Origin of the sequence: Streptosporangium sp. NPDC000239, assembly GCF_040300765.1 — a bacterium.
In the GTDB taxonomy this organism is placed as follows: domain Bacteria; phylum Actinomycetota; class Actinomycetes; order Streptosporangiales; family Streptosporangiaceae; genus Streptosporangium.
This window is the reverse complement of record NZ_JBEPEI010000003.1, coordinates 573149-629207: the sequence shown is the minus strand read 5'-3', so window position 1 is coordinate 629207 and position 56059 is coordinate 573149. Positions and strand designations below refer to the sequence as shown.

General features: G+C 70.3%; 57 protein-coding genes and 1 riboswitch (2 of these 58 cut by a window edge). Of the genes, 24 read left to right on the top strand and 33 right to left on the bottom strand.

Features of this window, described 5'->3' with window-relative positions; translation table 11 throughout:
* Positions 1–9, top strand: partial view of an ATP-binding SpoIIE family protein phosphatase gene (locus tag ABT340_RS12035; protein WP_352010718.1) — the final stretch only. The gene continues 1722 nt to the left of window position 1, outside the view; only the last 9 of its 1731 coding nucleotides appear in the window; its start codon lies off the left edge, out of view; its stop codon occupies positions 7–9.
* Position 10: 1 nt separating this feature from the next.
* On the opposite strand, the gene ABT340_RS12030 is transcribed toward ABT340_RS12035, so the two are convergent.
* A complete protein-coding gene (locus ABT340_RS12030; protein WP_352010717.1) occupies positions 11–1228 on the bottom strand; it encodes an FAD-dependent oxidoreductase in 1218 nt (405 codons plus the stop codon).
* Positions 1229–1333: 105 nt separating this feature from the next.
* Between ABT340_RS12030 and ABT340_RS12025 the strand changes: the two genes are divergently transcribed.
* On the top strand, positions 1334–1924 hold the full coding sequence (locus tag ABT340_RS12025; protein ID WP_352010716.1) for a TIGR03086 family metal-binding protein: 591 nt from the start codon (positions 1334–1336) through the stop codon (positions 1922–1924).
* Here the strand turns inward: ABT340_RS12025 and ABT340_RS42445 are convergent.
* The gene (locus ABT340_RS42445; protein ID WP_386187638.1) at positions 1921–1998 is read right to left on the bottom strand and encodes a 50S ribosomal protein bL37; all 78 of its coding nucleotides are present in this window, start codon (positions 1996–1998) and stop codon (positions 1921–1923) included. The genes ABT340_RS12025 and ABT340_RS42445 overlap by 4 nt on opposite strands.
* A 98-nt stretch (positions 1999–2096) precedes the next feature.
* On the opposite strand from ABT340_RS42445, the gene ABT340_RS12020 reads away from it, so the two are divergent.
* The 4 genes from ABT340_RS12020 to ABT340_RS12005 all read left to right on the top strand — a co-directional run bounded on the left by ABT340_RS12020 (position 2097) and on the right by ABT340_RS12005 (position 5826).
* A complete protein-coding gene (locus tag ABT340_RS12020) occupies positions 2097–2693 on the top strand; it encodes an HD domain-containing protein (RefSeq protein ID WP_352010715.1) in 597 nt (198 codons plus the stop codon).
* Positions 2694–2775: 82 nt separating this feature from the next.
* Positions 2776–3564 carry a DeoR/GlpR family DNA-binding transcription regulator gene (locus tag ABT340_RS12015; protein ID WP_352010714.1) on the top strand — a complete coding sequence of 263 codons (789 nt, stop codon included), beginning with the start codon at positions 2776–2778 and terminating at the stop codon, positions 3562–3564.
* Positions 3561–4640 (top strand): galactose-1-phosphate uridylyltransferase, encoded by a 1080-nt coding sequence (gene galT, locus ABT340_RS12010; protein ID WP_352010713.1) that lies wholly within the window; start codon positions 3561–3563, stop codon positions 4638–4640. Before ABT340_RS12015 ends, galT begins: the two co-directional genes overlap by 4 nt.
* A 71-nt stretch (positions 4641–4711) precedes the next feature.
* A riboswitch (cyclic di-AMP (ydaO/yuaA leader) is annotated at positions 4712–4846 on the top strand.
* A gap of 2 nt (positions 4847–4848) precedes the next feature.
* Positions 4849–5826, top strand: a complete 978-nt coding sequence (locus ABT340_RS12005; RefSeq protein ID WP_352010712.1) for a coiled-coil domain-containing protein — start codon at positions 4849–4851, stop codon at positions 5824–5826.
* A gap of 294 nt (positions 5827–6120) precedes the next feature.
* Here ABT340_RS12005 and ABT340_RS12000 read toward each other — a convergent pair whose 3' ends face one another.
* The gene (locus ABT340_RS12000; protein WP_352010741.1) at positions 6121–6336 is read right to left on the bottom strand and encodes a winged helix-turn-helix domain-containing protein; all 216 of its coding nucleotides are present in this window, start codon (positions 6334–6336) and stop codon (positions 6121–6123) included.
* A 12-nt stretch (positions 6337–6348) separates the two neighbouring features.
* The gene (locus ABT340_RS11995; RefSeq protein ID WP_352010711.1) at positions 6349–6489 is read right to left on the bottom strand and encodes a hypothetical protein; all 141 of its coding nucleotides are present in this window, start codon (positions 6487–6489) and stop codon (positions 6349–6351) included.
* Positions 6490–6805: 316 nt separating this feature from the next.
* Here ABT340_RS11995 and ABT340_RS11990 point away from each other — a divergent pair, with 316 nt between their 5' ends.
* Together ABT340_RS11990 and prfH are read left to right on the top strand one after the other, a co-directional pair.
* Positions 6806–7981 carry an RNA ligase RtcB family protein gene (locus ABT340_RS11990; protein ID WP_352010710.1) on the top strand — a complete coding sequence of 392 codons (1176 nt, stop codon included), beginning with the start codon at positions 6806–6808 and terminating at the stop codon, positions 7979–7981.
* A 7-nt stretch (positions 7982–7988) separates the two neighbouring features.
* Complete coding sequence (prfH, locus tag ABT340_RS11985) at positions 7989–8633, top strand: peptide chain release factor H (RefSeq protein WP_352010709.1); 645 nt, start codon at positions 7989–7991, stop codon at positions 8631–8633.
* Positions 8634–8647: 14 nt separating this feature from the next.
* Here prfH and ABT340_RS11980 read toward each other — a convergent pair whose 3' ends face one another.
* Both ABT340_RS11980 and ABT340_RS11975 read right to left on the bottom strand, forming a co-directional pair.
* Positions 8648–9166, bottom strand: a complete 519-nt coding sequence (locus ABT340_RS11980) for a MarR family winged helix-turn-helix transcriptional regulator (RefSeq protein ID WP_352010708.1) — start codon at positions 9164–9166, stop codon at positions 8648–8650.
* A 42-nt stretch (positions 9167–9208) separates the two neighbouring features.
* On the bottom strand, positions 9209–10510 hold the full coding sequence (locus ABT340_RS11975; protein WP_352010707.1) for a M50 family metallopeptidase: 1302 nt from the start codon (positions 10508–10510) through the stop codon (positions 9209–9211).
* Between the two features lie 193 nt (positions 10511–10703).
* On the opposite strand from ABT340_RS11975, the gene ABT340_RS11970 reads away from it, so the two are divergent.
* Positions 10704–11309, top strand: a complete 606-nt coding sequence (locus tag ABT340_RS11970; RefSeq protein ID WP_352010706.1) for a LuxR C-terminal-related transcriptional regulator — start codon at positions 10704–10706, stop codon at positions 11307–11309.
* Between the two features lie 8 nt (positions 11310–11317).
* On the opposite strand, the gene ABT340_RS11965 is transcribed toward ABT340_RS11970, so the two are convergent.
* Positions 11318–12433 (bottom strand): PP2C family protein-serine/threonine phosphatase, encoded by a 1116-nt coding sequence (locus ABT340_RS11965; RefSeq protein ID WP_352010705.1) that lies wholly within the window; start codon positions 12431–12433, stop codon positions 11318–11320.
* A 118-nt stretch (positions 12434–12551) separates the two neighbouring features.
* On the opposite strand from ABT340_RS11965, the gene ABT340_RS11960 reads away from it, so the two are divergent.
* Both ABT340_RS11960 and ABT340_RS11955 read left to right on the top strand, forming a co-directional pair.
* Positions 12552–13784, top strand: a complete 1233-nt coding sequence (locus ABT340_RS11960; RefSeq protein WP_352010704.1) for a GNAT family N-acetyltransferase — start codon at positions 12552–12554, stop codon at positions 13782–13784.
* Positions 13785–13821: 37 nt separating this feature from the next.
* A complete protein-coding gene (locus ABT340_RS11955) occupies positions 13822–14019 on the top strand; it encodes a hypothetical protein (protein ID WP_352010703.1) in 198 nt (65 codons plus the stop codon).
* Here the strand turns inward: ABT340_RS11955 and ABT340_RS11950 are convergent.
* Positions 13998–14465 carry a ribose-5-phosphate isomerase gene (locus tag ABT340_RS11950; RefSeq protein ID WP_352010702.1) on the bottom strand — a complete coding sequence of 156 codons (468 nt, stop codon included), beginning with the start codon at positions 14463–14465 and terminating at the stop codon, positions 13998–14000. The genes ABT340_RS11955 and ABT340_RS11950 overlap by 22 nt on opposite strands.
* A 97-nt stretch (positions 14466–14562) precedes the next feature.
* Between ABT340_RS11950 and def the strand changes: the two genes are divergently transcribed.
* Entirely contained in the window at positions 14563–15051 is a 489-nt protein-coding gene (gene def / locus ABT340_RS11945) for a peptide deformylase (protein WP_352010701.1), read from the top strand.
* A 13-nt stretch (positions 15052–15064) separates the two neighbouring features.
* Here the strand turns inward: def and ABT340_RS11940 are convergent, their stop codons facing one another.
* The 3 genes from ABT340_RS11940 to ABT340_RS11930 all read right to left on the bottom strand — a co-directional run bounded on the left by ABT340_RS11940 (position 15065) and on the right by ABT340_RS11930 (position 17830).
* The gene (locus ABT340_RS11940; protein WP_352010700.1) at positions 15065–15502 is read right to left on the bottom strand and encodes a hypothetical protein; all 438 of its coding nucleotides are present in this window, start codon (positions 15500–15502) and stop codon (positions 15065–15067) included.
* Between the two features lie 108 nt (positions 15503–15610).
* On the bottom strand, positions 15611–17020 hold the full coding sequence (locus ABT340_RS11935) for an aldehyde dehydrogenase family protein (RefSeq protein WP_352010699.1): 1410 nt from the start codon (positions 17018–17020) through the stop codon (positions 15611–15613).
* A gap of 189 nt (positions 17021–17209) precedes the next feature.
* Positions 17210–17830 (bottom strand): mycothiol-dependent nitroreductase Rv2466c family protein, encoded by a 621-nt coding sequence (locus ABT340_RS11930; RefSeq protein WP_352010698.1) that lies wholly within the window; start codon positions 17828–17830, stop codon positions 17210–17212.
* A gap of 221 nt (positions 17831–18051) precedes the next feature.
* Between ABT340_RS11930 and pepN the strand changes: the two genes are divergently transcribed.
* Positions 18052–20619, top strand: a complete 2568-nt coding sequence (pepN, locus tag ABT340_RS11925) for an aminopeptidase N (protein ID WP_352010697.1) — start codon at positions 18052–18054, stop codon at positions 20617–20619.
* A 63-nt stretch (positions 20620–20682) separates the two neighbouring features.
* Here pepN and ABT340_RS11920 read toward each other — a convergent pair whose 3' ends face one another.
* The gene (locus ABT340_RS11920) at positions 20683–21402 is read right to left on the bottom strand and encodes an FHA domain-containing protein (protein ID WP_352010696.1); all 720 of its coding nucleotides are present in this window, start codon (positions 21400–21402) and stop codon (positions 20683–20685) included.
* 117 nt (positions 21403–21519) lie between these two features.
* Here ABT340_RS11920 and ABT340_RS11915 point away from each other — a divergent pair, with 117 nt between their 5' ends.
* Positions 21520–23040 carry a serine/threonine-protein kinase gene (locus ABT340_RS11915; protein WP_352010695.1) on the top strand — a complete coding sequence of 507 codons (1521 nt, stop codon included), beginning with the start codon at positions 21520–21522 and terminating at the stop codon, positions 23038–23040.
* Between the two features lie 12 nt (positions 23041–23052).
* Complete coding sequence (locus tag ABT340_RS11910) at positions 23053–24015, top strand: hypothetical protein (RefSeq protein WP_352010694.1); 963 nt, start codon at positions 23053–23055, stop codon at positions 24013–24015.
* A 6-nt stretch (positions 24016–24021) separates the two neighbouring features.
* On the opposite strand, the gene ABT340_RS11905 is transcribed toward ABT340_RS11910, so the two are convergent.
* The 3 genes from ABT340_RS11905 to ABT340_RS11895 are packed head-to-tail and all read right to left on the bottom strand — an operon-like array spanning position 24022 to position 25370.
* Positions 24022–24651: a Pycsar system effector family protein gene (locus ABT340_RS11905; RefSeq protein ID WP_352010693.1), complete on the bottom strand. Its 630-nt coding sequence runs from the start codon at positions 24649–24651 to the stop codon at positions 24022–24024.
* Positions 24652–24670: 19 nt separating this feature from the next.
* Positions 24671–25042: a DUF5130 family protein gene (locus ABT340_RS11900; RefSeq protein ID WP_352010692.1), complete on the bottom strand. Its 372-nt coding sequence runs from the start codon at positions 25040–25042 to the stop codon at positions 24671–24673.
* Positions 25043–25073: 31 nt separating this feature from the next.
* The gene (locus tag ABT340_RS11895; RefSeq protein WP_352010691.1) at positions 25074–25370 is read right to left on the bottom strand and encodes a hypothetical protein; all 297 of its coding nucleotides are present in this window, start codon (positions 25368–25370) and stop codon (positions 25074–25076) included.
* Positions 25371–25669: 299 nt separating this feature from the next.
* Here ABT340_RS11895 and ABT340_RS11890 point away from each other — a divergent pair, with 299 nt between their 5' ends.
* The 3 genes from ABT340_RS11890 (at position 25670) to ABT340_RS11880 (ending at position 29092) form a co-directional block, all read left to right on the top strand.
* Positions 25670–26494, top strand: coding sequence for a nuclease-related domain-containing protein (locus ABT340_RS11890; RefSeq protein WP_352010690.1), 825 nt, complete (start codon positions 25670–25672; stop codon positions 26492–26494).
* Positions 26495–26640: 146 nt separating this feature from the next.
* A complete protein-coding gene (ilvD, locus tag ABT340_RS11885) occupies positions 26641–28479 on the top strand; it encodes a dihydroxy-acid dehydratase (RefSeq protein ID WP_352010689.1) in 1839 nt (612 codons plus the stop codon).
* Positions 28480–28585: 106 nt separating this feature from the next.
* On the top strand, positions 28586–29092 hold the full coding sequence (locus tag ABT340_RS11880) for a helix-turn-helix transcriptional regulator (protein ID WP_352010688.1): 507 nt from the start codon (positions 28586–28588) through the stop codon (positions 29090–29092).
* Between the two features lie 45 nt (positions 29093–29137).
* On the opposite strand, the gene ABT340_RS11875 is transcribed toward ABT340_RS11880, so the two are convergent.
* From ABT340_RS11875 to ABT340_RS11865, 3 genes are all read right to left on the bottom strand, one after another.
* On the bottom strand, positions 29138–29359 hold the full coding sequence (locus ABT340_RS11875; protein WP_352010687.1) for an FmdB family zinc ribbon protein: 222 nt from the start codon (positions 29357–29359) through the stop codon (positions 29138–29140).
* 133 nt (positions 29360–29492) lie between these two features.
* On the bottom strand, positions 29493–30317 hold the full coding sequence (locus ABT340_RS11870) for a GNAT family N-acetyltransferase (protein ID WP_352010686.1): 825 nt from the start codon (positions 30315–30317) through the stop codon (positions 29493–29495).
* Between the two features lie 59 nt (positions 30318–30376).
* Complete coding sequence (locus tag ABT340_RS11865; protein WP_352010685.1) at positions 30377–30886, bottom strand: HNH endonuclease; 510 nt, start codon at positions 30884–30886, stop codon at positions 30377–30379.
* Positions 30887–31233: 347 nt separating this feature from the next.
* On the opposite strand from ABT340_RS11865, the gene ABT340_RS11860 reads away from it, so the two are divergent.
* Complete coding sequence (locus tag ABT340_RS11860; protein WP_352010684.1) at positions 31234–33306, top strand: prolyl oligopeptidase family serine peptidase; 2073 nt, start codon at positions 31234–31236, stop codon at positions 33304–33306.
* Positions 33307–33354: 48 nt separating this feature from the next.
* Here the strand turns inward: ABT340_RS11860 and purU are convergent, their stop codons facing one another.
* The gene (purU, locus tag ABT340_RS11855) at positions 33355–34257 is read right to left on the bottom strand and encodes a formyltetrahydrofolate deformylase (protein WP_352010683.1); all 903 of its coding nucleotides are present in this window, start codon (positions 34255–34257) and stop codon (positions 33355–33357) included.
* Between the two features lie 144 nt (positions 34258–34401).
* On the opposite strand from purU, the gene ABT340_RS11850 reads away from it, so the two are divergent.
* Positions 34402–34851, top strand: coding sequence for an NUDIX hydrolase (locus ABT340_RS11850; RefSeq protein WP_352010682.1), 450 nt, complete (start codon positions 34402–34404; stop codon positions 34849–34851).
* A gap of 173 nt (positions 34852–35024) precedes the next feature.
* On the opposite strand, the gene ABT340_RS11845 is transcribed toward ABT340_RS11850, so the two are convergent.
* Both ABT340_RS11845 and ABT340_RS11840 read right to left on the bottom strand, forming a co-directional pair.
* Complete coding sequence (locus tag ABT340_RS11845; protein ID WP_352010681.1) at positions 35025–35516, bottom strand: GNAT family N-acetyltransferase; 492 nt, start codon at positions 35514–35516, stop codon at positions 35025–35027.
* Positions 35513–37075: an NsdA family TPR-like regulatory protein gene (locus ABT340_RS11840; protein ID WP_362773383.1), complete on the bottom strand. Its 1563-nt coding sequence runs from the start codon at positions 37073–37075 to the stop codon at positions 35513–35515. Before ABT340_RS11840 ends, ABT340_RS11845 begins: the two co-directional genes overlap by 4 nt.
* A 450-nt stretch (positions 37076–37525) precedes the next feature.
* Here ABT340_RS11840 and ABT340_RS11835 point away from each other — a divergent pair, with 450 nt between their 5' ends.
* The 4 genes from ABT340_RS11835 (at position 37526) to ABT340_RS11820 (ending at position 41144) form a co-directional block, all read left to right on the top strand.
* Positions 37526–37702, top strand: a complete 177-nt coding sequence (locus tag ABT340_RS11835; protein ID WP_352010679.1) for a hypothetical protein — start codon at positions 37526–37528, stop codon at positions 37700–37702.
* 431 nt (positions 37703–38133) lie between these two features.
* Positions 38134–39177 (top strand): mechanosensitive ion channel family protein, encoded by a 1044-nt coding sequence (locus ABT340_RS11830; RefSeq protein WP_352010678.1) that lies wholly within the window; start codon positions 38134–38136, stop codon positions 39175–39177.
* A 9-nt stretch (positions 39178–39186) separates the two neighbouring features.
* Positions 39187–39585, top strand: a complete 399-nt coding sequence (locus tag ABT340_RS11825; protein WP_352010677.1) for a globin — start codon at positions 39187–39189, stop codon at positions 39583–39585.
* Between the two features lie 29 nt (positions 39586–39614).
* The gene (locus ABT340_RS11820) at positions 39615–41144 is read left to right on the top strand and encodes a glycoside hydrolase family 13 protein (protein ID WP_352010740.1); all 1530 of its coding nucleotides are present in this window, start codon (positions 39615–39617) and stop codon (positions 41142–41144) included.
* A 62-nt stretch (positions 41145–41206) separates the two neighbouring features.
* Here ABT340_RS11820 and ABT340_RS11815 read toward each other — a convergent pair whose 3' ends face one another.
* The 12 genes from ABT340_RS11815 to ABT340_RS11760 form a co-directional block, all read right to left on the bottom strand.
* The gene (locus ABT340_RS11815) at positions 41207–41623 is read right to left on the bottom strand and encodes an acyl-CoA thioesterase (RefSeq protein WP_352010676.1); all 417 of its coding nucleotides are present in this window, start codon (positions 41621–41623) and stop codon (positions 41207–41209) included.
* A gap of 97 nt (positions 41624–41720) precedes the next feature.
* Positions 41721–43385 (bottom strand): energy-dependent translational throttle protein EttA, encoded by a 1665-nt coding sequence (ettA, locus tag ABT340_RS11810; protein ID WP_352010675.1) that lies wholly within the window; start codon positions 43383–43385, stop codon positions 41721–41723.
* 26 nt (positions 43386–43411) lie between these two features.
* A complete protein-coding gene (locus ABT340_RS11805) occupies positions 43412–44467 on the bottom strand; it encodes a GGDEF domain-containing protein (protein WP_352010674.1) in 1056 nt (351 codons plus the stop codon).
* Positions 44468–45467: 1000 nt separating this feature from the next.
* Positions 45468–46238 carry a single-stranded DNA-binding protein gene (locus tag ABT340_RS11800; RefSeq protein WP_352010673.1) on the bottom strand — a complete coding sequence of 257 codons (771 nt, stop codon included), beginning with the start codon at positions 46236–46238 and terminating at the stop codon, positions 45468–45470.
* A gap of 275 nt (positions 46239–46513) precedes the next feature.
* Positions 46514–48154, bottom strand: a complete 1641-nt coding sequence (locus tag ABT340_RS11795) for a GTP-binding protein (RefSeq protein WP_352010672.1) — start codon at positions 48152–48154, stop codon at positions 46514–46516.
* Positions 48151–51267 (bottom strand): GTPase, encoded by a 3117-nt coding sequence (locus ABT340_RS11790; protein ID WP_352010671.1) that lies wholly within the window; start codon positions 51265–51267, stop codon positions 48151–48153. The genes ABT340_RS11795 and ABT340_RS11790 overlap by 4 nt, the downstream gene beginning before the upstream one ends.
* Entirely contained in the window at positions 51264–52496 is a 1233-nt protein-coding gene (gene cobA / locus ABT340_RS11785; RefSeq protein WP_352010670.1) for a uroporphyrinogen-III C-methyltransferase, read from the bottom strand. Before cobA ends, ABT340_RS11790 begins: the two co-directional genes overlap by 4 nt.
* A gap of 157 nt (positions 52497–52653) precedes the next feature.
* Positions 52654–53721: a nicotinate-nucleotide--dimethylbenzimidazole phosphoribosyltransferase gene (gene cobT / locus ABT340_RS11780; protein ID WP_352010669.1), complete on the bottom strand. Its 1068-nt coding sequence runs from the start codon at positions 53719–53721 to the stop codon at positions 52654–52656.
* Positions 53722–53771: 50 nt separating this feature from the next.
* Complete coding sequence (locus ABT340_RS11775; protein ID WP_352010668.1) at positions 53772–54599, bottom strand: sirohydrochlorin chelatase; 828 nt, start codon at positions 54597–54599, stop codon at positions 53772–53774.
* Positions 54600–54724: 125 nt separating this feature from the next.
* On the bottom strand, positions 54725–55327 hold the full coding sequence (locus ABT340_RS11770; protein ID WP_352010667.1) for a GNAT family N-acetyltransferase: 603 nt from the start codon (positions 55325–55327) through the stop codon (positions 54725–54727).
* A 69-nt stretch (positions 55328–55396) separates the two neighbouring features.
* Positions 55397–56026 (bottom strand): LutC/YkgG family protein, encoded by a 630-nt coding sequence (locus ABT340_RS11765; protein ID WP_352010666.1) that lies wholly within the window; start codon positions 56024–56026, stop codon positions 55397–55399.
* A protein-coding gene (locus tag ABT340_RS11760; RefSeq protein ID WP_502992480.1) for a lactate utilization protein B crosses the window boundary here: on the bottom strand, positions 56023–56059 show its 3' end. It continues 1385 nt past the right edge of the window; the window shows 37 of its 1422 coding nt (coding positions 1386–1422); its start codon lies beyond the right edge, outside the window; the stop codon is at positions 56023–56025. Before ABT340_RS11760 ends, ABT340_RS11765 begins: the two co-directional genes overlap by 4 nt.

Genomic DNA, 56059 nt, shown 5'->3' with positions numbered 1-56059 from the left:
CTGCCGTAGGTCAGGACAGGGCTTTTCTCCTGAGGGAGGGCATGCGCCCGGCCAGCCTGAGCGCGCCCCTGAAGGCCACCCTGGCCAGGCGGCTGTCGTCGACGAACTGCCTGGCGGCCCTGAGCGACCTGCGCACGGCGGCGAAGCCGTACTCGCGCATCTCGGTCTCGTAGCCGGCGATGGCCGTGACGGGGTCCGTTCCGCCGCGCAGGGCGCGGGTGAGCAGGCAGGCGTCACGCAGGGCGGCGTTCGCCCCGATCCCCCGCATCGGGGTCATGCTGTGCACCGCGTCGCCGAGCAGGGTGATGTTCGTCGCGGGCCAGGGATCGACGGGGACCGCGGTGCGGATCGGCAGCAGGGAGACGCTCTCGGGTGCCGAGGCGGTGACCAGCCTTCGCAGGTCGGGGTGCCAGGTGGCGACCAGCCCGGCGACGGTGTCCCTGAGTTCCTGACCGTTCATGCCGGACAGTCCGGTGGGGAGGCGTCCCGCCGAGGCGCCGAAGACCCACATGACGTAGTCGCCCGCTCCGTCGCCTCCGGCGTCCCGCTGTCCGAACTCCTGCGGCGCGGTGAACATGCCGCACCCCCTCGGCGGGATGATCATGTTGGGGCCCCGCCACAGCCGGGGGGCGACCTGGGCGCGTGTCTCGCCGGTGAGCGGGAACCTGCCCGCGACCGTGAGGATGCCGGTGTCGATCCGCCGGGCGTGCGGGAGGTACTGCTTTCTGACCCGGGAGTTGCCCCCGTCCGCGGCGACCACGACGTCCGCGTTCTCGGTGGTCCCGTCGGCGAAGTGCAGGGTCACGGTCCCGTCCGGTTCACGGGTGTAGCGCTCGTAGGTCCTGTCGAACCGTACGACGTCGGACAGGCCGGTCAGCAGCAGCTCCCTGAGCGTGACCCGGCTGATGGAGTGGTGGTTGTCCAGCGGGTCCGGCCCGCGCGGGGTCTCCATCACCATCAGGGGGTTCATCCTCTCGGTGAGGAAGCCGAAGTCCCGCCCGCTCCCGGAGGCCGACGCCAGGAACGTCTCCCATAACTCCGGAGGCAGACACTCGTTGAGCGCGCGGGCCCCCGTCGGGTCGATGTGGATGCGGTAACCCTGGAGCCGGTCGCCGGGAGTGCGGTCACGCTCGTAGACCGTCACCTCCACGCCCGCCCGGCGCAGCCCCTGCGCCAGGCACAGCCCCCCGAGGCCGCCACCGATGATCGCCACTCGCGAGTTCGTCATACCTCACTATCGGCCATCGTGAGGCTCGTCGAGCGAGTCCGTCACACCCCGGTGTCATGCCCGACAAGCGCGATGACTACTGGCCTCCCAGGAGTTACGGTCGAAATGAGGAGCTGGGAGGGCATGATGATCACCGACGTACGCGAGGCCTACCGCCGCGCGCTGGACGACTTCGGCGCTCTCGTTCACAGGATCACCCCGGAGCAGTGGCACAACCGGACACCCTGTGTCGACTGGGACGTGCGGGATCTGGTCGAGCATGTGGTGGGCGAGAACCTGTGGGCTCCGGAACTGCTCGGCGGGCGGACCGCCGCCGAGGTCGGGGACGACTTCGACGGCGACCTGCTCGGCGACGACCCGTTGAAGGCGTTCGACACCTCCGCCACCGCCGCCGTGCAGGCCGCCTACGGGGAGGGGGCGCTGACCCGTCTGGCCAGACTCTCCTTCGGGGACGTGCCCGGCGGGGAGTACGTCACCGAGTTGTTCGCCGACGTCCTGATCCACACCTGGGACCTGGCCAGGGCGATCGGCGCCGACGAACGGCTCGATCCCGAGCTGGTCGAGGCCTGCGCGGCGTGGGTCGCGGGCGCCGAGGCCGGTTACCGGCAGGCGGGGGTCATCGGGGCGCAGCAGCCGATCGCCTCCGGCACCGACGCCCAGACCCGGCTGCTCGCCTCCTGGGGACGACGCGGCTAACGCGACGTCGGGCGTCTTCCGTGGTTGGCCTTGTTCCGTTTGCGGGCCCGGTTCTTACGCGCTCGTTTGCCCACGCGGCCTCCTTCCGTGAACCCCGCCTGGTGCGGGATCCGCCTCTTACGTTCCTCCCGGGGCACCCGCCGTACAAGAGGGCGGATCTAGGCTGCCTCGCATGAGCGAGAAGCTGATGGAGCGCTGGCGCCTCCTGGCCGGAACCGAGGCCGACCGGCTCGGCGCGGACCTGCTGTCCCGGTACGGCGAGCCACACCGTAAATACCACACGACCGCACATCTGACGGCCGTACTCGACCACGTCGACGCGCTCGCCGGCAGTGCCGCCGACCCGGACCTGGTACGGCTCGCGGCCTGGTTCCACGACGCCGTCTACGACCCCCGGCGCAGCGACAACGAGGAGCGCAGCGCCAGGCTCGCCGAGCGGGCGCTGCCCGAGCTCGGGATGTCACCGGAGGCTGTCGGGACGGTCGCGCGGCTGGTCAGGCTCACGATCACACACGCCCCCGAGCCAGGGGACGCCGACGGGGCCGTGCTGTGCGACGCCGACCTGGCGATCCTCGCCTCCTCTCCCCAGGAGTACGCCGTCTACGCGGCGGCGGTGCGGGAGGAGTACTTCTTCGTCCCCGACGAGCTCTTCAGGCAGGGCAGGGCCGCGGTGCTGCGCTCGCTGCTCGACCTTCCCGTGATCTTCCACGTCGCGGACCTTGAGACGCGGGCGCGGGCCAACATCCATGCCGAGCTTGAGCGACTGTGAGCACTTAACCCCCATAATCCAACATTCACTCCTGTGAGTCTGTGGTAATTTGCTGGAGTCTGGTGGATTAAGGAGGGGATCGATGCTCGCCCAGCAGCGGCAGCAGGTGATTCTCGAACGGGTGCGCGGCAGTGGCGGGGTCAGGGTCGCCGACCTGGTCCGCGAGTTCGGTGTCTCCGACATGACGATCCGCAGGGATCTTGAGGCGCTGGCGGAGCGCGGTCTCGTGGAGAAGGTCCACGGTGGGGCGACGGCCACGGGACCCGGCTCGACCGAGGAGCCCGGGTTCACCGCCAAGTCCGCGCGTCAGCAGTCGGAGAAGGAGGCGATCGCCAGGCACGCCGCCGGGCTCGTCAGGCCGGGCACGGCGATAGCGCTCTCCGCGGGTACCACCACCTGGACGCTCGCCCACTTCGTGACCGACGTGCCAGAGCTGACGGTGATCACCAACTCGATCCGGATCGCCGAGGTCTTCCACCGCGCGCCGCGCGCCGACCGCACCGTGGTGCTGACCGGCGGGGTGCGCACCCCCTCGGACGCGCTGGTCGGCCCGGTGGCCGTCGCGGCCATCAGAGGGCTGCACGTGGACACCCTGTTCCTCGGCGTGCACGGGATGAGCGCCCGCGCCGGGTTCACCACCCCCAACCTGCTCGAAGCGGAGACGGACCGGGCGCTCGTGGCCTCGGCGCACCGCCTGGTCGTGCCCGCCGACCACACCAAGTGGGGGACGGTCGGGATCAGCACGATCGCCGAGCTGTCCGAGGCCCACGTCCTGATCACGGACTCCGGGCTCGAGCGGGAGGCCCGCGAGGAACTCGCCGCCAGGGTCGGTGAGCTGGTCGTCGCCGGTGACGGGACCCGCGACCGATGAGGCGCACCGCGACCCACCTGGCCGACGGCCGCGAGCTGTTCTACTTCGACCTGCGGGACGACGCGGAGCGCGGCGCGGTCGACACGCGCGACCTGCCGCCCAGGCCCGCCGCCTCCGAGCTGCGCTACGACCCGCTCACCGAGGAGTGGGTCGCGGTCGCCGGGCACCGGCAGGGCCGTACGTTCCTGCCGCCCGCCGACGAGTGCCCGCTGTGCCCGTCGGCGCCCGGCCGTCCGACCGAGATCCCCTCCCCCACCTACGACGTGGCCGTCTTCGAGAACCGCTTCCCGTCCTTCTCCACCAACCTGGGCGCCTACCCGCAGGTCGGCGGCCTGAGTGAGGTACGGCCCGGCGTCGGCAGGTGCGAGGTCGTCTGCTTCACCTCCGAGCACGACTCCTCCTTCTCCATGCTTTCTCCCGAGCGGGTCGAGCTGGTGATGGAGGCGTGGATCGACCGCACCGTCGCGCTCTCCGCGATGCCCGGGGTCGAGCAGGTGTTCTGCTTCGAGAACCGCGGCCCGGAGATCGGCATCACCCTGCCCCATCCGCACGGCCAGATCTACGCCTATCCCTACGTGACCCCGCGTACCCGGACCCTGCTCGGCGCGGCGCGGCGGCACAGGGAGCGCACCGGTGGCGACCTCTTCGCCGACGTGCTCGCGGCCGAACGGGAGGCCGCCGAGCGTGTGGTCGCGGCCAACGAGCACTGGACGGCGTTCGTGCCCGCCGCGGCCCGCTGGCCGGTCGAGGTCCATCTCTACCCGCACCGCGGGGTTCCCGGCCTTGACGGACTCGACCCCGCCGAGCGTGCGGCGTTCGGACCGCTCTACACCGAGGTGCTGCGCCGCCTGGACGGGCTGTTCGGGGTGCCCATGCCGTACGTCTCGGCCTGGCACCAGGCACCGGTGCGGGTGGACAGGGACCTGGCGTACACGCATCTTGAGCTGTTCAGCATCCGCCGGGCGCCGGACAAGCTCAAGTATCTCGCCGGGTCCGAGTCGGCCATGGGGGCCTTCGTGAACGACATTCCGCCTGAGGAGACAGCTCGGCGCCTGCGCGCCGTTATCACGGAATGATCACCGATCGGTCTCGACTCGGGGTCGCGCGGTCACCTTTTTACCATTACTATCCTCACGCATCGGACAAACAGCACGATATGCCTAATCTCAGGTGCCTCACCTGAGAGCCGGGGACCCATGCATCTGGGGTGAACCACTTCGGTGGAAGGGCTTCCTCCAGCCCGAACCCGTCAGCTAACCCGGTCGGCGTGAGGAGAGGAGAGCTGTGACGGCTCTGTCCCCCGCTTTCCATCGACGTACGGCCGCCGCCTGCCTGGCCTCGGCCCTCACCTTCGCCTTCGCCCTCGGCGGCACGGGAACGGCGGGCGCCGCGCCGAAGCCCGACGAGTCCCGGCTCCGCGCCGAACTGACCCAGCTCAACAAGAAAGTCGACCGGCTCATCGAGGCGTACGCCGCCAAACGGGAGTCGTTGAAGAAGGCGCAGGAGGCGGAGAAGGTCGCGCAGGCCGACCTGCGCCAGGCGGAAGCGGCCTACGCCGAGGCGGGCAGGGAGGTCGCCTCCATCGTCCAGATCCGTTACCAGAACGGCCCCCTCGACCTTCCCTCGATCCTGTCGGCCCCCGAGGTGGGCGGCGCGGCCGTCATGGAACAGCTGACCGCCCAGCAGATCGCCCAGCTGCAGGGCTTCGCCCGGAGCCGGGACCTCATGAAACAGGCCGCGGACAGGACGGCCCAGCTCTCCAGGCAGATCGAGCAGGAGGCCAAGACGGTGCAGGTTCAGCGTGAGGACGCGGAGAAGGTCATCCGCGTGATCGAGGACAAGCTCGAACAGCTCGTTCCCACAGGCTCGGGGCGCCGCTCCGACGGCAGCTGGGCACCCCAGCTGCCCACCGGGTCCGACAACATCACCGACCGCACGCGGATCATGCGCGAGGCCGTCGGACAGGCCTTCCAGCTGCCCCACGAGGTCGGCTGCTACCGATCGGCGAACGACGGGGGCGAGCACCCCCTCGGCCGGGCCTGCGACTTCATGATGAGCACCGGCGGGTCCATGCCCACCGCGGCCAACGTCAAGCTCGGCGACGAGCTCGCCGTCTGGGCCCTGAAGAACAGGGACAGGCTCGGCGTCAAGTACGTCATCTGGCGTCAGCGCATCAACACCGGTTCCGGCTGGCGTGCCATGTCCAACCGGGGCGGTGTGACCGCCAACCACTACGACCACGTGCACATCTCGATGTACTAGAGAAGATCGGACCCCACGGCGGTGCGCTCGATCGAGCCGGCCACCCTGGACCTGGTCGAGTGGATCCGAGCCACCGGCTGGACCGCGCCCACAAACGTGGCTGGTTCCTGAGCCTCCGGCCGCCATCGTGCCCACGGTCTCGGCGCTCTGGGCGCGGCAACGCATCCGCCAACGGTTGAAGTGGTCACGAAGCTCCCGGGGCGTGCCCGAGGCCGACACCGGCACACTGGTCGTCGAGAGGCCGCCGGTCGACGGCGAGGTAAAGATCCACGTCCAGAAGGCCCCGGGGCGGCCTCAGGTTCTGCCCGCGCTCGTCTTCCCAGCACAGCCGGGCGCCCAGGTCGAGCGCCGCCCTCTATCGCCGGCCACTCCTCGACGACCCACGAGGTGATCACCCCCCTCGCCGCGCTCAACAGCCCGCTGCGCAGGGATCTGCGGACTCCAGCCCAGGCGGTGCAGAAGACACGACACCCCACGCAAGGTGTGGCGGACGTGAAACAACACCGCGATCAGGTCGGCGATTCAGGCCGGCGTCCAGCGCTGGTCCTCCACATATCCGTGCGCGGCCGGACCACGCTCCAACCCGGCCCGCAGCCGCTGCAGGCGCCGCTCGTCCAGCCGGCACCTCTCCCCGCCCGGCCCCTTGGAGGCCAACGCCTCCATGCCACCGCCCTGCCAGGTGTGATTTCACCGACCAGCATTCACACAGTCAGAAAAAGACTCTCCGCCACTACCGATCGCCCTGCTCATCCGGGCTTCGATGAAGGCGCCGGCCTCGTGCTTCCCGTACGCCGGCCGGGTCGCGAGACTGCGGTGGGCGCAAAACCGTTTGCCCTCGCGTGGCGGGCTCAGGGAACGTGGTGTTCATGGCGCCGTGTCCATGACGCTCTGACGGACAGCGCCCCGCCACTCCGAGACGCCACGGCGTCAACGCGCCCCGCGGCGCTGTCAGCCTGCCCCTTTAAGGGAAGAGAGCCTTTTGTCGCAACAACGCCCCCCTCTGCCGTCCACGGCCGCAGGCCCGGCCACCGTCGCCGTGTTCGCCTCCCCCGAGAGCTGGATCGAGTCCGACGCCCTCACGCAGTGCCACCAGGTGGCCGCCCTCGACGGCATGACGCACGTCGCCGCCATGCCGGACCTGCATCCCGGCAAGGGCGCCCCCATCGGCGCCGCCATGGCGTCGACCGTGCTGTACCCGTTCCTGGTGGGCTCCGACATCGGCTGCGGCATCGCCGTGTTCCCCATGAAGCTCAAGCGCGCCGTGCCCGAGAAGCTCGCCGCCCGCTTCCCCGACCTCGATCGCGCACTGGACCCCGAGCACGACGCCGACGATCCGGCCTGGGCCGTCGTGGAGGGCGACATCCCCGCCGGTCACGTCGAGGGCCTCGGGACGGTCGGCCGGGGCAACCATTTCGTCGAGCTGGCCCGGATCGGGACCGTCTTCGACCCCGGCCACGCGAGCCGTCTCGGGCTCGCCGCAGGCGACCTCGTCCTCGTCGTCCACAGCGGTTCCCGGGGGCTGGGCGAACGGATCCTGCGGGAGCACACCGCGATCCACGGCGCGGGCCCCGCCCCCGATCCCGGCGCCTACCTGGCGATGCACGACGACGCCGTACGCTGGGGATCGCTCAACCGGCGGTTGCTGGCGGCCCGGGTCGCCCACGCTCTGGGGGCCGAGCCCGCCGAGCCGTTCCTCGACCAGTGCCACAACCTGGTCGAGGTCCGCGACGGGGTCTACCTGCACCGCAAGGGGGCGGCACCGGGTGACGGCCGTGACGTGCTCATCGCCGGTACCCGAGGCACCCCCTCCTATCTCGTGGCCGCCCACGCCGGGCCGGACGCCAACCATTCCGTCGCGCACGGCGCGGGCCGCAAGATGTCGCGTGCGGACGCCCTGCGCCGGGGCCGGGCCAAGCACACGGTCGAGGAGCTGCGCCGCACGCCGGTGGGCTCGCTGGTGGTGTGCGGAGACCGTCAGCTCCTCTTCGAGGAGGCGCCGACGGCTTACAAGCGCATCGAGCAGGTGATCGCCGACCTCGTCGGCCACGGCCTGGCCACGCCCGTGGCCACCACGGTCCCCCTGGTCACCTACAAGACACCCGACCTCGGGTCCGCGCCCCAGCGGGACCAGCGCCGCAGGCGAGGCCGGCGGTGAGGCCGAGGTGAGCGTCCACCTGCTCCTGTCGGCCGGACGTGGCCCGCAGGAATGCGCCTGGGCCCTGGCCCGGCTGCTGCGCCGCCTGGAAGTCGACGCCGCCCGGCAGAACCTGGAGACCCGCCGGGTCCAGGTCGTTCCCGGCGACCGGCCCGACACCTACCGATCGGTCCTGATCCAGATGTCGGGAGCCGGTGCCGAGACGTTCGCCGCCTCATGGACCGGAACCCTGTGCTGGCAGGCCGCCAGCCCGTACCGCACCGGCACGGGCCGGAAGAACTGGTACGTCATCGCCCAGCCGTGCCAGGTCGACGCCCCGCGCACGACGTTCACCGAGGCGGACGTCGACGTCGTCGCCTGCCGTACCGGCGGCCCCGGCGGTCAGCATCGGAACAAGGCAAGCACGGCGGTACGGGCGACCCACCGGCCCTCGGGGATCGTCGTCGTGGTCGACACCGAACGGCAGTTCAGCCTCAACCGCCGCATCGCCATGCGGCTGTTGCGGCAGCGCATCGAGGACGGAGACGAGACGGCGGAGCGTGCCGTCACCACCGCCCGCTGGCACGTCCACGACGAGCTCGTACGCGGCGACCCCGTCCGTGTCGAACGTCCGGAGACGCCGGAGCGGAAACCGGCCCGCCGACGGCCGTGACGGCCTGCCCGAGGTCAGCCCACGGCCGTCTCCGCGATGGCCTCCGCGATGAGCCGGTCGAGATGCGTCAGGTCCGGCGGGTGGGCCACGCTCTCCTCCGCGAAACGGGTGAGCAGCCTGGCGAAGACCTCCCGGTCTCCCTCGTCCCAGTCGGCGATCAGGCTGTCCACGTAGGCTCGCCTGGAGGCGACGACCACCTCAAGCACCCGTCGGCCTCGCGGGCTCAGCCGCAGCCTGGCCCGTCTGGCGTCCACCTCGGACTCCTCACGCTCGACGAACCCGGCACCGACCGCGTCGTTGACCAGCCTGCTCGCGGTGGAGGGGTCGACGTCGAGCTGTTCGGCGACGGCCCCCACCGTCACCTCGGGAACGCTCAGGTTCAGTTTGTGCACGGCGTGCACGACCATCACGTTCGACATCTGCACCGCCCGGTGCTGATCGGCGGCCCGGCGCGGACGCAGCGGCCGCGCCCAGATCCTGCGCAGCCTGAACAGCGCCACGTCGATCGCCGCTCCCGGCGTTACGTCCCTCACGACGCAACCTTACCGGTGCGCACGACCGGTTCCCGGAAGGATTCAGCCGGCCAGACGGACCGGGTTGACCAGGTCGGCGTACATCAGCAGACCGGCCATGATGACCATCACGAAGGCGATCGCGTAGGTCAGCGGAAGCGCCTTGGCGATGTCCACGTGCCCGGGCGTGGGACGGCGGGTCACCCGCGCGAAGGCCCGCTTGAGGCCCTCCCACAGACCGCCCGCGATGTGCCCGCCGTCGAGCGGGAGCAGCGGGATGAGGTTGAACAGGCCGATCGCCAGGTTGAAGCCCGCCAGCAGGTTGATGAAGGTGGCGACCTTGTTCTCCAGCGGGGCGGAGGAGGCGGCGATCTCACCGCCGATACGGCCCGCCCCGATGATGCCGATCGGGCCGTTCTTGTCGCGCTCCTCACCGGAGAAGGCGGCGTTCCACACACCGACCATCTTCTCGGGGAAGCGCATCAGCGAGCCCGCGGTCGCCGCGGTGAGGTTCCACATCTGGGTGGTCACCGAGCCGATGCCCTGCCGTTCGATGACCGTCGTGGGGCTGACACCGAGGTAGCCGACCCCCTTCTCGATCTTTCCCGGCACGTCCAGCGACTCGCGGTCCTGGGCGATGAGGGTGGCGTTCAGCGTGACCGCCTGCCCGCCCCGCGTGATGCCGATCGCGACCGGTCCTGCGCCGTGCCCCCGGATGGCCCGGGTCGCCTCCTCCCAGGTCGGGGTCGACTTGCCCGCCACGGAGACGATGACGTCGCCGGGCCGCAACCCGGCCGCCGCGGCGGGACTCGCCGGGTCGGCGGAGGTGCACTTGGGGTTCTTGGTGTACTCGGCGGTGGTCTTGACGCACTCGGGGACCGCGTCGACCCGGTTCGTCAGGACGCCGACGCCGAAGCCCATCAGCACGACCGCGAACAGCACGAAGGCCAGCACGAAGTTCATCGCGGGACCACCCGCCATGACGATGACCTTCTGCCACCACGGCTTGCGGTAGAAGACCCGGTTCTCGTCGCCCGGCTTGACCTCTTCGAGAGCCACGTCACGGGCGTTCTCGATCAGGGCGCGCCACGGGCCGGTCGAGACCGCGCGCAGCTTGTTCGGGTCGTCGGCGGGCCTCGGCGGAAGCATGCCGATCATCCGGATGTAGCCACCGAGAGGGATCCACTTGACGCCGTACTCGGTCTCGCCCCTGCGCCGTGACCACATCGTCGGGCCGAAGCCGACCATGTACTGGGTGACCTTGACCCCGAACAGCTTGGCCGGGACCAGGTGGCCCACCTCGTGCAGCGCGATCGACGCCATCAGTCCGAAGAAGAAGACAGCGATCCCGAAGAGCCAGCTCACAGGTTCCTACCCCCCGGTCGCGGAGCCGCGGACAACGCCCCCTAAGAGATTAGCCGAATTATCGCGGTTCCAGGCGTCACGGGCGAACGTCCCCACGTTCCGCCCCTTGCGCGGGCCTTGCCGAGCGGAGAGACTTCGTTGACAGTGAGCGACCGCTCGGTGACCCAGCGAGAGAGCTGTCGAGGGGGCGAACGTGATCGGGATCCTGGTTGCCGAGCACCGGCCGGTGGTCCTCCGGGGCCTGGTGGCCTCGCTGGAGGGCGAGGCGGGCATGAGGGTCGTCGCGGCGGTCGGCACGGGAGACGCCGTTCTGCCCGCGGTCCTCGAACACCGCCCCGAGACCGCCGTCGTCGATCTCGACCTGCCCGGCGCCGACGCCTTCGCCGTCACGCTCGATCTGCACGCGCGGGCCCCTGGCTGCGGGGTTCTGCTGGTCTCGCACCGCCCCAGGCCCGGTCAGGTCCGCCGGGCCTTCGCCGCGCACGCGCTCGGGCTCATGAGCCTGGGTGTCAGCCCGGAGCAACTCGCCTCGGGGGTTCGCAGGGTCGCGGCCGGGCAGCGGGTCGTCGATCCCGAACTGGCCGTCGCCGCCCTGGAGATCGCGGAGAACCCGCTGACCCGCAGGGAGATGGACGTGCTCAGGCTGGCCGCTCTCGGAGCGCGGTCCAACGAGATCGCCGACCAGCTCTTCCTCTCCGTTGGAACGGTCCGCAACCATCTGTCGCGGATCATGTGCAAGACCCGGGCCCGCAGCAGGCTCGACGCCGTACGCATCGCCAGCGACTCAGGATGGCTGTGAGCCCTCGCTCAGGGACGCCAGATGAGGATCAGCGCGCAGTCGTCGTTGTGCCCTGCCGACATGGAGGAGACCAGGCTGCGGGCCCCGCTGCGGAAGCCTGAGGGAAGCAGTCGTTCCGCCTCCCCGAGCAGGCGGTCCAGCCCCGCGTCGATGTCGCGCCCCGGCTGCTCGATCAGCCCGTCGGTGTAGAGCATGAGGGCGTCACCCTTGCGGAGCATCCCCCGGTCGGGCTCGCAGTGCAGGTCGGGGACGATGCCGAGGACCACGCCCTTGGCCGGGGAGACCCGCCAGGCGCCCGCCCCCGAGTCGAACTTGACCACCGGAGGGTGACCCGCCGAGGTGATGACGTACTCGCCGGTGGCGAGGTTGAGCCGTACGTGCACGGCCGTGACGAAGCCCTCGGCCTCGCGTTGACGGTGCAGGTAGGTGTTGCACGAGCCCAGGAAGTCGGAGACGGAGCCGAGCAGACCGCCGAAGGTCCCGGAGAGCATCAGCGCCCTGGTCCCGGCGTCGACCCCCTTGCCCGAGACGTCCACCAGGGCGAGTTCGACCGTGTCGCCCTCACGCATGGAGACCAGGAAGTCACCTCCGAAGGAGGAGCCACCCGCCTGGGTGAGCACGACCCGTGAGTCCCATCCCTTGGGCAGCCTGGGCAGCTCACTCTGGCGTTTGAGCCGGTCGCGTAGTTCGAGCAGCATCGCGTCACCGCGCAGCCCCTGCACGCCGAGCTTGCCCCTGGTGCGGGCCATCAGCGTGGCCAGCACACCGGTGAAGCCGAAGGTGGCCATCAGACCGGGGCCGATGTGCCTGAAGCCGAGGGCGATCCCCACGTAGAGCAGGCAGGCGGCGACCGCGCACAGCAGCTTGACCAGGCTGCGGAGCCTGAGCTGCAGGCCGCCGACGAGGGTGATCGGGATCATGAGCGCGGGTGAGAACCACTCCGCGGAGACCCTGGCCGCCAGGCCACCGAGCACCAGGGTGAGCACGGTCAGCGTGACGAGCAGGTTACGGTCACGGGCCAGCGGCCCGCGGCGCAGAAGCCGTACGAGAGGGACCAGAAAGGGCACCCTCACCAGGAACGCACGGAGCGCCGGAGGTATCAGCGGCACCGGACGGGAACTCATGATGCGCTCGACTGTATCGGCCCGCACCCCGTTTGGGCAGCCCACTTGACCAATGCCTTGATCATTAAGGACGGATATTGAATGGCCGGGAGGGTTTGTCCGCCATACCGTAGGACAAATGAGCCTTAACCTGCGTCCCCTGACCGAAAACGATTACCCGGCGTGGATCCGGACCGACGAAGAGGCCTTCGGCAATCCCATCCCTCCGCACCGGCGTGAGCTGTTCAAGGAACTGATCGACTTCGACCGGTCGCTCGGCGCCTTCGACGGCGAGGAACTCGTCGGCGCCACCTGCATCTGCGGTTTCACGATGACGGTGCCCGGCGGGCCGGTCCCGGTCGCGGGTATCACCGCTGTCGCCGTACTGCCCTCGCACCGCCGCAGGGGCGTCCTGTCCGGCCTGATGACCCGCCAGCTCGGCGCGCTCCGCGAGCAGGGCGAGGCGATCGCCGCCCTGTACGCCTCCGAGGCCGCGATCTACGGACGTTTCGGGTACGGCAGGGCCTCGGACAACCTCGCCTTCGACGTCCCCACCCACAGCTCGGCCTTCGTCAGGCACGCCCCGGTCGATCCCTCGCTGCGGCTGCGCGTCGTCGACCCCGTGGCGGCCAGGAGCGTCTTCGAGAAGGTCTTCGAGGCCCAGCTCGACAGCCGTCCCGGGCTCTACGCCCGCACACCGGCCCGCTGGGACACGTTCCTGTCGGACCAGGAGAGCGATCAGGGCGGCGCCGGCCCGCTGCGCGCCGTGGTCGTCGAGGACGACGAGGGTCCCCGTGGCTACGCGATCTTCCGGATCAAGCTGACCTTCACCACCCATGACGTGCCGGACGGCGAGCTGCGGCTCAAGGAACTTGTCGGCCTCGACCCGGCCGCCTACGCCCTGCTCTGGCGGCACGTTCTCGACCGTGACCTGGTCTCCCGGGTCAGGACGGCCCAGCGTCCCCCGGACGACCCGCTGATCCACCTGCTGGCCGAGCCCCGCCACCTCAACGCGGCGTGGATGGACGAGCTGTGGGTCCGTCTCGTGGACGTCGAGCGGGCGCTCCCCCTGCGGCGTTACTCGGCGCCCGTGGACGTGGTGATCGAGGTCGAGGACACGGTCTGCCCGTGGAACGCGCGCCGCTGGCGGCTGTCGGCCGACACTCGGCAGGCCCGATGCGTTCCCGCTGACGACGCCGAGGCCGACGTGGTCCTGCCGGTCTCCGTACTGGGCGCGGCCTATCTGGGCGGGCGTCCGCTGGCGGCGGTGCAGGCCGCCGGGGTGGTGCGCGAGCTGCGGGAGGGAGCGGTCAGGCAGCTGTCGGCCGCGATGTCGTGGGACCCGGCTCCCTGGTGCGGACTGATCTTCTGAGCCTCCCCCTGCGTCGCGACGCGGGTTAGGGTGAGGCATGGCACTGCAGAGCTTGCAGATCAACGCGACCGTCGCCATGCGGGCCAGGGACGTCTCCCGGCCGACGCGTGAGCAGCAGGAGGCCGCCGACAGACGGCCCCTGCGGGATGAGACACAGCGCGGACAGGCTTCCGCACGCCGCCGGGCCTCCACGTCGAGGCCCGGGGAGGAACGTCAGGGCAGCGGCGGAAGCTGACCGATCGTCTCGTAGGACGTCAGCTGGGCGATCCTGCGGTTGTGCCGCTCCTGACCCGAGTAGGGGGTGGTGAGGAACAGCTCGACGAAGCCGACCGCCTCCTCCTGCGTGTGCATCCGGGCGCCGACGCTGATCACGTTGGCGTTGTTGTGCTCGCGGGCGAGCTTGGCCGTGTCCTCGCTCCAGGCCAGGGCCGCGCGGATGCCGCGCACCTTGTTCGCCGCGATCTGCTCGCCGTTGCCCGAGCCGCCGATGACGATTCCCAGGCTGCCCGAGTCGTCGGCGACGCCCTGCGCCGCGCGCAGCACGAACACGGGATAGTCGTCCTCGGCGTCGTAGACGAACGGCCCGCAGTCCGTCACGTCGTGGCCGTGCTCCTTGAGCCAGGAGACGAGATGGTTCTTGAGGTCATAGCCGGCATGGTCGGCACCGATGTAGACACGCACAGGCCCAGTTTCGCAGGTACGGCTGGCCGCCTCGACCCCCACCCCGGATAAGGTAACGGTCGGCATACCGCTTCAGCCCTTACAAGAGAGAGTCCTCATGCGTGACATCCGAGTGGTCGGCGACCCGGTCCTGCGTACGCCGGCCGAGCCGGTCACCGAGTTCGACCGTGATCTGCGCCGTCTGATCGACGAGATGTTCGACACGATGTACGCCGCGCAGGGCGTCGGGCTCGCCGGTCCTCAGATCGGCGTCTCGAAGCGGATCTTCGTCTACGACTGCAGCAAGCGCAAGGGGCACGTGATCAACCCCGTGCTGACCGTCGACGACGACGCCGAGGTCCTCGAAGAGGAGGGCTGCCTGTCGATCCCCGGCAAGGACAGCGGCACCCCGATCTACGCCGGGACCCCCCGCGCCGCCGGAGTCACGGTGCGCGGCCTCGACCGGCTCGGCCGCCCGGTCCAGATCAAGGCCAGGGGCATGCTCGCGCGCTGCTTCCAGCACGAGACCGACCACCTCGACGGCATGCTGTACGTCGACCGCCTCGCCAAGGACGCCGCCCGCAAGGTCCTTCTCCAGGCTCGCTGAGCGCGCCCGCCCCTCAGGGGGAAGGCTCAGCGGAGGGGCGGCGGCGAAGGCGAAGGAGGGGCCAGGACATCAGGCCGAGCCCCGCGGCCAGCAGCAGGACGACCACGATCCACTCGTTGGAGCCGCCTTCGCCGTACACGTGGCCCTGGCGGCCGGTGTCGAACGCCCTGACGGTCTGGCCGGGGGTGAAGGTGCCGCGGTCACCTCCGTAGAAACCGACCTCCGGCCGGACGGCCCGGCCGCCTCTGAACTCCCCCGTCCAGGTGCACTGCTCGTGGCCGGGGTGGGAGACACACTCGACCCGCCTGGCGGTGAAGGTGCCCCAGGTGCCCACCCCGCGCAGTGCCGCCAGGGCGGGACCGAGGTTCTGCGCGGCCAGCACCACCAGCAGCAGTCCTCCGGCGACGATCACCAGGTCGAAGGCGGTCAGACGCGTGGTGCCCAGTCTCATGCGGCGCCCTCCGGCAGAGGCGATGCCTTACGTGCAGGTCCTTACGAATCCTTCCGGAGGGTTTTACCCAGGATGTCCCTTGCTGACCGTCCGATACCGGACATCGGCCTACAGTTGGATCGCCTTGGTCTCCAGGAACTCCTCAAGCCCGGACTGGCCCAGTTCCCTGCCGATACCTGACTGCTTGTATCCCCCGAAGGGTGCGAGCGGGTTGAACCTGCCCCCGTTGACCGTCACCTGGCCCGCGCGCAGCCTGCGCGCGACCGAGAGCGCGTGCTTCTCCTCCCCCGCCCACACCGCGCCCGCCAGGCCGTACGGCGTGCCGTTGGCGATGGCGACGGCCTCGTCCTCGCCCCGGCTGTAGGGGACGATCACCAGGACCGGGCCGAAGATCTCCTCCTGCTCGATGACCATCCCGGGCTCGACACCGGCGAAGACCGTCGGCTCGACGTAGAAGCCCCGCTCACAGGGGTTGTCGGTGCCGCCCGTGACCAGCCTGGCACCCTCCTCCTCACCCCGGTTGATGTAGCGCACGACCCGCTCGCGCTGCGCGGCCGAGACCAGGGGACCGAGCCGGGTGCCCTCGTCGAAGGGGTCGCCCACGGTGTGGGCCTTGGCGATCTCGGCCGCCAGCCAGACGGCCTGGTCGTACTGGTCGCGGTGGACGATCATGCGGGTCCAGGCCGAGCAGGTCTGGCCGGAGTTGAGGAAGGCGTTGGCCACGGTCGCCTTGACCGCGGTCTCCAGGTCGGCGTCCGGCAGCACGACACTGGCCGACTTGCCGCCGAGTTCGAGGGTCACGCGCTTGACGGTCTCCGCGGCCAGGGCCGCGACCCTTCTGCCCGCCCTGGTCGAGCCGGTGAAGGAGACCATGTCCACGTCGGGATGGGTGACCAGTGCCTCACCGACGACCGGGCCCCGGCCGCTGAGCATGTTGAAGACCCCGCGCGGCAGCCCGACCTCGTCGAGGATCTCGGCCAGCGCGAACACGGCCAGCGGCGCGACCTCGCTGGGTTTGAGCACCACCGTGCATCCGGCGGCCAGGGCGGGGGCGACCTTGGCCACGGCCTGGTGCAGCGGGTAGTTCCACGGGGTGATGGCTCCAACGACCCCGGCGGGCTCTCTCAGGACAAGGGAGTTGCCGACCCTGCCGCCCTCGAAGTCGTAGCTCTCGGCCAGTCCGGCGTAGGAGGACAGCACCTCCGCGGGCAGGAGCGTCTGCACCCGCGTCGCGATGCCGTACGGGGTGCCCACGTCGGTGGCGATGACGCTCGCGATCCGGTCGGCGCGGTCCCGGATCAGGCCGGCCGCGGCGTTCAGCAGGCGGGCCCGTTCCGCGGGAGCCGTGGCCGACCACGCGGGCAGGGCCTCACGGGCGGCGGCGACGGCGACCTCGACGTCGGCGGGGGAACCCGCGGGAACGCGGTCGATCGTCTCCTCGGTCGCGGGATTGACGACGTCGAACCCCTCGCCGGACGCCGACGGCCGCCATGCTCCGTTCAGGTACAGATGACGCATGTCTCTCATCCTCGCGCGAGTGGTGGCGGGACGAGGGCTCCACGGGCCGCGTCCGTCCGCCTTCGCGATGAGCGTACGGCCAGGCGCTCCCCCGAGTGGGGAATCCTTGAGATCCATGAGAACTCGTGACATCCGGGCGGCGCGCGTCCCGCCGGGCCGGGAGACGGCGGGACGCCGGACCGGCCGGGCTCAGTCGAAGATCGGAGGCCGGGTGCGGGAGCGCTTGAGCTCGAAGAAGCCGTCGATGCCCGCGACGAGCCTGACGCCGTCCCAGAGTTTGGCCGCCTCCTCGCCCTTCGGGGCCGGAGAGACGACCGGACCGAAGAAGGCGACGTCCCCGACGGCGATGACCGGGGTGCCGACCTCCTGGCCGACCCGGTTGATGCCGTCGTTGTGGGAGGCGCGCAGGATCTCGTCGAACTCCTCGGAGTCCATCGCGTCCGCGAAGGCCCGCTCAAGCCCGGCGGCCTCAAGGGCCTCCTCGACGGTCTCGCGGAGGCTGTCGAGTTCCTTGAGCCTGCCCTGGTTGTGCAGGCGTGTGCCGAGCTCGGTGTAGAGCCTGCCGACCGTCTCCGAGTCGTACTTGTCCTGCACGGCGGCGACCACGCGAACCGGGCCGATGGCCCTGGCGATCATCTCGCGGTAGGTCTCGGGGACGTCCTTGTCCTCGTTGAGGATGTTGAGGCTCATGATGTGCCAGCGCGGCTCGATGGGCCGCACCTTCTCCACCTCCAGCAGCCAGCGGGAGGTCATCCATGCGAAGGGGCAGAAGGGGTCGAACCAGAGGTCGACCGGAGTGCGCTCAGTCATCTCTCAGCTTTCTGATCGTGAGGGCTTCGCACAGCGACAACCCGCATCACCGAGTTTCCTATTCCTACGACGGGTTATCACCTTGACCGGCCCCTTTATCCCCGAACATGATCGACAGTCGACTCCCAGGCCGGCGGGGGCGACGATCCAGGGCCTCACGTGGCAGGATTCAGGCACCCCTTCGCAACGAAGCGGGGGAATTTGTTGACGAGGGAGCGGTAGTGGCAGGCAATCTGACCCGTGACGAGGCGCGGGAGCGCGCACGGCTGATCAGCGTGCAGTCGTATGTCGTGGAGCTCGATCTGACCGAGGGAGACGAACGCTTCGAAAGTATCACCACGGTTCGCTTCACCGGCACCCGTCCCGGCGCGGAAACCTTCATCGACCTGGCGGGGGCCAAGGTCAGGAAGGCCGTGCTGAACGGCGTCGAGCTCGACGTGGACACCTACGACCCGGAGACCGGACGGCTGCCGCTGCCGAACCTGGCCGAGAGCAACGAGCTGCGCGTCGACGCCGACTGCTCCTACATGCGCACCGGGGAGGGCCTGCACCGCTTCGTCGACCCGGTCGACGACAGCGTCTACCTGCACAGCCAGTTCGAGACGGCCGACGCACACCGGATGTACGCCTGTTTCGACCAGCCGGACCTCAAGGCCACCTTCGAGCTGACCGTGCTCGCCCCCTCCTCCTGGGAGGTGATCTCCAACGCGGCGCCCGAGTCGGCCGAGGAGCTCCAGGAGCACAGCGGCCGTCACGGCACACTCCAGGCCGCCAGGCGCTGGCACTTCCCGCCGACCCCGGCGATCTCCACCTACATCACCGCGCTGTGCGCCGGGCCGTACCACAAGGTGACCTCCGAGCACGACGGCATCCCGCTCGGCCTGTACTGCCGGGCCTCGCTCGCCGAGCACCTCGACGCCGACAACCTCTTCGAGGTCACCAGGCAGGGCTTCGACTTCTTCCACCGGGTCTTCGGCATCCGCTACCCCTTCGGCAAGTACGACCAGCTGTTCGTACCGGAGTTCAACGCGGGCGCGATGGAGAACGCGGGCTGCGTGACCTTCCTTGAGGACTACGTCTTCCGCTCGCGCGTCACCGACGCGATCATCGAGCGCCGTGCGGAGACGATCCTGCACGAGATGGCGCACATGTGGTTCGGCGACCTGGTGACCATGCGCTGGTGGGACGACCTGTGGCTGAACGAGTCGTTCGCCACCTACGCCTCGGTGCTGTGCCAGGCGGAGGCGACCCGCTGGGGCCAGGGCGCCTGGACGACGTTCGCCAACGTGGAGAAGGCCTGGGCCTACCGCCAGGACCAGCTGCCCTCGACGCACCCGATCGCCGCCGACATCGTCGACATGCACGCCGTCGAGGTCAACTTCGACGGCATCACCTACGCCAAGGGCGCCTCGGTGCTCAAGCAGCTCGTCGCCTACGTGGGCCTGGACAACTTCCTGGCCGGTGTCCGCGACTACTTCAACGAGCACGCCTGGGGCAACACGACGCTCGCCGACCTGCTCGGCGCGCTTGAGCGCACCTCGGGGCGCGACCTGTCCTCCTGGTCGAAGGAGTGGCTGGAGACCTCCTGGGTCAACACGCTGCGTCCGTCGTTCACCACCGACGCCGAGGGGCGTTTCCTGGAGTTCGACGTGCTGCAGGAGGCTCCGGCCGACTACCCGACGCTGCGTTCGCACCGCGTCGCCATCGGCCTGTACTCCCTGCGGGAGGGCGCCCTGGTCCGCACCCGGCGGGTCGAGCTCGACGTGGTCGGCGCCCGCACCGCGGTCGCCGAGCTGGTCGGTGAGCTCCAGCCGGACCTGGTCCTGATCAACGACGACGACCTGACCTACGCGAAGGTCAGGCTCGACGGGCGTTCGCTGCAGACCCTGGTCGACGGCGGCATCGCCAGGTTCACCGAGTCGCTGCCGCGCGCCCTGTGCTGGTCGGCGGCGTGGGACATGACCCGTGACGCCGAGATGTCCACCCGCGACTACGTCGCGCTGGTGAACTCGGGCATCGAGTCGGTCAAGGACATCACCGTCGCCCAGACGGTGCTGCGCCAGGCGCGCCTGGCCGTCCAGCAGTACGCCGACCCGTCCTGGCGTGAGGAGGGCCTGGCGTCGCTGGCCGCGCGCCTGCGCTCGCTCGTCGCCTCCGCCGAGCCCGGCTCCGACCACCAGCTCGCCTACGTCAACGCCCTGTCGGCCGTCGCCTCCAACGAGGAGGACCTGGCCTTCCTGAAGGGCCTGCTCGACGGCTCGGCCACCCTCGAAGGGCTGACCGTGGACGCCGACCTGCGCTGGACGCTGGTCCAGGCCCTGGTGTCCGCAGGCGTCCTCGGCGAGGAGGACATCGCGCGGGAGCTGCAGCGTGACGCGACCGCGACCGGTGAGCGCTCCGCGGCGCTGGCCAGGGCCGCGATCCCGACGCCCGAGGGCAAGGCCGCCGCGTGGGCCGCCATCACCGAGGGCGGGCTGAGCGGCGCCCTGCTGCGTTCGACGATCCTGGGCTTCGTGGACCCACGCCACCCGGACCTGCTCGACCCGTACGCGGAGCGCTACTTCGAGGAGATCGGCGGGATCTGGAAGTCCTGGACCTCCGACAGCGCCCAGAACTTCGCCAACGGCTGCTACCCCATCCTGGCGATCTCACCGGAGACGGTGGCCAGGACCCAGGACCTGATCTCGGAGAGCCAGCCTCCGCAGGCACTGCGACGGCTGCTGCTCGAGGGCGCCGACGGCATCAGCCGTGCCCTGCGCGCCCAGGCGAAGGACGCCTCCGCGGCCTGAGCGACCGGGTTCCGCGTGACGACCCGACGCCCCTCGTCCTCGTTCGATGAGGGGCGTCAGGTGTCAGGGCAGGATGTGGCTTCGCGTTTCGAGCAACGCCAGGTGCTCGGTCGTCACCAGGTCGTGCCGCAGCGCGAGGGACACCAGCGCGACTCGTCGCCAGTCGGGCCTCACCGGCCGCTCCGGCATCCTCACCTGGAGCTTCACCCTGGCGAGATAGTCGATGTGAAAGTTGACCGCGGAACGGCCCAGCCCGAGGTGGGCCAGCCGGATGATGATCTCCGGAATGGTCGGGACGACGCCGCAGAGCGGATCGCGCAGCCGTGGTTCACAGAGGGCGACCAGGATCAGGAAGTAGGTCGCGGTGGCGTCCAGCGGAACGGTCTGTGCCGTCTCCCGCTCGCGTCTGGGGGCGTCGGGGCGGAGAAGGACGTGTTCGGGGGCGAACACCAGGAACGACGCCATACCTCCTGACGGGTCCCCGGACAGCCGTACCCTGCCCAGCTCGAAGGGGATCGGGGCGCGCATCCGTCCCGCGGGCACCCTGACGAACTCACCGTCCCCCTCCGGGGTGTCCACCACGTAGGTGGAGCGGCGGCTCAGGTTGGAGATCGTCCAGTAGTCGTCAACCGCGTCGATCCGTCCGGCGAGCCGGGAGACGGAAAGGTCGGGCAGCACCAGGTCGACCGCTCCCCTGCCGAAGGTGACATGCTCGCCGGGAGCGAGCTCCAGCACCTGCTCCCCCCTCTGGACGAGGATTCCTGAAAGCTTACGGATACTCACGGTGACGATCCTCGCGTACCCGGTGACCCTCCGCAGAGGAAAGGGGAGGAAAACGGGACCGCGAGCCGCGCCGCGAGATGCGCTGACACACGGTCATTGCATGGTAACGATGAGTGCATGGAAGTCCCCCCGACCATCGGCCGCTACCGCGTGGAGCGGTTCCTCGGCCAAGGCGCGTTCGCCACGGTGTGGCTCGCGCATGACGACGACCTGAGCGCTCCCGTCGCGGTGAAGGTGCTGGCCGCCCACTGGGCCGACCACCGGCGGATACGCAGGCGCTTCACCCAGGAGGCCCGGATGATCCGCAGGGCCGACTCCCCTCACGTGGTGCAGGTCCACGACGTCGGCGCGCTGCCCGACGGACGGCCGTTCTTCGTCATGGGCTACGCCGACCGCGGCACCCTGCGCGACCGCCTGGCCGTCGGCCCCGTGCCGTGGGCGGAGGCGGTCGAACAGGTGCTCCAGATCGCCGCGGGGGTGGCCGCGCTGCACGACAACGGCATCGTCCACCGTGACCTCAAGCCCGCCAACATCCTGGTCCGCTCCCTGCCCGCCGGCGGGGAGCGGCTGCTCGTCGCCGACCTCGGCATCGCGGGTGAGCTCGCCCAGACCTCCGGGCTCACGGTCGGCGGCGGCACCCCCGGCTACATGGCGCCCGAGCAGCTGCGGCCCGGCTCCCTCCCCGACGAACGCGCCGACGTGTACGGCCTGGCCGCGGTGGCCCACCACCTGTTCACCGGCGGGCCGCCCGGCGCGATGGCGGGCTCCTTCCCCGGCCCCGTCGGCGACGTCGTCGCCCGGGGACTCGCCGACGACCGCGCGCAGCGGTGGCCGAACGTCCGTTCCTTCGCCGCGGCGCTGGCCCGGGCCGCCCGTGAGGAGGCCTCCTCCCCGGGCGGCGAGACCGCGGACGGCACACGGGTGCGGGAACGCGCACGACGTGTCCCCTTCAGGCCGGGGTGGCGTCCACCGGTCGCGCTCGCCCTGGCCGCGGTCGCCGTGGCCGGAGGTGTCGCGCTGGCCCTGACCGGGGACGACCAGGACTACGGACGGTGGCTGCGGCCGGACGCCGACCTCCCGGGGCGTTACCGCGCGGCCATCGTCGAGGCGGGCACCTGGTGCACCGGTGTCCCCGGCCTCAGCCCCGCGCTCGTCGCCGCGATGCTCAAGGCGGAGAGCGGCTTCGACCGTGACCTCGCCGACGCCACCGCCGGCGAGTACGGCATCGCCCGCTGGACACCCGACGTCCTGGCCGCCTACCTGCCGCCGAACTACTCGCGATCGCCCCTGGCCGGGGCGATGGACCCGGAGATCGCCATCCCCGCGATCGGCAGGTTCCTGTGCACGCTCGGCCCCCGGATACGGGACGTGCCCGGCGACCCCGCACTGAATCTGGCCGGTCTCTACCGCAGCTCGTCCGATGCCGTACGGCAGGCTGGAGGGGTGCCCGCGCGGTGGCGTGAGCACGTCGCCAGGGTCGGCCTCTATCTGAGGGCCTATCTGCCCCTGACGGGTTCCCGGTCACTGCCCCGTGGTCTGGTCGGCCGCCAAACGATGATAAGAATAGGCACTTCCTGGGAGGACGCCGAAAAGCCATATTTTGCGCAGTACGACATCGCCGTCGTTCACCGACCGTGAAAGGGTGATCAAGTGGAATCGGCCCGTGATCTGCTCGTGTCCCTGGCCCGGAGGTACGCCTTCGCCGACGTCGGGGCACTCGCGGCGGACGTCGTGGCCGGGGCGGACGAGATCGAGGCGGTGTGCGAGTTCGGGCAGCGGCTCATGTCGCTGGACGCGGAGGACTTCGCCGCCGAGGCGCGGTCCGTGCCCGCGGACCTGAGGCGGCGGGCACGGGCGTGCACCATGCCGCAGACACCGAAGGAGCAGCCGCGCGGAGCGCTTGAGTCACTGCGCCCGGCCTACGCGCTGCTGCTCGAAGTGATCGCGATCCGGTGGCACAGGCGTGAGCTGAGCCCGATGGTCGCCGCGCTGCACATCGCCAGCGAGTATCTCCCGCTGCTCGCCTTCGAACCGGTGCTCGGCAACGCCGGCGACCCGGCTCGCTGGCCGCCCGGACTGGCCGCGCCGGGCAGTCGTTTCGGGGTCATCGGCGAACGCGAGTGCGACCACACCAAGGCCGAGCAGTCGGCGGCCAACCGGACCCTGCGGGTCTCCGGGGAGCCGGGGGAGGGCTGGCGGGCCTACTTCGACCGCCAGCACAGCCAGGTCGCGGGCGCGCTCGCCACCTGTGTCGCGACCTGCCGCACCCCGTGCTCCGCGATGGAATGGATCGAGCCCTCCCGCCGCGAGGACCTGTCCACGCGGGCGAGGGTCGCGCTGACCTTCGCCGACACCCCCCTCGTACGGCTGCGCCACGCCGCCCCCGTCGGTCACGGGTTCGGCGTTCCCTCTCCCGAGGAGGTGCTCGACGCCTGGGAGCGCAGCCGTACGATCCTGGCCAAGAACGAGATCGGCAACGCCGCGACGGAGGACGACGGCTTCCCGCTCGCGGGCCTGCCCAGCCTGTTCTCCGCGATCGCCACCGCTCCGACGACGCCCTCGACGCTCCTGTCGGACATCAGCACCCACCTGGTACGGCTCCTGCGCTCCTGAAGGCCCTCAGGCGCCCAGGATGGCCTGGCCGACGGCGACGGCGAACAGGCAGCAGGCCGCGGCCACGAGGAACAGGAGCATCCCTCTGCGGATGTAGCGGTCCTTGGCCTGCGCCACGGCGCCGAGCCTCCTGATCCGCAGCACCAGGTCGTCGGCGCCGGCCCGGGTGTCCTGGCCGCCCAGTCTCGCCCACAGCTCGGCGAGGGCCTCGTCGGAGAAGGCTCCGCGCGACCTGCCGCTCCGCGTCCGGTCCTCGTCCTCCTGCCGGACGGGCGGGCTCCAGGTGTGCAGACGGCCCGCGTACGAACGGCGGCGCTCGATGCTCCTGCCCGCGAGTCCCGAGCTGAGCGGATGCAACGCGCCGACGAGCATCACCGCGCCCATCGTGCAGAAGAACGCTCCCGTCCACCACAGCCACTCCACCTGGCCGGGCAGGACTCCCGGTTTCAGCATCCCCGCGACGACCGCGGCGAGGACGGCCGCGACCAGCAGCGCGACCGCCTTCCTGTTCTGCCCTCGGTTGTCCGCGCGCACCTCCGCCAGGACCTCGTCGAGATAGGAGAGCACCTCGTCCCTCTCCTGGGCCACCTCGCCCTCCCGTGGGACGCCTTGGGAATCACGCCCGATCTTCAGCACGCCCGCATTATCCGAGAACTCACCTGCGCCGGGAAGCCAGATCGGCGAGCATCCACATTCCTGTGACAAGTCCGCCGACGAGGTTGCCGCCACCGAAGGCCGTCGCCATCGAGACCGCGGCGACGCGGCACTCACCGTCGCCCAGTCTCAGCCTGGCGACGGGACCGGTGACCACCTCGACCGCCCTGGCGTCGGGGTCGACGAACACGAGCACGGCCGTGTCCGCCTCCTCCCCCAGCGCGGCGTGCAGCCGTTCGGAGAAGTGGCGGCGCGGCCCGAGCGCGGGGCCGAGGTAGACGGCGAAGCGCAGGCCGCTGCGGCGCTCCGCCACGCGCATCGCCTGCCGGATGTCACGGGCCTGCGTCGAGGTGAGGCCACCGACCGTCAGCATGTCCTCACTGTTTCCTCACCATGCCGCGTCCTCACCATGCCGCAGAAGCCCCTCCGACCCGTCTGCCCGGCTCGGAGACCCGGGCCAGGGCCACCCAGTCGACTTCGGGGGCGAGGTTCGCAGACGGCACGGGGTCGACCAGGACCTGGCCCGAGGAGAGCGCCTCCCGCTCGCTGCGGAACGGACCGCCGAACCACACCGCGGCCGCCGAGGTGCCCCTGATCGCGCTCGCGCGCATCCTGCCGGGAAGCAGGACAAAGGCACTGATGATCAGGAACAGGCCGCCGGAGGCACCGAACAGGAGCTCCATGACCTGGATCGTGTCCACAGGTCCACGGTAGATCCACGCCGCCGACCCGTCGAGTCCTGTCCGTGACCTCGCCGCTCACGGCCCTCACATGGCGTCCAGGTGACGACCTGCGGCTTCCGGCGTTCTCGGGGCCCGGGAACGCCGGGAACGGTAAGATCACGTAGCGGACGACGCCTTCTCGCGAACGACCTGGGTTCTCTAGAGAGAAACAACAGACATACCCGGTTCGGATAAACGTCATGCGAAAGGCGAAGGCCACAAAAGTATGAGAAACGCAATACTAGGCACCCACATAGGCGTCAGCTACGGTGAGTCACGTGGATTCCGGTCAGGCACCAGAAGACGGTAACACTACGTCACCCATTTGGGTCGGCGACCGCACGGCCGACGACAGGCCGCCGTCTCGACCCGCCACACCCGCGTCCGAGTACGCGCCCGTCGAGCGCACCTCGCTGCGCGTCCTGCTCGACGACCCCCGCTACGGCCATCTCAGACGACGTGTCCTGGTCGCGGTCGCCTCGGGCGTCGTCGGAGGCATCCTCTTCTCCGACATACGGCTGGGCGTCACCTGCGCGATCATCGGCGCGATCGTCGACACCGTACTGCGGGCCCGCACCCACTCGACCGTGCCCGCCTGGCGTCGCGGCTCGGTCGCGGAGCGTCAGACCGAGGCGCAGCTCAAAAGGATGGAGCGGGGCGGCTACCGAAGCCTGCACGCCCGCGCGATCCCCGAGAGCGAGGCCCAGATCGACCACCTGGTGGTCGGCCCGACGGGGGTCTACGCCGTCGACTCGGAGAAATGGGACAAACGCCTTCCGGTCCGCGTCCAGTCGCACCGCAAGCTGTTCCACGGCCCCTTCAACCAGAAGCCCCGTCTCGACGAGGCGCGCTGGGAGGCCTCCAGAGCCTCCGAACTGATCGGCGAGGCGCTCGGCCACGAGGTGACGATCATTCCCTCCCTCGCGATCTACGGCCCGGCGATCCCGTGGAAAGTCCTCACGGTGCGTGATGTGGACGTCTTCGACGGCGGCCGTGTCCGTAAGTGGATCACCAAGCGCGAGCGGTCGCTCACCGACGCCGAGATCGACGAGATCTACGAGGCCGCCGAGCGGGTCCTGCCCGCCCGTTACCCCGAGCCCTGATCCCTTCTCACCGTTCCTCCACGCGCCCCGGGACTCCTCCCTGCCGAGGTCCCGGGGTTCGTGTCTCGCGCCGTGGACGCCCGTCTCACGCACCGGGCGATGGCCGTACCATTTGAGGACACGGTTTCGATGATGGGAGAAGCCTCATGCCCGCCCTCAGGTCTCGTACGGTCACGCACGGCAGGAACATGGCCGGTGCCCGGGCCCTGCTCCGGGCGACGGGCGTAGCCGGGGGCGACTTCGGCAAACCCATCATCGCGGTGGCCAACAGCTTCACCCAGTTCGTCCCGGGCCACGTCCACCTGCGCGAGGTCGGCGACGTGGTCGCGGGCGCGATCAGGGAGGCGGGCGCGATCCCGCGTGAGTTCAACACCATCGCGGTCGACGACGGCATCGCGATGGGGCACGGCGGCATGCTCTACTCGCTGCCCAGCCGCGAGCTGATCGCCGACGCCGTCGAGTACATGGTCAACGCGCACTGCGCCGACGCGCTGATCTGCGTCTCCAACTGCGACAAGATTACCCCGGGCATGCTCCTGGCCGCCTTCAGGCTCAACATCCCCACGGTCTTCGTCTCCGGCGGGCCGATGGAGGCCGGTAAGACCCCGGGCCGCAAGCTCGACCTGATCGACCCGATGATCGCCTCCGCCGACGACGCCGTCTCCGACGCCGAGCTGCTGGAGATGGAGGAGAACGCCTGCCCGACCTGCGGTTCGTGCAGCGGGATGTTCACCGCCAACTCGATGAACTGCCTCACCGAGGCCATCGGCCTGGCACTGCCCGGCAACGGCACGATTCTGGCCACCCACAAGGCGCGCAAGAAGCTCTACCAGGACGCCGGTCGGCAGCTGGTCGAGATCACCCGCCGTTACTACGAGCAGGACGACGAGTCGGTCCTGCCGCGCAGCATCGCCACCAAGGAGGCGTTCGAGAACGCCATGGCCCTCGACGTGGCCATGGGCGGCTCGACCAACACGATCCTGCACATCCTGGCCGCGGCCCGCGAGGCTCGCGTCGACTTCGGCCTCAAGGAGATCAACGAGATCTCGCTGCGGGTGCCATGCCTGTGCAAGGTCGCCCCCGCGACTGCGAAGTACCACGTCGAGGACGTCCACCGCGCGGGCGGCATCCCGGCCATCCTCGGCGAGCTCGACCGGGCGGGCCTGATCCACCGCGAAACGCACACCGTCAACGGCGGCACCATCGGCGACTACATCGACGCCTGGGACCCCTGCTCGGCGGGTGTGCTGCCCGAGGCGACCGAGCTGTGGCACGCGGCCCCCGGCAACGTCCGCACCGTCAAGCCCTACTCGCAGGAGGCCCGCTGGGACTCCCTCGACCTCGACCGGTCCGAGGGCTGTGTGCGCGACTCCGAGCACGCCTACACCCGTGACGGCGGTCTGGCCGTCCTGTACGGCAACATCGCCACCGAGGGCTGCATCGTCAAGACGGCCGGGGTCGACGAGGAGATCTGGCGCTTCTCCGGGCCCGCCGTGGTGTTCGAGTCCCAGGACGACGCGGTCGAGGGCATCCTGAACAACCGGGTCAAGCCCGGCGACGTCGTGGTCATCCGCTACGAGGGCCCCAAGGGCGGCCCCGGCATGCAGGAGATGCTCTACCCGACCTCCTTCCTCAAGGGAAAGGGCCTGGGCAAGGCCTGCGCGCTGATCACCGACGGCCGTTTCTCCGGCGGCACGAGCGGGCTGTCCATCGGGCACGCCTCCCCCGAGGCCGCGGAGGGCGGCACCATCGCCCTGGTCGAGGACGGCGACATCGTGGAGATCGACATCCCGGGCCGGTCGATCGAGCTGAAGGTCGCCGAGGAGGAGCTCGCGACCAGGCGTGAGCGGCTGCTGGCCGAGCTGGGCGGCTATCGCCCCCGTGACCGGCACCGTCCGGTCAGCGCGGCTCTGCAGGCCTACGCCGCGCTGACCACCTCGGCCTCGACCGGCGCCTCAAGGGACCTGTCCCAGCTGTCGCGATGACGACCGTCTCCTCGGGGGGTACGGCTGAGCCGTGTCCTCCGAGGGAAGGCCGCTGTATCCGACAGGCAGTTCGAAAATTGTCGGTGGCGGAGCATACCATGTGACCATGGCCAACGTCATGAAGCCCGCACGCAGCCCGTTGACGACCGCCGAGATCGCCGCCCTCGCCCTGTCCCTGGCCCATCTGGGCTCCGACCCGCAGGCAACCGCCGCCCGCAGCGGCCTGCGTCACGCGTTCGAGCACATGGAGATCGACGACGAGGTCGTCTCCACCACCCTGGCTACCCTGACCGAGCCGATGCCCGACCCCGTCGCCGACCGGGCCAGGACCATCGCCAACGCCATCACCTCCCACCTGGTCGTCCGGCTCCACTACCGTGACGTCTCCGGGCGGGTGACGGTGCGCGACGTCGATCCCGTGACGTGCATGGTGCACCGCGACTACTGGTATCTCGTGGGCATGTGCCGCATGCGCGGCGCGATCCGCGCCTTCAGGTTCGACCGGATCGTGGCCACCGAGCCGACCTTCATCCCCGCCCGCCCGCACAGGGCCGGTGACTTCCTGCCCTTCCAGGGCAGGCGCGCCGTCCAGCGGGGCCGCGAGGCCGCCTGACCCCACGGCCCCACGGCGACACCGGCGTGGTGGGCGGCGAAGCGGCTAGCCGCCGCAGCAACCGCCCCCACAGCACCCGCCACCGCCGCCACCGGCCGGGCGGGGCGCCGTGACGCCTGAGCCACCCGTCACGGCGACCGTGGACAGCAGCTTGACGGTGTCGTCGTGGCCCTGAGGGCAGAGCGCGGGCTCGCCGGAACGGGCCATCGGGCGGGAGATCTCGAAGGTCGATCCGCAGGCGCGGCAGCGGAAGTCGTAACGCGGCATGGCACCAGGTTACTCAGCCGCAGCCCGTACGGGCACGGCCGTACGGTCGTGAGGAGATCACGGCACGAGCCCGTCCGGGAAGGGCGGGGCGTCACGAGCGCGTCTCGTCCCCACCCCAGGACACGGCCGTCGGTCAGCCGAAGACGATGGAGGCGTAGTCGGCCACGGGCCGGTAGCCGATCGTCCGATAGATCGAGTTGGACACGGGGTTGGACAGGTCGGTGAACAGCAGCACCTCTGCCGCCCCCCACTCTCGTGCCCTGGCCGTGACGGCATGGGACACCGCGGTGCCGTACCCCCTGCCGCGCTCTCGGGGAGGGGTGTAGACCGGGCCGACCCGCGAGACGCCTCCGATCGGCACCGAGGCGCCCGCGTAGGCCACCGGCCGCCCCTCCACCTCCCACAGGAGGATCTCCCGCCTGCCGACCCGCCCGGCGAGCACGGCCGCGAGACCGCCGGACGAATGGCCGCCCGCCTCCCGCTGGAAGGCCTGTCCCCAGGCGACCAGCAGTTCGAGGTCCTGGGTGCCCGCCGTACGAGGGGCGCCCCGAGGGTGGACAGGCGGCGGGGTGAGCGTGTCCAGGCGGTAGAGACGTTCGGAGCGCCGCGTCCTCTCCGGACGCCACCAGGCCGCGGCGAACGCCTCGGCGAGGGCGACGCCGCCCCGGACGCCGAGGACGGGACGTTCGGCCTCGATGAGCGCGGTGGCCAGTTCGCGGACGGCCTCGGCCGGCATGTCGGCGAGCATCAGGAGCTGGGGAGGGGCGTGCAGGGCCGCGGCCACGATCTCACCCCCGGGATCCGCCGCCCATCCCATGAGCGGGTCCTCACTCCACAACCCCTCACGCAGCGCGCGCAGCATCGTGAGCTGGATCGTGTTGCGCACCGGCTCACGCAACAACCACTGCTCCGCCGCCCCGGCGTACACCTCTGGATCGGAGGTGAAGGTCCATCTCATGCACCCGATTGTGCAGACACGGACTCCGCCGGGGCGAACGGGTATCGCGCCGTGGACCGTCAGGCGGCGCTTTCCTCCAGGTAGGGCGCCCACTGGGGGTCTCCGACGTTGTGCGCGCCGATCAGACGCCAGTGGACGCCCCGTGGGACCACGGGGGCGACGTCCAGCGTCCAGCCCAGCTCCTCCAGCATGCGATCCGCCTTACGGTGGTTGCACGGTGTGCAGGAGGCGACGCAGTTCTCCCAGGTGTGGGTTCCTCCCCTCGACCGCGGGATCACGTGGTCGATGGTCTCGGCCCGCTGTCCGCAGTAGGCGCACCGGTAGTCGTCCCGGCGCATCAGCGCGGTCCTGGTCAGCGGAATCCGCGACCGGTAGGGAATGCGCACGTAGCGGCGCAGCCTGATCACCGACGGCACGTCGAGCGTGCGGGTCGCCGAGCGGACGACCGCGCCCCGCCCGTCGCGGTGCACGACATCCGCCTTCTCCCTGAGCACCAGCACGACCGCGCGGTGCAGGGAGAGGGTGGTCAGGGGCTCGTAGGTTGCGTTCAGCAGCAGGACTTGGCGCATCAGCGTGCCTTCCCCGCCGCGCGACGCTTCGTCTGAGTCTGAGGGGGCACGCAGGCGCGTACCCCGATTGGCGGCCCCTCCTGGGGCCCGGATGCTTCCGTCACAGGGACCTCCGCCGGACGGCCCAGCGGATGGTCACCACGGCACCGTCCTCCACCAAGTTTGGCTTCTGCATCGTCATTTCCGCCACCCATAAATGACAGGAGAGACGCCTGGTACGTTTTATGCCCGCATTACCAGTTTTTACTCCTCGATCCGAAGATCGACGTCACGGCCCTTCCCAAGATCGAATACGCCCCTCGCGCAATGGCTTCGACCAGCCTTCCCGAGGTCGTAGGGTTCCTGCCATGACCCGACAGCCATATCCACCAGCAGGCCGTGACGACCTCGTCGAAGAGCTCCACGGCGTCCCCGTCGCCGACCCCTATCGATGGCTGGAGGACCCGGGCAGTCCGGCGACCGAGGAGTGGCTGGCCGCGCAGGAGAAGCTCTTCTCCGCCGAGCTCGGGGCGCTCACCGGCCGCGACCGGCTCAGGGCGCGGGTCGCCGAGCTGCTCAGGTCGGGCTCGATCGGCGCTCCGGCCTGGCGCGGCGAGCGACGTTTCTTCATGCGGCGTACCCCCGACCAGGAGCACGCCGTCCTCTACACCGTCGACCCCGGCGGAACCGAGCGCGCGCTGCTCGACCCGACGGCGCTCGACCCGAGTGGGCTCACCACGCTCGACTCATGGCAGCCCGACAAGGAGGGCAGGCTGCTCGCCTACCAGGTCTCGGTCGGCGGTGACGAGGAGTCCACCCTCTACCTGCTCGACGTCGCCTCGGGCGAGCGGGTCGAGGGGCCGATCGACCGGTGCCGTTACTCCCCGATCGCCTGGTTGCCCGGCGGCAAGGCGTTCTACTACGTGCGCAGGCTGCCCGCGACCGAGGTGCCCGAGGGGGAGGAGCAGTTCCACCGCCGCGTCTACCTGCACCGGGTCGGCACCTCGACCGAGGATGACGTGCTGATCTTCGGCAAGGACATGGAGAAGACCAACTACTACGGTGTCGCGGTCTCCCGCGACGGCCGCTGGTTGCAGATCTCCGCCTCCAGGGGTACGGCGCCGCGCAACGACCTGTGGATCGCCGACCTCGCCGCCTCCGCACCGGACTCTCCCGACCTGGTCGTCGTCCAGGAGGGGCTCGACGCCCAGACCGCGCTGCACTTCGGCCGCGACGGCAGGCTCTACGTCTTCACCGACCTGGACGCCCCCCGGGCGCGCATCTGCGTCGCCGACCCGGCCCTGCCCCAGCCCGAGCACTGGCGTGACCTGATCCCGCAGGACGACGAGGCCGTGCTGTCGGACTTCTCGATCCTCGACGACCTTGACCGCCCGGTCATGCTCGCGGGCTGGACCCGCCACGCGATCAGCGAGATCTCCGTACACGACCTGGTGACGGGTGAGCGCGTCGGCCGGGTGCCGACGCCGGGGCTGGGCACGATCGGCGCCATCTCCGAGCGGCCGGAGGGGGGTCACGAGGCCTGGTTCGTCTACACCGACAACACCACCCCGCCGAGCATCCAGCGCTACGACGCACGCACCGGGGAGACCACCCTGTGGGCCGCCTCCCCCGGTGCCGTCGAGGTGCCCGCCGTCAACACCGAGCAGGTGGTCTACCGCTCGGTGGACGGCTCCGAGGTCCACATGCTGGTGATCACCAAGCCGGGCGTCGAGGGTCCGCGCCCCACCATCCTGTACGGCTACGGCGGCTTCGGCATCTCGATGACCCCGGGCTACTCGGCATCGATCCTGACCTGGGTCGAGGCGGGCGGCGCCTACGCCATCGCCCAGTTGCGCGGTGGTGGCGAGCAGGGCGAGGAGTGGCACAGGGCCGGCATGCTCGCCAACAAGCAGAACGTCTTCGACGACCTGCACTCGGCGGCCGAGCACCTGATCGCCACCGGGATCACCAGTCCGGAGCAGCTGGCCATCTCCGGGGGCTCGAACGGCGGCCTCCTGGTCGGCGCTGCCCTCACCCAGCGCCCCGAGCTGTACGCCGCGGTCGTCTGCTCGGCCCCGCTGCTGGACATGATCCGTTACGAGCTGTTCGGCCTGGGCGCGACGTGGAACGTCGAGTACGGCTCCGCCGCGAAGGCCGAGGAGTTCGCCTGGCTGAACGCCTACTCGCCCTACCACCACGTCCGTGAGGGCGTCTCCTACCCGGCGACGCTGTTCACGGTCTTCCAGTCCGACACCCGGGTCCACCCGCTGCACGCCTGGAAGATGTGTGCCGCCCTGCAGCACGCCCAGACCTCGGACCGGCCGATTCTGCTGCGCAACGAGGCCGAGACGGGTCACGGGGCGCGGGCGGTCAGCAAGACCGTCGAGCTCGCGGCCGACCAGCTCACCTTCCTCGCCCACCACACGGGCCTGGCCGTCTGACGGCCCACCGCGCGGGGCCGCCGTCGGGAACGGCCCCGCGCGGGCACGTCAGCGGGGGAAGACGATGGTCTTGTGCCCGTCGAGCAGGACACGCTGCTCGGTGTGCCACCGTACGGCGCGGGCCAGGACCTGGCACTCGACGTCGCGGCCGATGGCGGCCAGGTCCTCCGGCGAGTGGGTGTGATTGACCCGGGCGACCTCCTGCTCGATGATCGGGCCCTCGTCGAGGTCCGCGGTCACGTAGTGGGCGGTCGCACCGATCAGCTTCACCCCGCGCGAGTGCGCCTGGTGGTACGGCTTGGCGCCCTTGAACGACGGCAGGAACGAGTGGTGGATGTTGATCACGTTCCCGGCCAGCTTGACGCACAGGTCCTCGGACAGCACCTGCATGTAGCGCGCGAGCACCACCAGGTCGGCCTGGTAGTGCTCGACCAGGGCGAGGATCTCCGCCTCCTGCCTGGCCTTGGTGTCCGGGGTGACCGGCAGGTGGTGATAGTCGACGCCGTACGACTGGGTCAGCGGGCGCAGGTCCGGGTGGTTGGAGACCACGCCGACCATGTCGATGTCGAGCAGGCCTGAGCGCGTCCGATAGAGCAGGTCGTTGAGGCAGTGGCCGAACTTGCTCACCAGCACCAGCACCCGCTGCCTGACCGCGGTGTCGCGCAGTTTGAAGTCCATGCCGAAGTCGGGGGCCAGAGCGGCGAAGGCCTCGCGCAGGGCCGCGTCGGACAGCGGCGAGGAGAACTGCACCCGCATGAAGAACCGCTGGGAGACGGGGTCTCCGAACTGCTGGCTCTCGATGATGTTGCACTCCCGCCCGGCCAGGAGGCCGGAGACGGCGGCCACCACCCCGGGACGGTCCGGACACGACAGCGTCAGGACGAACTGGGCCTCGGAGCCCCCGTTCAGCCGATGGTGGCCCGCGCCGGGCCCTGTGACTCGCTCGCTCATGACTTCACTCTCGAAGGGGTCGGATCGTACGGTGCCACAACACCGACCTGGGCAGAGTACAGCGCGTCACCCACACCCGCCCGCGCGCGCCACCCGGTGCCGCGCGGTGCCACCGATGGGTCGTGCTGGTAGCGTCCGGAATCCATGAACGACCCTGAGGTGAGCGACCGCCCCGCGACCCGGGTGGTCTGCGTGGCGGGCGACGGGCGGGTGCTCCTGCTGCACTGGCACGACCCGGTCGCGGGCAGGACCCTGTGGGAGCCGCCCGGCGGCGGTATCGAGCCGGGGGAGACGCCGCTGGAGGCCGCCCGGCGGGAGCTGGCCGAGGAGACCGGCCTGCCGGGTACGGCGGTGCTCGACCGGTGGCTGCCGGTGCCCAGGGAGCTCGACTGGCTCGGTGTCCGCTATGTGCGGACCGAACGGTTCTATCTGGCGAGGTTCGACCACACGCCCCGGGTCGTCCCCGAGGCGTTCACCGCGGAGGAGAACGGCACCTATCTGGGCCACGGCTGGTTCTCACTTGAGGCGATGGCCGCGCTTCCCGACGCCCTCGAGCCCCCGGCGTTGCCCGAGATCGTCTCCCGGCTGGTGTGACCCACGTGCCCAGCGGCGATGAGCGACTTCTTGGAAACCGGGAAACGACGCCGAGCCCTCGGGGGATTTCACGGACGCCCCACTGGAACAGGCTTCAACAAAGTCCCCACGAGGGAGTAAACAGCAATTATCCCGACATTTCACCGAATAATAACTAAAAGCGGTAAACCGTGTTATTCAGTTGAGACGGCCGTGGAAGAAATCAGCGGGTCCTTCTCCATGTAGACCACGGTGTGCTCACCGCGTCCCTCGCGGCGGATCTCACGCCAGCCGTGTTTTCGATAGAGGTGGATCGCGGCGGGCTGGTTCAGTGTGGTGTCCCCGCGAAGCCGGGCGTATCCCAGCCCGATCGCGCGGCTTTCCAGTTCTGCGACCATCCGGTCGCCGAACCCGCGCCGCTGGAACTCGGGGTGGACCCGCAGACGGCACATCTCCCCCGAGGCGTCATCGACTCTGCGCAGAGCGCCCATCGCCATGACTCGCCCCTCGACGGCCTCTCCGACCAGGAACTCTCCCCCGTCGGCGAGGTAGATCTCCTCGATCCGTGGAAGGTCGTCGTCGTAGTAGACCCCGTCACCGGGGAAGAGGCCGACCTGGGCGAGGCAGACCTGGTGCAGTGCCCGGACGGAGTCGAGGTCGGACCGGCGATAACGCCGGATCCTCACACCTCCTCCTCGATCGGGTCCGGCAGGGCCGCCTCGCGCAGCATCTCCAGATAGAGCTTCAGCTCGGGGTTGTCCGGATTCTTGCCCTCGACGTCTCTGGCCACCTCGTGGGCCCGCTGCATGAGGATGTCGGGTTTGAACCCCTCCCCCAGGCCGGCGAGCGCGGCCTTGGCGATGTTCAGCGCCTCACCGACGTCTCCTTCGAGGAGCTTGCACTTGGCCCGGTCGAACTTGATGAGCGTCGGATCGAGCCAGTCGCCGGGGCCGTACTTGGTGAGGGCCTGTTCCAGGATGAGGTCGGCCTCCATGGGCTGCCCCAGTTTGACCAGGGCGTCTCCCTGGTGGAAGTAGAGCTGCCGCTCGGTGTATCCGAAGGCCGCGTCCTCCTGCTCGGCCGCCCCCATCTGGGAGAAGGCCGCCCTGGCTCGTGCCAGTGCCCGCTTGGCCTGGTCGACCACGTCCTTCTTGCCCGCGTTCGACATCATCGCCAGCGCGCGGGCCTCGACGACGGGTGCCATGGCCTGGGCCGCGCACGGTGTCTGCCCGGCCAGATCGCGGCTCTTCCTGGCGAGGTTGAGCGCCTCGCGCGGATCGCCGTAGTAGAGCGGCACCAGGGCCTCCCTGGCGATGACCCAGGCCCGCAGCGCGCGGTCACCGGTGTCGTCTGCGGCGATCCTGCCCGTCCTGAAGAAGGAGCGGGCCATTCTCTGGTCACCAAGGTTGATCATGATCATGCCGCTGAGGCCGGCGAGCTGGGCCGCCATCCGGCACAGCCGTTCCTGCAGGTCGACCGGTTGGCGGTGCTCCATAGCCTTGCGCACGGCGCTGAACTCCAGCAGAACGTCACACAGCAGACGTAACGGCGGGGTGTTCATGTACTGGCGGCCGAAGCCGACGGTGGACTCCTCCCACTGGTCCAGCATCGCGGGTGAGACGGTGCCCGAGACCAGGGTCTCGTCCATCCTCCGCCGGATGTTCTCCACCGCTCCGAGCACCTGCCCGTCGAGGCCGACGGCGGTACCGCCCGCCAGAATCCTCAAGAGCGTTCTCCGCAACACGTTCTCGTCCTCCTCGCTCCCGTCCGCGGAGGGGCCGCCGCCGATCTGCCGGATCAACGACTCACGCGGACCAGGGGAAGTGTCGGGTCTTCCATCCTGGAGATCACTCCGGACGGCACCCGGCATCCTGTGGCCGTGGCCACAGATGCAGGGCCCCTCGTAGCCGAGGGAGGGGGGCTCGACCCGGTATGCGGAACACAGGTAGTGGAGGTATTCGGGCCCGGGACGCTTCAGACCGCTCTCGTAGGCGGACAGAAGCGTCTCCCCGATCCCCGGAGCGGCCTTGCCGTCGCGCTCGAACAGCGCCCGTATCTGTTCGATCACGTCGGCCAGAGCGACACCGTGTGCGAGACGATGAGCCTTGATGCGGGTGGTCCCGAACTGCTGACCACACTTGTCGTGGATCTCTTCGGCGATCTGGGCCGGGTTATGCCCCGTTGCGAGGCCCCTGGCGCGGATTCGCCGCGCTAACTCCGTCTCCCTGTGCTGCCTGCCGGACATACCGGCCCCTCTCTCGCGGCCAGCTGGGCTGGTTGGCACGCTTGTCCCGACCGGTCCTCTCCCCGTAGACCCAGTGTGATTCGGGTATCGCACTGCGCCTAGAGAGAATAATGGACCACCGTTGCCCCACCCGGAACGCGCGAATGAGGCCACCGGCTAAGGATCGTCCTCTGATGGACTGTTTCTTTCAACCTCCTTGGCAGAATGCGCATCCCGATCTTGGCTAACCCGGCATTGACCCATCGGACTCGGTGAGTCATCTTTGGCCAACCAGCGTCGATTCGCGTAACCGACCAAACACGGTTCGATGACGAATCGGCTGAATCCAAGAGGAGGAACGAGGTGGGGGAAGACGGCTTCGGGCACCTGGAGCGGTTGGTGTCAGAACTTGACGCTCGCGGGTTTCACGCCCGGGTGGTACGGACCCATACGGGCCGCGCCTTCGTCCGCGTGATCAACCCGAACGCGACCAGCCTGGCGGAGAACGTCACCTGCCGCGCGCAGACCGCCCACAGCCACCGCGACTGGTACTACTGGTGGTCCTGGGGGGAGCGGATGCACACGGCCCAGGACCCTGCCGGCGCGGCGACCAAGGTCGCCCGAGTGCTCGCCGCGGTGGGGGAGTGAACTAGGCGGCGAACCGGATGGGATCGCAGCCATCCGGTCCGTCGTACCCGTCGCGGCGCGGCGGAGCCGGTGGGGCGCCCGGTGCGGAGCGTCCTCGGGACGCTGGGTTCCCCACCGGCTTCGAGAACGAGGTCAACCTGTCGTGGGCGCCCCGCGGGGCGGCCGACACGACGACAAGCCGCCGTCCGGACGAAACTCCGGACGGGGATCGGAGGGATTCCTCCCGGAACGGCACGGGACACGCTTCCGGGTGCGTGCCCCGCGCCGGGCCGTTCGTCACCGGACTGTCCGGACCAGCCTCCAGGGCCTGGATCCGGTGTTCCCGTCCTCCCCGGCGTGATGTGACGACGGCCGGTTCGCTCGGCAATATAGGTAGGTCACGTGACTTGCCCCCATTTGCCAGACGAACCGATCCGGGAGGGATCTTCTCCGTGTTCCTGCTCGTCCCCTCACCCACCCCCACCGTGACACCGTCCCCCACACCGTCACCGTCGAGCCTGCCCGGCCTGGAGGACCTCACGAACATGGGAGCGGCCTTAGTGAACGGTGCGTGCGGACGTGACGGCGGGATAATCTGCGAACTCGCGCAGACCGTGCTGCCTCCGGCGTGGGCCCCCTTCGTCGCGAGCGTGCTCGCGACACTGATCGCCATCGTGCTGATCACCGCCGTCGCGCTGATCCTGCGCAAGGTGGCGGTCCGCCTGATCACCGGAATCGTGCAGCGGGCCTCCTCCGGCAGGCCGACCCTGGCGGGACGGCTACGGGGCAAGGATCCCGCCCCCCTCGAAGGCCTGGACGCCATCATGGCCGAGCGGCGCAGGCAACGGGCCGAGACCATGGGATCCGTGCTCAACTCGACCGCCTCGGTCATCATCCTGGGCACCGCCGCCCTGACCATCCTCGAACGGCTCTCCGTCCCCATCGCCCCCGTGCTGACCAGCGTCGGCATCCTGGGCGTCGCGATCGGCTTCGGAGCCCAGGAACTGGTCAAGGACTTCATCGCCGGCATGTTCATGCTCCTTGAGGACCAGTACGGCGTCGGCGACGTGATCGACGCCGGTGCCGCGTCCGGGACCGTCGAGGCCGTCACCCTGCGCATCACCAGGCTGCGCGACGCCGACGGCCGGGTCTGGTACGTCCGCAACGGCACCATCACCCGCGTCGGCAACGAGTCCCAGGGGTGGTCCCGTGCCACGGTCGACGTGCCGGTCGCCTACACCGCCGACATCCCCGTGGTCCGCGACCTGCTCAGGAAGGTCGTCGAGGAGATCTGGAACGACCCCGACTACCGCGACTCCGTCGTCGTCGAGGAGCCGCAGGTCTGGGGGATCGAGCAGATCTCCGGCACGGCGGTCGTCTTCCGGGTCAACGCCAAGACCATCCCCTCACACCAGAGCGAGATCGCGCGGGAGCTGCGTATCCGCATCAAGTCGGCGCTCGACCAGGCTTCCATCCCCATAGCGAACGTCGCTTAGGCTTGGGGCGTGTCCGCCAACCCCGAGGAACCCCAGTCCTTCTACGACGCCGTCGGTGGCGAGGAGACCTTCCGGCTCCTCGTCCACCGTTTCTACGAGGGCGTCGTCAAAGACCCCCTGCTCTGGCCGCTCTACCCCCAGGACGATCTCGCCGGGGCCGAGGAGCGGCTGCAGTTCTTCCTGATGCAGTACTGGGGCGGTCCGACCACCTACAGCCAGCAGCGTGGACACCCGCGCCTACGCATGCGGCACAACCCGTTCGTCATCCGCTCCGCCGAGCGTGACGCGTGGCTGAAGCACATGCACGACGCGGTCATCTCCCTGGAGTTGCCCGAGGAGCTGGAGAAGCGCCTGTGGGACTACCTCGTCTACGCCGCGCACAGCATGGTCAACGCCCCTGACGCATAAACCCCGCCGGGCAGGGGCAGCCCATGCACATGAAAATCCCCTGGTGGCGTGACGCCGTCGTCTACGAGATCTACGTACGCAGCTTCGCCGACGCCTCGGGAGACGGCGTGGGCGACCTGCCCGGTATCAGGGGGCGCCTGCCGTACCTCGCCGATCTCGGTGTCGACGCGATCTGGCTGACGCCCTTCTACCGCTCCCCCATGGCCGACGGGGGCTACGACGTGGCCGACTACCGTGACGTCGATCCGCTCTTCGGCACGCTGGCCGACTTCGACGCCCTCGTCGCCGACGCCCACGCGCACGGCCTGCGGGTGATCGTGGACATCGTGCCCAACCACAGTTCCAGCGAGCACCCCTGGTTCAGGGCGGCGCTGCGCGGCGAGAACCGCGACCGGTACGTCTTCCGCGACAGCGGGGATCTGCCGCCCAACAACTGGCAGTCCACCTTCGGCGGCCCGGCCTGGACCAGGACTCCCGACGGGCAGTGGTACCTCCACCTGTTCGCCCCCGAGCAGCCGGACTTCAACTGGCGCGACCCACGGGTGCACGCGGAGTTCCTCGACGTGCTGCGGTTCTGGCTGGACCGTGGGGTCGACGGGTTCAGGATCGATGTGGCGATGGGCCTGTACAAGGCGGAGGGGCTTCCCGACGCCCCCGCGACGGATCAGGCGTTCAAGGGCGAGTCGCCCATCTGGGGCAGACCCGAGGTCCACGAGGTCTACCGGCGCTGGCGTGAGGTGCTCGACTCCTACCCCGGCGAGCGGATGGCCATCGGCGAGGTGTGGACCGACTCCGCCGAGGATCTCGCCCGCTACGTCCGGCCCGACGAACTGCACCAGAGCTTCAACTTCGCCTGGCTTGAGGCTCCCTGGTCCGCGACCGCCTTCCGCAAGGTCATCGACGACACTCTCGCCGACATGACCGCCCCCACCTGGGTGCTGTCCAACCACGACGTGGTCAGGCACGTCACGAGGTACGGCGAGGGCCTGCCCAACTCCACGACGGGGCTGGCCCGGGCGCGGGCGGCGCTGCTGGCCATGCTCGCCCTGCCCGGCTCGGCCTACCTCTACCAGGGCGAGGAACTCGGCCTTCCCGAGGTCCGGGACCTGCCCGCCGAGGCCCGTCAGGACCCCATCTTCGCCCGTTCCGGTGGGACTCTGCCCGGACGGGACGGCTGCCGGGTGCCCCTCCCCTGGTCCGGACAGGAGCAGCCGTACGGCTTCGCGCCCGAGGGCACCGCGCCCTGGCTGCCCCAGCCGGTCGAGTGGACGGCGCTGAGCGCCGAACGGCAGGCGGACGATCCGGGATCGACCCTGAGCTTCTACCGGCAGGCCCTGCGCGCCCGCCGGGGACTGCGCGGCGCGCTGCCCGACGGCCTCACCTGGCTGGAGAGCGAGGAGGACGCGTTGTTCTTCCGCCGGGGTGCGCTGACGTGCGTCGTCAACTGCGGGGTCGAGGCGGTACCGCTGCCGCCGCACGACCACGTCGTGATCGGCAGCGCCCCGGTCGAGGGTCACCTGCTGCCCCCGGACACCGCGGCCTGGCTCCACACTCCCTGACGATCTCCTCCGGTCCCCGCGCCCGTCGTACGGCGGGCGCGCCGGCCGTTTCCGGCGACGGCTCAGCCGGCTATGAGGAAGCGCTCCAGGTAGTCGAGCTCGTGCTGCTCCAGCCTGCGCGGCCTGGCTTTCTCCACGTCGTAGGCGACGAGCACCGACCTTGCCCGGACGAAGAGCGTCTCGTCGTCGACGATCTCGTAGTTGAGGACGAACTTCACCGGTTTGATCTCGGTCACCCAGGACTCGACCCTGACCGGGTCCGCGCGGAAGGTGAGAGGACGCCGGTAGTCGATCTCATGCCTGGCCACCACCAGGCCGCTGAAGATCTCCCCGCCCTCACGGTGCAGGTCGAGGTGGAACATCTCCAGGCGCGCGTCCTCGAGATAGTCGAGGAACCTGACGTTGTTGACGTGGCCCTGGGAGTCGATGTCGGCGAACCTGACCGCCCTGAGGAACACATGCCTGCGGGAATCGCTCACGGTCTCTGCCAAGCTCTGTTCAAGCACAAGCAAGAAGGTAGCGATTCCCCGGCTCCCGGCGCACGGCGGGGGCGCGCCGGGAGCTCGGAGGAGGACATCAGTCCCGGGTGAGCTTGCGGTAGGTGACTCGGTGCGGGCGGGCCGCGTCGATCCCGAGCCGCTCGATCTTGTTCTTCTCGTAGTCGGCGAAGTTGCCCTCGAACCAGAACCAGTTCGAGCCCTCCTCCCACGCGAGGATGTGGGTGGCGATGCGGTCGAGGAACCACCGGTCGTGCGAGGTGATGACCGCGCAGCCGGGGAACTCCAGCAGGGCGTTCTCCAGGCTGGAGAGCGTCTCGGTGTCGAGGTCGTTGGTCGGCTCGTCCAGCAGCAGCACGTTGCCGCCCTGCTTGAGGGTCAGCGCGAGGTTGAGCCGGTTGCGCTCGCCTCCGGACAGCACGCCCGCCTTCTTCTGCTGGTCCGGCCCCTTGAACCCGAACGCGGCGATGTAGGCCCGCGAGGGCATCTCGACCTGGCCGACCTTGATGTAGTCGAGCCCGTCGGAGACGACCTCCCAGACGTTCTTGGCCGGGTCGATGCCACCCCGGCTCTGGTCGGCGTAGGAGATCTTGACGGTGTCGCCAACGATGATCTTCCCGGCGTCGGGCGTCTCGCCACCGGTGATCATCCGGAACAGCGTGGTCTTGCCGACGCCGTTCGGACCGATGATGCCCACGATGCCGTTACGCGGCAGGTCGAACGACAGGTTGTCCATGAGCACCCGGTCCTCGAAACCCTTGGTGAGGTTCTCGGCCCGGATGACCGTGGTGCCCAGGCGGGGACCCGGCGGAATCTGGATCTCCTCGAAGTCCAGCTTGCGGTACTTGTCGGCCTCGGCGGCCATCTCCTCGTAGCGCTGCAGACGCGCGCGGCTCTTGGTCTGGCGGGCCCTGGCGTTGGAGCGGACCCACTCCAGCTCCTCCTCCAAGCGCTTCTTGCGCTTGGCGTCCTTCTGCCCCTCAAGCTTGAGGCGGGCGGCCTTGGCCTCCAGGTAGGTGGAGTAGTTGCCCTCGTAGGGGTGGCAGCGGCCCCGGTCGAGCTCCAGGATCCAGTTGGCCACGTTGTCCAGGAAGTAGCGGTCGTGGGTGACGGCCAGCACGGTCCCGGGATACTTCTCCAGGTGCGCCTCAAGCCACTGGACACTCTCGGCGTCGAGGTGGTTGGTCGGCTCGTCGAGCAGCAGGAGGTCGGGCTGCTCCAGCAGCAGCTTGCACAGGGCGACCCGGCGCCGCTCACCACCGGACAGCAGGGTGACGTCGGCGTCGGGCGGCGGGCAGCGCAGGGCGTCCATCGCCTGCTCAAGCTGGCTGTCGAGGTCCCACCCGTTGCGGTGGTCGAGGGCGTCCTGAAGCTTGCCCATCTCCTCAAGCAGCTCGTCGCTGTAGTCGGTCGCCATCAGCTCGGCGATCTCGTTGAACCGGTCGAGCATGGCCTTGGTCTCGGCGACGCCCTCCTCGACGTTGCCGAGCACGGTCTTGGACTCGTTGAGGGGGGGCTCCTGCTGGAGCATGCCGACGGTGAAGCCGGGCATGAGCCGGGCATCGCCGTTGGACGGCTGCTCCAGGCCTGCCATCATCCTCAGCAGCGTCGACTTCCCGGTGCCGTTCGGCCCGAGAACGCCGATCTTCGCACCCGGCAGGAACGACAGCGTCACGTCGTCGAGGACGACCTTGTCACCATGCGCCTTGCGCACGCGCTGCAGTGTGTAGATGTACTCCGGCATGTCCCCTAGCTTAGAGCCTGACGGACTCAGCTAGGGGCGGCCTCCGGCCCCGGCCGCCTTGCCGGGGGGACGGGCGTCGCGGGCAGGCAGATCCGGTCTCGTCCGAGCTCCTTGGCACGGTAGAGGGCCAGGTCCGCCGCGGCGAGCAACTCGATCAGGTCGTCTCCGTGCATGCTCATGATCGCGACGCCTGCGGAGATCGTGACGGTGACCATGTTCTCGTCCGCGGGTACGGCCATGCGGCCGATGCGGGAGCGCAGCCGTTCCGCGACCCGGCGGGCCTCGGTCACGTCGGCCCTGGGCAGCAGGACGACGAACTCCTCGCCCCCGAAGCGTCCGACCACGTCGTAGTCACGCAGCTGACTGCGGATGGTCGCCGCGACCCCGATCAGCACCTGGTCGCCGATCAGGTGCCCGTAGGTGTCGTTGACCCTCTTGAAGTGGTCGATGTCGACGATCAGCAGGGCGAGCGTCTCACCGGTACGGCGCGCCCTGACGATCTCGGTGTCGGCCTCCCGCTGCCAGGCGGCGGCGTTGAGCAGCCCGGTCTTGGGATCGGTGCGGGCCGCGGCCTGGAGCTGGGCGTGCAGCAGGCTGCGCTGGAGCAGCACGACCGGCGGCAGCGCCAGCGCCAGCAGGGCGAGGTTCACCCCGCACGCGATGGCGACGAGGACCCCCAGGCAGAGCTCGACCACGTCGAGCATCAGGCTCTCGCGGTCCCACAGCACCTCCCGCCAGCGGGTGTCAGGGACGGCGGTGTGGGCCGCGATGGCGATCAGCGCGGTGTTCAGGACCGTGAACAGGACGGCGCAGCCGATGGCGACGAGGATCGGCCCGCCCGTCCCCTGGGTGGGGATGTCCAGCTCACCGACCACGCTGTGGAACAGCACCGAGGCGGCTCCCCCGGCCAGGCTGATGGCGGCGGAGCTGAAGACCCTCCGGTAGACCACCGTCTCGCGCACCCGCTTCTGCAGCAGAATCTGCAGCGGAATGGGCGCCAGAAGAGCGTAGACCGGCGGCAGCAGCAGGGCCGCGGGCAGCCACCAGGCCGACAACAGGTCACGGGAGACACCCGCGGGCATACCGAGCCTTCGGGTCGCCTCGATACAGACGGCACCGCAGGCCATCAACGCGACGAAGGTGAGTAGATCGTGCCAGTGGAAGTCAGCAGATGCGGCGAAAAACCCGATTGCCGTGAAATCCAGCACCACGATGCCGCAAAGATAGACAACCAGTGGACGGCGCTGCCCAAGGATGGGCCACCGATCGGCCAGAGTCGTCACAGTGTCGCGCGATTTGACCGAGGTGTGACTGGGAGCCGCCATGTCGTCCCCTTCTCCGACTAACGATGTGTAACACGATAGTTGCGGAGTGTGCGCCGCGCGATGGGAACCGCTACCTTGGCGGAGTGGCTCCACTTGTCAGGTGGCTCACCGTTGGGGACCGAGCTCAGCCGAAGAACGGTCCATGGAGGAAAGGAGCAGCCCATGCTGCGAGGTGTGACCTGGACATAGGCCCTGCCCGCTAGATCTCTCACCTCCCGCGGCCGCTTCAGGCGGCATCTCGCGACGTTCCACCCCGTCCCGCGAAAACACCGCGCAAGCTTCGTGTTCGACGTGGGAACCCGGGATGTCCCGGTCCCCCAGCCGGTTGGACCCCTCCTTTCGCGGTGCTCCGCTGATCTGAGCATCGCCGACACAGACCACCAACCGGGCGCACCGCCGATCGCACACCGCTGATCAACGCGCTGCCGACCACACCCATCCGACGCGAGCGTCACCCGGCGATGGCGACCGCCATCCGGCCGGACGGGCCACCTCCGTGGCGTGTGGTCCGTCCGGCACGCCCTCGTGCGGTGCGCCGGTGAACCGTGGCGAACCGACGGGGCGGCCTGCGGGCCCACCGGGAGATCTGCCAGGCCGGGCCGTACGGTGCTCCGGGCACCCGGTGGGACCACCTCCGCCGGTCGCTCCGGCACCTCGTCCTTTATGGCGTCCCTTATGACGTCCTTCGAAGGGTCGGCATCCTCTCGCTCCCGGTGAGGATGCCGACCACGAGTGCGGGGAACTCGGGGTCTGCGGTTCAGGCCGCCGGATGCGCCTGTGTGGGCCAGGGCGTCTCGTCCTCCGACTCGGCCTCGTCCGGCTCACGCGCCGTGCCCGTCGCCCGCCCGGAGCCCTGGCTCGTCTGCCCGGAGTCGCGGGCCGCCCTACCGCGTCTTGTGCCGGTCCGGCTCGCCGTTCCGCCTCCTGAGCCCCCGGGTGAGCCTCCGGGGCCACCGGACTCCCCCGAGGCGCCGGGGCCCGTGGAGTCTCCGGGCGCCTCGTCCTCGTCGGCGCCGCCTCTCACCAGGGACAGGGAGCCGGAACCGTCCGCGGGAGCGGGGTGGGGATCGGGGGCGAGGGATGCGGCGCCTCCGCCCATGGCCCAGTCGTGGGTCTCCCTGTCGAGCTCGTGCCGCTCCTGCCTGCCCAGCACCGGGGCCGCCCCGCCCCGCTGGGGTTTGCTGAAGCTGCCCAGGCCCCAGCGCAGGTCGTGCCCCAGTGAGCTGGCCTCGACCTCGGGCAGGAAGCGGCGCTCACCCTCGTGGGTGAACTCGCGGATCCGCAGGCGCCCCTGGACGACGACCGGCTGGCCGGCCCGGATCGACTGGGCGACGTTGTCGGCCAGCCCGCGGAAACAACGGATGCCGAAATACGTCGTCTCACCGTTGCACCACTGCTGGCTTTCCCGATCGAAGTAACGGCTTGTCGAGGCGACCCTGAGCGAGGTGACCCGCGAGCCGTCCGGGAAGGTGTGCTGGCGGGGCGCAGCCGCGACGTTGCCGGTCAACGTGATGTGGATGTCGTTCATCGTGCCTCCCAGGAGAACGGGCCAGGTGCCCGGCGTGTGAAAGACACAGTGGCCCGCGCGGACCGGAACCCGGCGGGCCGAACGGCGTTCTGTGGAAAACTCGGGCGCTGGGACGGGGCTGTGGAAAACCTTCCGAATAATCCACCGGAAATCGGAAACCCCGAGCTCCTCGTCCGCCACCGATGGGCGGCCTCGTGCCGCGGGTCGCCCGGCCCGGCAGACCCGCGCTCCGAAGGGTGTTCCTTATCGAGGAACGGCACCGCCGACCTGATGGGTCAGCCCCGCACGCCCCGCAGCGCGGAGTAGAACTCGTTGTATCTGGCCAGCTCCCGCTCGACCGGCTCGATCACCGTGGTCGAGGCCACCGCCCCGACCCTGCGTCGCATCTCCCGCTCCAGCCTGTCGCGTTCGTTGCCCGCCCCGAGCATGACGAAGTTACGGCTGGCCACGGCGGTGAGCAGGCCGAGCCCGAGGACGGAGACGATCATCAGCCCCACCCAGGGCATGGAGGCCGTCTCGCCGAACACCTCAAGGCCCGGCGGAAGCGTGCCCGCCTCGAACACGCCGTAGGCCAGGGCCGTACCCAGCCAGGCGATCCCGGCGAGGAAGAGCAGGACCAGGAAGTACTGCCAGACCAGCAGCAGCCGCCACCAGACGGGAACCCGGTCGAGGCGGGGCGCGATCTCGGACAGCTCCGCGGACAGCAGCCGCGGCAGCTCGGCCGAGTGCGAGCGCGCGGCCTCCCTGACGCCGCTCTGCCAGGCCTCGTGCATCCCCGCGGTGAGCCCGTCGGACAGGGCTCGCACCGCGTTGTCGACCTCGGCGGCCTGCGCGCTGACCGCCCCGGCCGCCTCTCCCCTGATCTCGTCCTTGAGGTCGTTCAGGCGCAGGCTGTTCAGCGGGTCGGGCCTGAGCCTGGCCGCCCAGCGGGTGTACGGCCAGCCGACCCACTCCGCCGAGCGCACGCCGTACACGTTCTCCATGGCCTCTCCGACGGCCGGCACGCCGACCGCGTCGCAGAGGGAGTCGGTGAGGCCGATCCTGCGGGCGTCGTCCACGGAGGAGGCGGGCACGGGGACACCCTCGGCGGGCATGGCCTTCAGCAGGCGGAGCGTGATCCGGTCGAGGTCGGCCTCCAGTCGCTGGACCGCGGCCCCGCGCCTGGTCACCGTCTCGGCGAGGACGGCCTTGAGCTCGTCGACCCCCTCCCCCCTGGTCGCGGAGGTGGGGACGATGACGGGGGCGTCGACTCCCTCGCGGCGCAGCAGGTCGTTCAGGTCGGCGACGCACTCGGCCAGTTCCTCGGCGGAGAGCCGGTCGATCTGGTTGAGCACGAAGACCGTCACCGCGTCGTGGCCCGCCAGTTCGGTCACGTAGCGCCTGTGGGTCGAGGCGTCGGCGTACTTCTGCGGGTCGAGCACCCAGACGACGAGGTCGGCGACCTGGATCAGCCGGTCGGCCTCGGTGTCGGTGAGCGCGCGGATGGAGTCGTGGTCGGGGAGGTCGAGCAGGATCAGGCCGTGCAGCCTGCCCTCCCCCTTGTCCAGGGCACTGGCCCTGGCGAATCGGTGACGCCACTGGATCTGCAGCCAGTCCAGCAGCGGTCCCGCGCCGTCCAGGCCCCAGACGCAGGCGTGGGCGCGGGCCGTGGTCGGGCGGCGGACACCGGTCGGGGAGAGCTCCAGGCCCGAGACGGCGTTGAACAGCGTGGACTTGCCGCTTCCCGTTCCTCCGGCGAGCGCGACCACCGTGTGCTCCGAGGACAGCTTGAGCCTGTCACCGGCGCGCAGGAGCAACTGCCCCGAGTCGGTGAGGAGCTTGGGATCGACCCTGCCCGGCCCCAGTTCCACGATCCGGGACAGCGCGGCGAGACGGCCGCCGAGCCCCTGACGCGTCTGGGTGGTGCCAACACTCATCGGGCGACCTCAAGGTTGTACGTTGCCTGGTAGAGGCGGGTGGCGATGGACTCGTCGGGAACGCCCGCGCCGTCGAGGACCTGGAAGTAGCGTGAGGTCTCGTCGTCGAACAGCGTGGCGATCCGGGCGCGCAGGTCGCTACGGGCCTTGGCCCCGATGGTCCGCAGTGACTCGGCTCCCAGGAGGGCGTGCACCAGCCGCTGCGGCAGCCCGCCGGTGCCCGCGCCTTCCGCCTCCGCGGAGCCGTACCCGAGCAGGCCGATCACGAAGATCACCGCCAGCGACTCGACGTCGAAGGAGACGAGCTTGGCCACCGCCCGCTTGGTCACCCCCTCGGTGCGGATCAGCTCGATGATGTGGTCCTGCCAGCCGCTCACGGCCTTGCCCGCCCTGCGGGAGAAGTCGTCGGAGACGTCGCCGAGCCCGGCGGTCGCGGCCAGCGACTCCCCGGCCCCCGAACGACTCAGCCAGCGGGTGACCGCCTCCTCCGCGGCCCGCTGCGCCGCCGAGACGACGACGGACTCAAGGCCGGCCCTGAGCGCGGACTTCAGCGCGCTGAGCCGTTCGGGCGCCTGCTGGCTCGCCTTGCCCGCGAACCTGCCGGGCCTGCGCAGGTGCAGGGTCCGCATGAGGTCTCCGGACCCGGCGAAGTCCTGCCAGCGGGCGAGCACCTCACCGCGCAGCAGCGTGCCGTTCCCGGTGGTCTCCTCGATCTCGGCCAGCGCGCCAGAGTAGGCGGCCTCCACGTCGCCGCGCAGTTCGTTCCTGAAGGCGACCTGGGCCTCAAGTTGCCTGGCCAGCGCGGGGATGCGGATGCGGAAGCTGTCGAGCGCCCCCGACAGGGTCGTCCTGATGGCCTGGGCCCGGCGCTGGTCGTCGACGGACAGCTCGGTCAGCCACAGCCGCAGGTCGGTGACCTCGTGGTCGGGCAGCATGCCGTCGGTGACCCTGCTCTCGTCGACGACGAACCGCTCGACCTCGCCGAGGCCGTATTCGGTGAGCATCCTGACGAAGTGCTTGGTGACCACCTCGCGGGACTTGACCGGCACCCGGGACAGCACGATGGCCAGCCTGGCACCACGCTCCTTGGCCAGGCGCAGCAGCCGCCACGCGGGGGCGTCGGCGTAACGGGCGGCGGTGGTCACGAAGATCCACAGGTCGGCCGCGTCGAGCATGCGGTGGGCGATCTCGTGGTGTTCCTCGACGACCGAGTCGATGTCGGGCGTGTCGAGCAGGGCGACGCCCGTGGGGAGGCGTTCGGTCGAGACGAGGACGAGGCCGCCCGGTTCCGCCGTGGCCTCGGGGGCGTCGAGCCGCCGCAGACTGCCGAGCAGGTCGCTGCCCGCGAACCACTCGCGGTCGTCCGGATGGCAGGCGAGGACGGGGGTCCCGGTGGTCGGGCGCCGGACGCCCGTCGCGCTGACCTTGGCGTTGGCCAGGGTGTTGAGCAGCGTGGACTTGCCCGCCCCGGTCGAGCCCGCGATGACGACGAGCGCCGGGGCGGTGCTCATGTGCACCCTGGGGATCACGTAGTCGTCGAGCTGGGCCAGGATCTCGCTCTGGGCCCGCCTGGCCTCCTCCGCGCCGGGGAGTTCCAGGCCGAAGTGCAGGTCGGTGACGGTGTTGCGCAGGGCGGCGAGCGCGTTGGTCAGGGCCTCGGAGACGGCCTCCGGCAGCGGAAGTTCCCGGACCCGGTCGTCCCCGTCCTCGTGTTCGCTCTCGGGGAGTTCGTCGGACTCCTCCGGTTCGTCGCCCGGGGCTTCGGTCTCCTCCCCGGCCTCTTCCCCGACCTCCTCCTCGATGACGAGGAGCTTCGCGCGCTCGGCCGCGATCAGCGCGGCCGCCTCGTCGTCCTCGGGATCGTTCTCCTCACCGGTACGGCTCTCGCCGTCGGCGGCCTCCTCGGGGAGGTCCTCGGCGGTGGGGGTCTCCTCGTCCCGGTCATGGCCCTCGGGGGTGTTCTCCGGGGCCTCTTCGGGCGTGTTCTCGGCCGTTTCTCCGGAGGTGGCCTCGGCGCCCTCCTCGGGAGAGTCCTCGGCCGGATCCCCAGAGGTCTCCTCGGAGGTCTCGACGACGGGGGGTTCGATGGTGGAGGTCTCGGTGGCGGGCTCGGCCACGGGGACTTCGGTGGCGGGCTCGGCCACGGGGACTTCGGTGGCGGGCTCGGCCACGGGAACTTCGGTGGCGGGGGGCTCGCTCGCTGATCGGGAGTCCGCCCCGACGGGCGCCGAGGAGTCCGCCGTCGCGGCCGTGGCCTTGGCGACCACCTCGTTCACCGAGGAGATGGCGGCCTCGGCGGCGCGCCGGAAGGCCTCGAAGGCGTCGTCGACCGGCATCGTCGCGCCGCTCTGGGAAACGCCCTCCTGGAAGGCACCGCTCCGAGAAGCACCGTCCTGGAACGTGCCGCCCTGGGAAGCCCTGTTCTGGGAGGCGCCGCCCTGGGCCGTGTCGCTCTGGGGGGCGCCGCTCCTCGCCGCGGGACTCTGGGAGGCCTCACCCGCCGGCCGTGCCGTACCGGGGCCCGGGGCGCCCGTCTGCGGTGCGGCGAGCCCGTCCCGCGCGGGTGAGGTGGTGCCTCTCCTGGCCTGGAAGTTGCCCCGGCCGCGACCGCTTCCCGAGCGGAAGATGGACCCCGCTCCACCGTCTCCACCAGGAGCGGCGGGAGTGGCGGGGGCCTCAGGAGCCGGGGGGACCGGGGGCGCCGGGCGCCTGAGGGGGGCGGCCCGGCCCGAGGAGGGCTGCCCCGGGGAGGGCTGGCTTCTGGGCGCGGGGCTCTTCGGTGGCGCGGGGTTCTTCGGTGCCGGAGTGCCCGTGGCGCCGGAACCCTGAGCGCCCTTGGGTGCCTTGGCGGCGGGCGCGTCGCCCTTCGCCTGGACGGCCTCGACCACCTTGTTCACCGACGAGATGGCGGCCTGCGCCGTACGCCGGAAGTCCTCGAAGGCGTCGCCGGGGGCCTGCGGGGGCTCGTCGGGCCTGATGGCCGGGAACGTCATCGTCCGCTCGCCGGGAGACTCCTCGTCTCCGGCGACATCGTCTGAGGAACCCTGGGGAGCCTCGGCGCCGCGGCGGTCACGCTCGCCCTGAGGCGTGGGCCTGTTGGCAGCCGATTTCACGGTATCCGCTCCGCTCGAACCATCTCGACCTCCTGGCCGACCTTCACGACATCGCCAACGATCACGATCGCGGGTGGCCGTATCCCAGCCTCGGCCACACGCTCGGCCACTGTGGCCAGAGTGGCCTGAAGAGCGCGCTGGGTGGGAAGAGTACCGTCCTGTACCACCATTACGGGAGTTTCCGGCGAACGTCCTTCTTGCACGAGCGTCTCGGCGATCGCTCCGATGCGTTCGACCGCCATCATGAGCACCAGGGTCCCCGAGGATCTCGCCAGGTTGGGCCAGTCGACGGTCGATCGGGCGTCACCCGGCGGGACGTGCACGGAGATCACATGGAACTCCTGGCTGACGCCGCGATGGGTCACCGGCACGTTGGCCGCCGCGGGCACCGCGACCGGGCTGGTGATGCCGGGAACGACGATGACGGGGATGCCCTCGCGGGCGCAGGCGAGCATCTCCTCGCCGCCACGGCCGAAGACGAACGGGTCGCCTCCCTTGAGCCTGACCACGAACCTGCCCTGCTTGGCGTGCTCGACCAGCAGCTCGTTGATCTTCTCCTGGGCCAGGAAACGGCCGTAGGGGATCTTCGCCGCGTCGATCAGCTCGACGTCGGGGGAGAGTTCGTCGAGCAGGGCCCGTGGCGCGAGCCTGTCGGCGACGACCACGTCCGCCTGGGCCAGCAGCTGCCGCCCGCGGACCGTGATCAGGCCGGGGTCCCCCGGTCCGCCGCCGACCAGCGCGACCCCGACCGGCTTCGTCCGGTTGCGCCGGGCGTCGACCGTGCCGTCGCGAAGCGCCTCGACGACGGCGTCCCTGATGCCGGCCGCCCTGCGGGGGTCTCCTCCCGCGGTGATCGCCACGTTGACCTCGGCCACCCGCCCGCTCGCCGGGGTCCAGGCGGCTGAGGCGTCCTTGTCGTCGGCGCGGACGCACCAGACACGCTTGGCCTCGGCCTCCGCGGCGACCGCGGTGTTGACCGCGCGGTCGTCGGTGCAGGCCTGGACCAGCCAGGCCCCGTCCACGTCGCCCACCCGGTACGGCCTGGCCTCCCAGGTCACCTGGCCGGAGGCGATGAGGTCGTCGAGAGCGTGCGTGACGCTCGTCGAGACGATGGTGACCTGGGCACCTGCCTCAAGCAGCGCCGGGACACGTCGCTGGGCGACACGCCCCCCGCCGACGACAAGCACCCGCCGCCCGGAGAGGTGCAAACCGAGCAGGTAGGGCGACATGGTGACAGATCTCCCGTTCGCAATGAATTGTGCAGGAAGTGTTAGGAGGTAAACCTACCGGTTAATGCCTCGTTGTTCGCTGCTCCCCGGGTAACGTTCGGCGTTCTCCAGGTAACGGAGCACCCGGTCCGTCACAGGGTTCCCGGAAGCCCCACGATCAGGCCTCCTTGTCGGTGACCCCGGCGGAGTCGAAGGTGGCCACCTCGTGCATCACCCGGACGGCCGCGCAGACCAGCGGGTGGGCGAGCAGCCCTCCGGTCCCCTCACCGAGCCGGAGCTCCAGCTCGACCAGAGGGCGCAGGCCGAGATGGGCGAGCGCCACGGCGTGACCCGGCTCGGCGGAACGGTGCCCGGCCACACAGTGGTCGACCACGTCCGAGGCGAGCCCTGCCGCGGCCAGCGCCGCCGATCCGGCGATCACACCGTCGAGGATCACCGGCACCCGCAGGGCCGCCCCGCCGAGGAGGAACCCCGCGATCGCGGCGTGTTCGAGGCCGCCGACCGCGGCCAGCGTCTCCAGCGCGGACCGGCTCGAACCGTCCAGGCCGTTCACCCGCAGGGCGCGCCGTACGACCTCGACCTTGCGGGCCAGCGTCTCGTCGTCAACGCCGGTTCCCCTGCCGGTCACCTCCGCCGGGTCGCGGCCGGTGAAGGCGCAGATCAGGGCGGCGGAGGCGGTGGTGTTGGCGATGCCCATGTCCCCGGTGACCAGGCAGCGCGCCCCCTGGGCGACGAGGTCACGGGCCACCGTGATCCCGGTCTCCAGCGCCGCGACCGCCTGCTCGACGGTCATCGCCGGGCCGAGGGACATGTCGGCGGTGCCGTGGGCGACCTTGCCGTGCGTCAGGCCGGGGGCCGGGGCGAGTTCGGCCGCGACCCCCACGTCGACCACCGTCACCGAGGCGCCCACCTGGGCCGCGAAGGCGTTGGCCACGGCGCCGCCCGCCAGGAAGTTGCCGACCATCTGGACCGTGACCTCCTGCGGCCACGGGGACACGCCCTGGGCGTGGACGCCGTGGTCTGCGGCGAAGATCGCCAGGGCCGCCGGGGCCGGCAGCGGGGGCGGGTTCACCGCCGCCGCGCCCGCGAGCCGTACGGCCACCTCTTCGAGCACGCCCAGGGCGCCCCTCGGCTTGGTCAGCCTGTCTTGGTGTGCCCTCGCCTCGGCGAGGGCGTCCGGGTCGGCGGGCCGGATCGCGGCCAGGGTCTGCTCAAGGATGGTCATGTCCCCAAGTGTCCCGCCAGAGGTCAAGGAACGGTCATCCGGGGAGCGGTTCACCAGGTGATGCCGCTGAGCGCCTCCTCGTAGCGCTCGACGACCACGTCGGCCAGTCCCTCACAGTCGCCGATGACGTCGGCGCAGCGGACGTCCAGGTCGGGATGGCCCGCGGCGTAGGCCATGGCCTGGGCCCAGATGCGGTCCAGGACGCCCCCGGCGAACAGCAGGTAGGGAACGACGATCACCCGCCGGGCGCCGAGGCGGCGGCAGCGCTCGATGCCGCCGGGCACGCCGGGCGGGGTGAGCGAGGTGAAGGCGGTCTCCACGGTCATGTACTCGTGGGCGTGGGTCTCCCAGAACAGCCGGGAGACGCGGTGCACGTCCGCGTTCGTCGCGGGACTGGTCGAGCCGTCACCGACCAGCACGACGGCGGTCTCGCCGATCTCGATGCGCTCGGGCTCGTCGTCGAGCGGGGCCGCGGCGGCGGGGACGAGACGGAGGCTGGCGACCTCGGCGGCGGCGTCCGCCAGGCGCTCGGCGAGCAGCGCCAGGATCCGGGGGTCCGAGCCGAGGGGCCGTCCGTAGTCGCAGGTGAGCGTGGGGTGGCGCTCCTGCTCCCTGGTCATCGCCGCGAGGGTCTCGGCGTCGGCGCGCAGGTCGCCGGTGAGGCTCAGCGGCAGCGCGACCATGCGGTGGTGGCCGCGGGCGACCAGTGAGGCGACCGAGTCACGCAGTCGCGGCCTGGCCCTGGTGAGGTATCCGCCGGAGACCTCGGCGGCGCTGCGGTCGAGCCTGCAGCGGAGGCGATGGACGAACCTGCCGAACTCGACGGATTCGTTGTCCTCGTGCGAGCCCTGCCCGATGAGCAGCAGCGGCGGCTTCATAGAAACAGGACTCCAATGACCTTGACCTGGGAATACGCGGCAGCGACTGGCGAGGATATCCGATAACGGCTCGACATGGACAGGTAACGAAACCATAAAACGCATCGGATATGACCCCATCTTTCTCACCTCCACCGAACGGTCTCCCCCGTCCCGCCCGACCCGTCTCCGGGGCCGTTCTCCCCTCGGGAGAGGTCGCTTCCGAGCAGGCCGAACACCACGACGTCACGTGGGCCGTCCGGCCGCATCGCGGCGGCGCGCAGCGTCCCCTCCCTGACGAACCCGGCCTTCTCCGCCACCCGCAGGGAGGCGTGGTTGTCGGCGTCGGCGCGCAGCTCGATCCGGCGCAGGGAGGTGTTCCCGAACGTCCAGCGGGCCAGGCCCAGTACGGCCTCCGGGGCGTAGCCGCGTCCCCGGTGCAGGGGGTGCACGCCGTAGCCGATCTCCGTCGTCCCCGCCTCCCAGCGGGTCCCGAACAGGCTGATCGCCCCCACGATGAGCCCGTCGGCCTCGATCGCCAGGTGTGCGCCCTGGCCGGAGCGGCGCAGCTCGTGCGCGCCCCTGGCCAGCCAGGCGGCCACGCCCGAGGGACGGCCCGGCGCGCCCGGCGGCAGGAAGGGGGCACGTGTCTCGATCACGACGCGAATCCGGCGCGCGTCCGAGGGGTCGAAGGGGCGCAGCAGGAGCCGTCGCGTCGTGACGGACAGACCGGGTGCGAAGGCGGTCAATCGCCCTCCCAGTCGGGCGGCGGACGCCGCCAAGCCCATCTCACGGGACCGCCTCCGCGCAACCCGCGGTCAGCGGACGATCACCACCTCAAGGGTGCGCGGTCCGTGCACGCCCTCGACGCGGTTCAGCTCGATGTCGCTGGTCGCGGAGGGCCCGCTGATCCAGGTCAGCGGGCGGGAGGGGTCGAGTACGGCCAGCGCCTGCGGCACCCCCGCGACGATCTGCCCGGCCCGCACCACGCACAGGTGGTAGTCGGGCAGCAGGGTCAGCGCCCGCCTGCCCTGACCCGGTCCGGCGTCCAGCACGATCGTCCCGGTCTCGGCGATCGCCACGGCGCAGCCGGTGACCACGCCTCCGGCGGCTTCGAGTTCCTCGGCCGACAGCTCCGGATCGTCCTGGACGGCCCCCTCGGGCACCCATTGCGCGGGCAGGCCACCGGGGACGACCGGCCTCGTCAGACCCTGTACGGCCAGCGCGGAGGCGATCGTCGCGGCCACCTCGTCCTCGCCGGTCACGTGCACGACGGCCCGGTAGTCGGCGACGCGTTCGGCCAGCAGCTCGATCAGCCCGGCCTCGTCATGTGGCCCGGCGGAGGTCAGGTAGTCACGGACGATCTCCCCGGGCTCCCCGGGCTCCCCGGGGCCTCCCGGGGTGACGGCCGCGCGGATTCTGGCCAGGATCAGTTCCCTGTCGTTCACCGGTTTCCTCCGTCGGTGCGCAGCCACCAGTCG

Bases quoted from the DNA above. Each gene is read 5' to 3' on its own strand.
- ABT340_RS12030 (WP_352010717.1), bottom strand. From the start codon at position 1,228: ATGACGAACTCGCGAGTGGCGATCATCGGTGGCGGCCTCGGGGGGCTG.
- ABT340_RS12025 (WP_352010716.1), top strand. From the start codon at position 1,334: ATGAGGAGCTGGGAGGGCATGATGATCACCGACGTACGCGAGGCCTAC.
- ABT340_RS12020 (WP_352010715.1), top strand. From the start codon at position 2,097: ATGAGCGAGAAGCTGATGGAGCGCTGGCGCCTCCTGGCCGGAACCGAG.
- ABT340_RS12015 (WP_352010714.1), top strand. From the start codon at position 2,776: ATGCTCGCCCAGCAGCGGCAGCAGGTGATTCTCGAACGGGTGCGCGGC.
- galT (WP_352010713.1), top strand. From the start codon at position 3,561: ATGAGGCGCACCGCGACCCACCTGGCCGACGGCCGCGAGCTGTTCTAC.
- ABT340_RS11995 (WP_352010711.1), bottom strand. From the start codon at position 6,489: ATGGAGGCGTTGGCCTCCAAGGGGCCGGGCGGGGAGAGGTGCCGGCTG.
- ABT340_RS11965 (WP_352010705.1), bottom strand. From the start codon at position 12,433: ATGAGTTCCCGTCCGGTGCCGCTGATACCTCCGGCGCTCCGTGCGTTC.
- ABT340_RS11960 (WP_352010704.1), top strand. From the start codon at position 12,552: ATGAGCCTTAACCTGCGTCCCCTGACCGAAAACGATTACCCGGCGTGG.
- ABT340_RS11955 (WP_352010703.1), top strand. From the start codon at position 13,822: ATGGCACTGCAGAGCTTGCAGATCAACGCGACCGTCGCCATGCGGGCC.
- def (WP_352010701.1), top strand. From the start codon at position 14,563: ATGCGTGACATCCGAGTGGTCGGCGACCCGGTCCTGCGTACGCCGGCC.
- ABT340_RS11940 (WP_352010700.1), bottom strand. From the start codon at position 15,502: ATGAGACTGGGCACCACGCGTCTGACCGCCTTCGACCTGGTGATCGTC.
- ABT340_RS11935 (WP_352010699.1), bottom strand. From the start codon at position 17,020: ATGCGTCATCTGTACCTGAACGGAGCATGGCGGCCGTCGGCGTCCGGC.
- ABT340_RS11930 (WP_352010698.1), bottom strand. From the start codon at position 17,830: ATGACTGAGCGCACTCCGGTCGACCTCTGGTTCGACCCCTTCTGCCCC.
- ABT340_RS11915 (WP_352010695.1), top strand. From the start codon at position 21,520: ATGGAAGTCCCCCCGACCATCGGCCGCTACCGCGTGGAGCGGTTCCTC.
- ABT340_RS11900 (WP_352010692.1), bottom strand. From the start codon at position 25,042: ATGCTGACGGTCGGTGGCCTCACCTCGACGCAGGCCCGTGACATCCGG.
- ilvD (WP_352010689.1), top strand. From the start codon at position 26,641: ATGCCCGCCCTCAGGTCTCGTACGGTCACGCACGGCAGGAACATGGCC.
- ABT340_RS11880 (WP_352010688.1), top strand. From the start codon at position 28,586: ATGGCCAACGTCATGAAGCCCGCACGCAGCCCGTTGACGACCGCCGAG.
- ABT340_RS11875 (WP_352010687.1), bottom strand. From the start codon at position 29,359: ATGCCGCGTTACGACTTCCGCTGCCGCGCCTGCGGATCGACCTTCGAG.
- ABT340_RS11870 (WP_352010686.1), bottom strand. From the start codon at position 30,317: ATGAGATGGACCTTCACCTCCGATCCAGAGGTGTACGCCGGGGCGGCG.
- ABT340_RS11865 (WP_352010685.1), bottom strand. From the start codon at position 30,886: ATGCGCCAAGTCCTGCTGCTGAACGCAACCTACGAGCCCCTGACCACC.
- ABT340_RS11860 (WP_352010684.1), top strand. From the start codon at position 31,234: ATGACCCGACAGCCATATCCACCAGCAGGCCGTGACGACCTCGTCGAA.
- purU (WP_352010683.1), bottom strand. From the start codon at position 34,257: ATGAGCGAGCGAGTCACAGGGCCCGGCGCGGGCCACCATCGGCTGAAC.
- ABT340_RS11850 (WP_352010682.1), top strand. From the start codon at position 34,402: ATGAACGACCCTGAGGTGAGCGACCGCCCCGCGACCCGGGTGGTCTGC.
- ABT340_RS11840 (WP_362773383.1), bottom strand. From the start codon at position 37,075: ATGTCCGGCAGGCAGCACAGGGAGACGGAGTTAGCGCGGCGAATCCGC.
- ABT340_RS11820 (WP_352010740.1), top strand. From the start codon at position 39,615: ATGAAAATCCCCTGGTGGCGTGACGCCGTCGTCTACGAGATCTACGTA.
- ettA (WP_352010675.1), bottom strand. From the start codon at position 43,385: ATGCCGGAGTACATCTACACACTGCAGCGCGTGCGCAAGGCGCATGGT.
- ABT340_RS11805 (WP_352010674.1), bottom strand. From the start codon at position 44,467: ATGCCCGCGGGTGTCTCCCGTGACCTGTTGTCGGCCTGGTGGCTGCCC.
- ABT340_RS11800 (WP_352010673.1), bottom strand. From the start codon at position 46,238: ATGAACGACATCCACATCACGTTGACCGGCAACGTCGCGGCTGCGCCC.
- ABT340_RS11795 (WP_352010672.1), bottom strand. From the start codon at position 48,154: ATGAGTGTTGGCACCACCCAGACGCGTCAGGGGCTCGGCGGCCGTCTC.
- cobA (WP_352010670.1), bottom strand. From the start codon at position 52,496: ATGTCGCCCTACCTGCTCGGTTTGCACCTCTCCGGGCGGCGGGTGCTT.
- cobT (WP_352010669.1), bottom strand. From the start codon at position 53,721: ATGACCATCCTTGAGCAGACCCTGGCCGCGATCCGGCCCGCCGACCCG.
- ABT340_RS11775 (WP_352010668.1), bottom strand. From the start codon at position 54,599: ATGAAGCCGCCGCTGCTGCTCATCGGGCAGGGCTCGCACGAGGACAAC.